This is a genomic window from Sphingomonas elodea ATCC 31461, from assembly GCF_000226955.1.
Lineage (GTDB): Bacteria > Pseudomonadota > Alphaproteobacteria > Sphingomonadales > Sphingomonadaceae > Sphingomonas > Sphingomonas elodea.
In genome coordinates this window covers 1-40,512 of the sequence record NZ_AGFU01000007.1, presented here as the reverse complement: position 1 = coordinate 40,512, position 40,512 = coordinate 1, and the positions used below count along the sequence as shown (strand labels likewise).

Genomic DNA, 40,512 nt, shown 5'->3' with positions numbered 1-40,512 from the left:
GTCACCCCCGGTGTGATCGACATTCACAGCCATCTCGGCGACTATCCCTCGCCGGGCGTCGACGCGCTGTCGGACGGTAACGAGGCGACCTCGCCGGTCACCGCCGACGTCTGGGCCGAGCACAGCGTGTGGCCGCAGGATCCGGGCTTCGGCCGAGCGCTGGTCAATGGCGGCGTCACCACGCTGCAGATCCTGCCCGGCTCCGCCAACCTGTTCGGCGGCCGTTCGGTGGTGCTGAAGAACGTCTATGCCCGCACCATGCAGGGGATGAAGTTCCCCGGCGCGCCCTACGGCCTGAAGATGGCGTGCGGCGAGAACCCCAAGCGCGTCTATGGCAGCCGCGGTCGGGAACCCTCCACCCGGATGGGGAACATCGCCGTCGACCGCCAGACCTGGGCCAAGGCGGCCGAGTACAAGCGCCGCTGGGACAAATATGAGAAGGACGGTGGCGAGGCCCCCGGCCGCGACATCGCGATGGACACGCTGCGCGGCGTGCTCGACGGCGAGATCCGCGTCCAGAACCACTGCTACCGCGCCGACGAGATGGCCAACGTCCTCGATATGGCCAAGGAGTTCGGCTACCACGTCTCGGCGTTCCACCATGCGGTGGAGGCCTACAAGATCGCCGATCTGCTGAAGGCCAACAACACCTGCGCCGCCGTCTGGGCCGACTGGTACGGGTTCAAGATGGAATCCTACGACGCGGTGCCCGAGAACCTCGCCATCCTCGACAAGGAAGGCGCCTGCGCGATGATCCATTCGGACGACGCCAACGGCATCCAGCGGCTCAACCAGGAAGTCGCCAAGGCGCGCGCCTCGGCGATCCGTGGCGGCTTCGACGTGTCCGAGGCAACGGCGTGGAAGTGGCTGGCGATCAACCCCGCCATCGCGCTGGGCATCGCCGACAGGACCGGCAGCCTGAAGGCCGGCAAGATGGCGGACGTGGTGTTGTGGAACGGCAATCCGTTCAGCGTCTACACCCGGCCGGAGATGGTGTGGGTCGACGGCGCGCTGCTCTACGATGCCAAGGATCCCAAGCGCCGTCCGGTTTCCGATTTCGAGCTCGGCCAGCCGGGCGAGGGGGATGTGAAGTGAGCAAGACCCTGTTTCTTGCCGCGGCGGCCCTTGCGGCGCTCGCGGTCCCTGCGATGGCGCAGGATGTGGCGATCACCAACGCCAAGCTGGTGATCGGCGACGGATCGGCCCCCGTGGACGGCGGCACCGTGGTGGTGCGCGGCGGCAAGGTCGTCGCGGCCGGCCGTGGCGTGGCGGTGCCGGCGGGCGTGCAGGTGGTCGATGCCGGCGGGCGTTATGTCACGCCGGGTATCTTCGCCGGCTTCACGCGGCTGGGCATCGTCGAGATCGACGGCGTCGGCGTGACCAACGATGCGGCGGCGGGCAGTTCGCCCTTCAACGCCGCGCTCGACGTGAGCCCGGCGGTCAACCCGCGCGCGACGCCGATCGCGATCAACCGGGCGGACGGGGTGACCCGCGCCGTCGTCGCGCCGGATACCGGCAAGGGCTCGATCTTCGCGGGCCAGGGCGCGGTGATCGATACCCGCAGCGACCTGCATGCCGTCGCCCGCCCGCGCGCCTTCCAGTTCATGGAATATGGCGAGAGCGGCGGCCGGCTGGCCGGCGGCAGCCGCCCCGCGGCGATCGCGATGCTGCGCAACGCGATGCTGGAGGCGCGCGATTATGCCCGCAATCCGGCCAGCTTCGCGGATCGGGGCAAGGATGCGCTGCTCACCCGCGCCGATGCCGAGGCGCTGGCGGCGGTGGTGCAGGGCAAGGTGCCGCTGCTCGTCCATGTCGAGCGCGCATCGGACATCCTGGTGCTGCTCCAGCTCAAGCGCGAGACGCCGGGGCTGAAGCTGGTGCTGGTCGGCGCCAGCGAGGGCTGGACCGTGGCGAAGGACATCGCCGCCGCCGGCGTGCCGGTACTCGCCAACGCGCTGAACGACCTGCCGGCCAGCTTCGAGCAGCTGGCCGCCACCCAGTCGAACATCGGGCGGATGCAGGCGGCCGGCGTACTGGTCGGCATCGGCACGATCAACGACGACGAGGCGCGCCAGGCGCGGCTGGAGAAGCAATATGCCGGCAACCTGGTGGCGCTGTCGCGCGTGCCGGGCGCAACCGGGCTGAGCTGGGATGCCGCCTTCGCGGCGATCAGCGCGAAGCCGGCAGAGGCGATGGGCATGGGCGATGCGTTCGGCTCGCTCCGCCCCGGCCGCGCTGGCGACGTGGTGGTGTGGGACGGCGACCCGCTGGAGATCGGTACCGCGCCGGTGAAGCTCTATGTGGACGGGATCGAGCAGTCGCTCACCACCCGCCAGACCCGGCTGCGGGACCGCTACTGGAAGCCCGTGGAAGGGGCGCTGCCCAAGGCGTATCAGCGCTGATCGCGGCGGTTCCATCCGGAACCTTCACGATCGCGCGCGCTTTGGCGGCATGATGGAACGGCCCCGGCGCGGAGCATCCGCGCCGGGCGATTTGGAGAGTGGGACCATGACGAAGCGCATCCTTCTTGCCGGCCTTGCGGTGGTGGCGCTGGCTGGCTGCAACAAGAGCCAGGAGGCGACGGGCAATGCCGCGCTCGATACCGCGGCGGAGAGCAATGCGGTGGTCGACAACGGCGATGCGGGCAACAACGTGACCGCGCAGGTGATCGCGATGAACGACGCGCAGCGCAACGTGGTGTTCATCCGCGCGATCATGGACGCCGGCCTGAAGTGCGACCATGTCGAAAGCTCGCAGCGCCTGCCCGATCAGGATGGGCTGCCCTTGTGGCGCGCCAATTGCAGCGGCGGCGTGGCGCACATGGTCTCCATCACGCCCGACGGTACCGCGAAGATCGTCAGCCGCACCGATCGCTGAGGTCGGCCTCGGCGAGGAGGAAGGGCGACACCGCGCGGAGCGCGCGGGCGACCGTCTCCTCCTTCTCGCCGACCGGCGCGACATAGTGGATCGCCTCGCGTGCGGCGGCGAGCCCCGCGCCCCGCGCGATCATCCAGGCGGCGAGATATTGCGAGGCGAGGCACCCGCCCGCGGTCGCGACATTGCCATGCGCGACGAAGGGGGCGTCGAGCACCTCTACGCCGGCCTCGATCACCCAGGGCCTGGTGGTCAGGTCCGTGCAGGCGGGCAGGGTGCCGATCAGGCCCAGCTTCGCCAGCAGCAGCGTCCCCGAACATTGCGCGCCGATCAGCTGGCGTGCGGGATCGAGCCGGATCTGCGCGAGCAGGCCCGCATCGCCGGCGATCTCGCGCGTCTGCGATCCGCTGCCGATCAGCACCGCATCGGCCTCGGCGGCGAAGGCGAGCGGCTTCTGGCGCCGGATGGTGACGCCGTTGAGCGAGGTCACCTCCTCGGCCGGGGACGTGACATATGCGGCCCAGCCCCGCGCCCGCAGCCGGTTTAGGATCGCGGCGGCGATGAACGAATCCAGTTCGTTGAAGCCGTCGAACGTCAGTACCGCGATCTGCATGCTCAGTGTCTCCCAGCCGCTGTAGCCCGTAGTATCCTAAGAGCGCGGCGGCGCCATAGGCCTGAACGAAAGAGGGAGGCCATGCGGCCTCCCTCCAAGCAGATACAGGCCGAGGCCTTTAGAGGCCGACCACGCCGCCGTCATTCTTGGTGATCACCACCACCGCGGAGCGCGGGCGCACGGTCGCGGCAACGGTGCCGCCGGCCTGACTGTCCGGCCACTTGCTGGTCGGCGCCGCGGGCGTACCGTTCTCGCCGGGATGCTGGATGCCCACGAACAGCGTCCGGCCGTCCGGCGTGGAGTCAACGCCGGTGATCTCGCACTCGACCGGCCCGACGAGGAAGCGGCGCAGGTTCGCGCCCGGCGCCGCGCCGATACGGGTCGCCTGGGTCGCGGTGGCGCCGGTCGATCCGGTGTTGGTGATCGTCCGCGCGCCGCCGTCGCCCACCGTGCCCGGCTGGGCGGCGAGCATCATGCAGTTGGTGACGTCGGTATAGGCGCCGTCGTCGGTCTGCAGCCACATCAGCGGCTTCACCTGGCCGCCGGCATGGGTGGTGCGGGCGAAGACCATGCCGTCGGGGCTGGAGAAGTCGTTGCTGTCGTCGAGCGACGAGAGGTTGATGTTGGTCTTGTCGAGATCCGCGCCCGCCCCGAAGGCGTAGATGTCCCAGCTGAAGCTCGTCGCCTCGGTATCGGCTTCCTTCATCCGGATGATGTGGCCGTTGGGATTGCCGTAATTGGCGGTCTTCGCCGTGCCATAGGGATCGTTATAGTGGCGCGGATTGGCGGCGTCGGTGCCGGTGAGCGGGCGACCGGCGGCGTTGTTGTTGGTGAGCGTGACGTAGATTTCACCGGTCACCGGGTTCACCGCGGTCCATTCCGGGCGATCCATCGGCGTCGCGCCGACCACGTCCGCGGCGAGGCGGGCATTCACCAGCACATCGGCCTGGTTGGCGAAGGGATAGGTGGCGTTGGCCGCGGTGATGCCGTTCTGCCCGAACACCAGCGGCAGCCAGCTGCCGGTACCGTCCGCGTTGAATCTGGCAACATAGAGCGTGCCGTTGTCCAGATACTTGTCGCCGATAGCCAGCCGATCCGCGGCATTCGCATCGGCGGCATCCCATGCGGTCGACGAGACGAACTTGTAGATATATTCGCGGCGTGCATCGTCGCCCATGTACCAGGCGGGACGCTTGCCGGCGACGAACGCGCCTGGCCAGCAGCCTTCATGGCCGAGCCGGCCGAGCGCGGTGCGCTTCCGCGGCGCGGCAGCCGGCGTATAGGGATCGATCTCTACCACCCAGCCGAACTGGTTGGGCTCGTTGCGGAAGTCGTCGGTGGCGGTGCCGGTGCCCGCCCGCGCGTCCCAGCGGCGGAACAAGGTGTTGGTCGAATCCGCCGGCGTCACCGTTGACCAGCCATAATTGCCGGTGCTGCTGGTCACGCCGTAGCGGCTGAGCGCGGTGAGTTCCTTCGCGGCGCGGTTGGCGGTATCGCCGCTGCGGCGGAAATAGCCGGCCCAATTCTCCTCGCAGGTCAGCGCGGTGCCCCAGGGCGTGGTGCCATTGGCGCAGTTGTTGATCGTGCCGCGCCCGGCCACGCCGGTGGGCGAGAAGGCGGTCTTGAGCAGGTCCGATCCCCGCGCGGGGCCGTTGAACACCATCGGCGTCGCAGGCGTGAGGCGGCGGTTATAGGCCGAATCCTGCTTCACGCTCCATGCGCGGCCGGTCCCTTCGCTGACTTCGGTTACCGACACGCCGTGGCAGTCGATTTCCTTCTGCGCCTCCGCTTCGGGACGCGCGCCGTTCACCGTCGTCGCGCCGTTCACGTGCAGATACTGCTGGTTGATGTTCTCGTGATTCTGGACCAGCAGGCCGCGGGTCGAGCCGGTGGCGTCGCGCGCGGTGCCGGCGCTGTTCAGGCCGTACCAGTAGAGCGCATCGCCATGGTCGCCGATCCGCTGGGCGAAATTGGTGTCGGTGCCGTCATTCCTGTAGACGGGCACGCCCGCGGCGATCGGGTCGCCGGTGCGGTTGATCACGCCCACCGTGTAGCCGGCGGGCACGGTCACCACGTCGAGCTTGTTCTTGGCGACGGCGGCGAAGCCCAGCGCCGGCGGGCTGATCGTCACCGTGGTGGTTGCCGAAGCGGTCTTGCCGCCTGCGTCGGTCGCGGCGAACTGGAAGGTCAGCACCGTGTCCGAGGAGACGACCGGGGCGAGGAAGGTCGGGTTCAGCGTGTTCGCGCCGGTAAGCGTCACTGCCGGGCCGCCGGTCTGCGTCCAGGCGACCGCGCTGACGCCCTTGTCGTCGGTCGCGGTGGCGACCAGCGTGACGGTGCGGCCGGAGCTGGTGACGGTGGCGGCCCCACCGTTGACGACCGGCGCGGGGTTGCCGTCCGTCGCCGAGACCTTGTTGTCGCACGCCGCGAGCAGCGAGCCGCCCATCGATGCCGCGACGATCGCGCTGGAGCCGCGGAGCAGCGTACGGCGCGAATAGCGCTGGTCGGCAAGCGCGTTCAGCGTCGGCGCCGTGCTGCGATTGGTATCCACATCGCCGTCGCTATAGCCGAACGGCGTCTCGATCTGGTCGGTCATCGGGTTCCCCTCTTGCGGCCGGGCGTGCCCCGCCCGGGATGGTTCCCCATGGGGAAGGCGCGTGAAGCGCGCATGGCGGATGCATTACCCGGGCGCGACGAAAAAGCGTCACCCATGTGACACTTGCCAAGTCGGTGCTTCAGGCTAAGCGGCGGCGGATGACGCCAGCGTCTTCCGATCCCGATCTGCCGCCGCCCGCGCCCAGTCTGGCTGGACGCCTGTTCGCCCAGGTGCGCGCGCAGGGCGGCGCGCGCGCGCGCGATGCGGCGCCGCGGCACGCGGGCTGGATCGCACCGGTGCTGGCGCTGCTGGTCGCATCCGGGCCGGCAGCGACGATCCTCGGGGCGCATGTGCTTCGCGTACGGGCGATGACGGAAACGGCCGCGATGGATGCCCGGCTGGCGCCGCGCCGCGAGGCCGAGCGCGCGCGCGATGCCGCGCGGGCGGTGCTGGGCGCGGCACTCGCCCAGCCGGGGCCCGCCGCCCTGCTGGATCGGGTGGCGGCGGCGCTGCCGCAGGCGGATACGCTCACCCGTGCCGAGCGTCGCGCCGACGGTACGATCGAGCTGGAGGTGGCGACCAGCGATCCCGATGCACTGCGCGGCGCGATGCGGCGTCACCCGATGCTCGCCGGTCTGCGCGACGTGCGCCAGCGCGAAGGCGAAGGCCGTACGCTGGTGCTGCTGCGGCAGGCAGCGCCGTGACCCGGCGGCCGATCCTGTGGGGCGGCCTGGCAGGGCTGGGGCTGGCGATCCTGCTCGCACCCTGGACCGGTGCGGCGCTGGGTGCACTGTCGTCCGCGCGTGCGGCGCGGAGCGAGGCGGCGACGGCGCTTGCCACGCCGGTCGACCGCAGCCCGGCGGTTCGGCCGGACATCGCCTTCCCCGCGGAAACTGCGGCCTCTGCGATCCGGTCCCGCATCGATCGGTTGGCGCGCGGCGGCGGGGTGCTGGTGGAGGATATCGCGCCGGTGACGATGCCCGCGCCGCTGGTGGCGGTTTCTGTGCGGGTCTCCGGTCCGGAAAAGGCGGTGCTGGCGCTGGCCGACGCGATCGAGCGCGAGCGCCCGATGCTCCGATTCCGCAACTGGCGGGTCGACCCGGCGGAAGGGGGCGGCGTCCGCCTCAGCGGCGTCGTCGTGGGGGCGACCCGATGATCCCGCAGCCACAGCGGATCGCACTCGCACTGGCGGGCATCGCGGCGGCGGTGTTGCCGGTCCTGTTGCTGACGCCGGGGAAGTCAGCGCCTTCCGCGCCCGTGCGCCGGGCGTCCCCGCTGGGGTCCCCCACCGAGCCGCCGCTGGCCCATGTCTTCGATCGGCCGCTGTTCGCTGCGCCGGTCGAGCCGGTGCTGCCGCCGGACGCGCCCGTGCTCACCGGTGTCGTCGGGCGGCTGGGCAGCGATGCGGTGGCGCTGGTCCGCACCGCACAGGGGACCAGCCGGACCCTGGCGATCGGCGACAGCATCGACGGCTGGAGGCTCGAATCGCTGTCGATCGATGCCGCGCTGTTCAGCCGCGGCGGCCAGCGCGCCCGGGTGCCGATGCCCGCAGCCGAGCCGGCACCGCCGGCTCAATAGATTCCGTCGATCTCCACCTTCAGCCGCGCCGGCGGCGGGGCGAGCAGCAGGCTGTTGCGCTTGGCATTGTCCGCCTCGTCCGCGCGCAGCCGGGCATAGCGATCCTTGGTCGCCGCGCTGGCATCGGCGCCGTCGCGCAGGATCGTGGGCTTGAGGAAGATGAACAGCGTGCGCTTCTGGTGCTGCTCGCGGCGGCTCTTGAAGAGCTCGCCGATCAGCGGGATGTTGCCCAGCACCGGCACCTGCTGGCGCGTATCCTGGAAATCGTCGGCGGTGAGGCCGCCCAGCACGATGGTGGAGCCGTTGTCGGCCAGCACCGTGGTGTTGATCGCCCGCTTGTTGGTGATGATGTCCGATGCCTGCGACACGGTGGTGCTGGCGATCGCGGAGGCCTCCTGGTTCACCTGCAGGCGGATCGTGTCGCCCGCGTTGATCCGGGGCAGCACGCGGAGCGTGATGCCCACGTCCTTGCGCTCGATCGTGTTATACGGGGTTGCCGAGTTGGAGTTGGTGAGGATCGAGCCGGTGACGAACGGCACGTTCTGGCCGGCGATGAACTCCCCTGCGACATTGTCCAGCACGGTGATCTGTGGCGTCGACAGCAGGTTGGCGCGGGTGGAGGTGCCCAGCGCCTGGAGCAGCACCGAGAAATCGTCGCCGATCCGGAAATTGCCGGTGAAGCCGCTTCCGCCGGTGCCGAGCACCGATCCTGCGGGCACGCCCAGCGTGGTGAGGATCGCGCCGAGCGAGGTGCCGGCGGTGTTGAACGATGTGGCCGCGCCGGTCACCCGGCTCAGCACCGCGCCGCTGGTGCCGATCTGCACCGCCAGTGCCTCGGCATCGTCGCCGGTGATTTCGGCGATGGCGGCCTCGATCAGTACCTGTGGGCGGCGCACGTCGAGGTCGCGGATCAACGGCTCGATCGAGGCGATCGCGCTCGGCGCGCCGCGGATGACGATGGCGTTCAGCTCGGGCGCGGGTTGCACCGTCAGGTCCGGCGTCGCGAAGCCCTTGGGCGTCTTCGGCGTGGTCGATTGCATCATCGGCGTGGTCGTGCCGGTGGCGGCCTGCAGCCCGGTCGCGCCGGTGCCGTTCGACATGCCGGTGGTGCCGGCGGAAAGGGCGGCGGCGCCGCTGGCCCCGCTCGAGAGGCTGCTCTGCGAGGCGAGCCGCGCGAACGGGTTGCTCGCACCGTTCGACAGGCTGTTGGCGACGGGATTGTCGGTGCTCTCGCCCAGGCCCAGCACGCCGCGCAGCACGTCGGTCACGGTCTCGGCATCGGCATAGTTCAGCCGGAACATGCGGGTGATCGGCGTGGAACCGCCCGGCAGATCGAGCGACGCGATGATGCGGCGGCCCTCCGCGACCGAGGCGGGCGTGCCGCGGACGATCACCGTGTTGCTGCGCTCGTCGGCGGCGACGCGGGTACCCGCGCCGGAATCGCCGCCCAGCACGTTCTGCACCGCCTGCGCCACCGCCGGCGCGCTGCCGTTCTTCAGCGCGATCGCCGCGAAGGTCGCCCCGCCGCCGCCGTCGAGCTGGCGGATGATCGATTCGATCCGGCGGACATTGTCGGCATAGTCGGTGATGACGACGGCGTTGGGTGCGGTCAGCGGCTCGACGCTGCCGAAGCTCGCCACCAGCGGCCGCGCGATGCGGGCGGCATCGGCGGCGGGCACGTTGGAAAGGCGGACCATCCGCGTCATCAGCTCCTGCCCGGCAGCGCCGCGTGCGGGCAGGCCGCCGTCGCGTACCGCGTTGGCGGCGGGCACGATCCGCCAGGCACGGCCCGAGCGCACCGCCGCATAGCCGTTGGCACGCAGCACCGACTGGAACAGGTCCCAGACGCCGCCGGGCGTCAGCGGGCTGGACGAGGTGACCGTCACCACCCCCTTCACGGCGGGGTCGAGGATCAGTGTGCGGCCGGTGATGCGCGAGATCTGGTCGGCGACATCGGCGATCTCCACCCCGCGCATGTTGATCACCACGTCGGCGGCATCCTGCGGCCCACCGGCGGCCGTCTGGGCGGCGACCAGCACCGGGTCCAGCAGCAGCGGCGCGAGCGCGAGGCAGGCGATGGCGGGGCGAATCTTCACGGGGTTCTCTCTTCTAGTGCAGCGGGACGGTCAGCGTGATCCGCCGTCCGTCGCGCAGGATCTGGACCTGGGCCGAGCCGCTTTGCTGGGCGGCGGCGAAGGCGGCGTTTGCGGCCTGGGTATCGGTGAGCGCGGTGCCGTTGACCGAGGTGATGACGTCGCCGGCCTGCATGCCCGGCGGGCCGCCGCTGCCGATGCGGAAGCCTTCGGCGGTCTGCGTCGCACCCAGTTTCTGGAGCGCAGCCGCGCTGTTGCCCGGCAGCGGTCCTGGCGGCGGCGCGGGCGCGATCGCGGGCGCATCGCCGGGCGGCGGGTCGGCCGCTGCCGCCGCCTGTCGTGCCTCCGGCGACAGCGTCGGATCGGGGAAGGCGAGGAATTCGCGCCGGCCGCCATTGTCCAGCAGCACCCGGTCGCGCTGGATCGCGGCGATGGTCGCCCCGTTCACCGCCTGGCCGACATGGAATGCCGTCGCCGGGGCACCGCTCACCGCGATGAAGGCGGTGGAAAGCTCGGCCGGGATCGCCGCGACGATCCCCTTCAGCTCCAGCGGCAGCGTGGTCGGCTGCGGCGCATCGACCACCATGGCCTTGCCGAACGGGGCGAGGGCGATCGCCGGCGCCATGTCCGGCGCCACGGCGGGGCCGGTGCGGCCCGAGGGCACGGTGATCGCGCCGGTGCCGGCATGGCCCGCGATCCGCCAGGTGAACCCGGCAAGCGCGACGGCGACCGATACGACCATCGCGCCGGTCAGCAGATCGAGCGCGGTACGCGTCTGGCGCGAGGTGAGGGCGAGGCGGGTCATCCGTTGCGTCCGTCCACGAACCCGTCGAGCGATGCAAGCGGCGTCTTGTCGGCGGCCGGAAACACGCTGATGCGAACCCGCACGATTTCGGGATCGTCGGTGCTGCGCTTGTCGACGGCGACGCGCCAGCGCTCGCCCAGCATCTCCACCTGCGGCGCGCCCGCGATCCCGGCTTCCATCTCGGCGAGGCGATTCTCGGCGACCCACATCGCGGCGGCGCGGCGCTCCACGCCGCGCGTCGAATCGATATGGCTCTGCACGGTGCGCATCAGCCCCACCGTCGCGATGGCGAGGACGGCGAGCGCCACCAGCGCCTCGATCAGCGAAAAGCCCTGCTCGTCGCGCATCAGGAGGCCGGCACCGGCACCGCGGTGGCGGTCAGCCCGTCATAGCGGACCAGCCAGCGCTGGCTGCCATTGTCGATCGTCGCCGACATCGGCTTGCCGGCGCCGTCGACGCCCAGCACCACCGGCGGCCGGGTGTCGAGCGTGAGGGTGATGCCCCCCGGCAGCGTGTGGGGCGCAAGCGCATCGTCGGTGCGGGCAGCGAGCGTGCCGTTGGGGCTCATCGTCGCAAATCCATAGCCGTGCGCCTGCGCGGTGAAGGCGACCAGCCGGTCCCCCAGCATCGCATCGTCGGCCGCCGCCTGCAGACGCGAGGCGAGGCGGCGGGCCTCGCTCTCCACGCTCGGCTTGCGGGTGGCTGCACCGATACCCAGCGTCACCGCGGCAGCGGCGACACCGATGATCGCCAGCACGATCAGCATCTCGATCAGGGTCATGCCGGCCTGGGAGGCCCGACGCGCAGCGCTGCCAGCCCCCCCGAACCGCATCAGCCCTTGCCCTCGATGTCGGCGTCCACGCCTTCGCCGCCCGGCTTGCCGTCCTTGCCGAACGAGCGGAGCGTGTAGGCGCCGCCTTCCGACCTGTACTCATACGGCTTGCCCCAGGCATCGAGCGGCGGCTCGGAGAGGTAGCCGCCCTGCGCCCAGTTCGTCGGCACCGGCGGGGTGCTGGGCTTCTCCACGAGAGCCTGCAGGCCCTGCTGAGTGGTGGGATAGTCGCCATTGTCGAGGCGGTAGGTCTTGAGCGCGACTCCGATGCTGGAGACATTCGCCTTGGTGGTTGTGACCCGCGCCTCGTCCGGCCGGTTGATCACGTTCATGGTTACGAGACCCGCGACCACGGCGATGATCACGAGCACGATCAGCATCTCGATCAGCGTCAGCCCGGCCTCATGCTCGCCGACCTGGCGGAGCTTGCGCGGGGCGCGCTGCGATGCGATGTCACAAAATGGTTTCAAACTTATGCGCATCCCTGCCTCATGCGTCCTACCCATGAAGCTTCTATGACACGCGGCGTCCGAACGCCGGATCTGCCGCCGCCGCACGCCGGAGGTGTTTGGACGCTGGCGGGCGACCGGCTGATCATAGCTGCGCCAGACGGCCCGGCAACCATCCTCGTGCCGACCGAGCGGGTGCGACTGCTCGCTGTCGACCTCCCGTTGCCGAATCGCGCCCGGCGGCTGGCGGCTTTGCCCTTCGCGATCGAGGACCAGGTGGCCGAGCCCATCGAATCGCTCCACCTCGCGCTGGGTGCCCGCACCAGCCCGGCGGATGCGCCCAGCCGCTATCTGGTCGGCGTGGTGCGCGCCGAAACGATGGCCGAGTGGGTGGCGCTGGCGGAGGCGAACGGTCTCGGCACCGCGCCGATGGTACCGGACGTGCTGGCGCTGCCGCGTCCAATCGAAGGCTGGGCGGTGGAACTGCGTGCGGGCCGCGCGCTCGTGCTGACGGCGGATGGAACCGGCTTTGCGATGCCGGGGGCGCTGCTCGATTCGGCGTGGGAAGCGGCCGGCCGACCGCGCATTCACAGTCTCGGCGAGCCGCTGAGCGGCGACATGGCGGCACATGCCGGTACACCGGATCTGCGGGACGATGATGCACGCGCCGAGGTCGCGGTGGCCGAACTCGATCTGCGGCAGGGCGCCTTCGCGGCGCGGGTGCAGCGTGGATCGACCGGCTGGCGGCGGCTCGGCTGGATTCTCGGCATCGGTGCCGCGGCCCATATCCTGATCGCAGGCGGCGACGCGCTGATGCTGCGGGTCATCGCCGATCGGCGCGCCGCGGAGACGCGCACGCTGGTGACGATGGCAGCGCCGGGCACCAACCTCACCGGCGACCTCAAGACCACGGTCACCGATCTGCTCCCTGCGGGCGGCGGGGGGACGCCCGATCGCTTCGTGCCGTTGCTGGCGCGCCTTTCCACCGCGCTCACCCCGCTCGCCGGCAGCATCGCGGTGCGGGCGATCCGCTATGAGGGCAACGTCCTGACCATGGACTGCGACCCCGGCGCGCCCGATCTCGCCGCACGGATCGCTGAGGCACTGAAAGCCGGGCGCATCCAGGGGCAGGCCACGGCCTCGCCAGACGGCGCCATTCGCATTACGGCGAGCGCGGCATGAGAGATTTCATCCGTACCCAGCTGCCGACGCTCGATGCCGGCCTGTCGCGTTCGGGCCACTGGTGGCAGGCTCGCACCCCCCGCGAGCGCACGCTGCTTTCCGTGCTGGCGGTGCTGTTCACCGCGATCGTGCTGATCTACGGCGTGGTGAAGCCGATTCAGGGTGCGCGAGCCGAGGCGCTGGCCGATATCCGCACCTATGAGACGCTGAACGCCCGCATTCGCGCGGCGGGGACGCTGAGCGCGGCAAAGCCGCAGCGCCGCACCGGTGCCCCGGAGGCGATCGCCAGCCAGTCGGCGGCGGGGTTCGGCCTGATGCTTGCCGCCGCACCCAGCGCGGGCGGCACGCAGGTGACGATCGCCGATGCCAGCTACGACTCGCTTGTCCACTGGATGGCGGACGTGACCACGACCAGTGACCTGCGCATTCGCCGTGTCGCCATCCAGAGACTTGGCGCGCCGGGCCATGTCTCCGCCCAGGTGGAGCTCGGCCGATGATCGTCGACCTGCCGACCTTGCCGTACAGCTTCGCCCGCCGCCACGGCGTGCTGCTGCGCACGAGCGGCGAGGGCATCGAATGCGTCCACCGCGCCGATGCCCCGCTGGATGGGCTGCTCGAAGTGCAGCGGCTGGCCCCGGGGGCGCGCTTCGTGCGGTTGGAGGGTGCTGCCTTCGATACCGCCTTGGGCGAGGCCTATGGCGGGGCAGGCGGGGCGGCTGCCGATATCGACCTTGGCGACATGGACCTCGCTGCGCTCGCCGACAGCGCGGCGAGCGTCGACGACCTGCTCGACACCCGCGACGACGCACCCGTCATCCGCCTGATCAACGCGCTGCTGATGGAGGCGGTGAAGGAAGGCGCGTCCGACGTCCATGTCGAGACGCAGGAGAAGCGCCTCGTCATCCGCTTCCGCGTCGACGGCGTGCTGCGCGACATGATCGAGCCGCCGCGCGCGCTGGCGCCGCTGCTGGTGAGCCGCATCAAGGTGATGGCCAAGCTCGACATTGCCGAGCGGCGCGTGCCGCAGGACGGCCGCGTGACGCTGCGCATCGGCGGCCACGATGTCGACGCGCGCGTCTCGACCATCCCGACCCAGCATGGCGAGCGGGTGGTGCTGCGTCTGCTCGAGAAGGGCTCGCTCAAGCTCGATCTGTCGGGCCTGGGCATGAGCGCGCGCGATCAGGCGGTGTTCGGGCGCCTGCTGGAGCGGCCGCACGGCATCCTGCTCGTCACCGGGCCGACCGGCTCGGGCAAGACGACGACGCTCTACACCGCGCTCGCCCGGCTCAACGACCGCAAGCGCAACGTGATGACGGTCGAGGACCCGATCGAATATGAGCTGCCCGGCGTGGCGCAGACCCAGGTCAACCCGCGCACCGACATGACCTTCGCGCGGGGCCTGCGCGCGATCCTGCGCCAGGATCCGGACGTGATCATGGTCGGCGAGATTCGCGACCAGGAAACCGCGCAGGTGGCGGTGCGCTCGGCGATGACCGGGCATTTCGTGCTGTCGACGCTGCACACCAACAGTGCGGTGGGGTCGGTGACGCGGCTGATCGACATGGGGGTGGAGCGCTATCTGCTCGCGCCGATGGTTGTCGGGCTGTGCGCCCAGCGGCTGGTGCGGCGGCTGTGCCCGCATTGCCGGCGCGCGGACGTGGCGAGCGAGGCCGATTCGCTGCTGCTCGGCGGCGCGCTGCCGGTGGGGGCGCCGCTGTGGCGCGCGGTCGGCTGCGACCAGTGCCATGACGAGGGTTATCGCGGCCGGGCCGGGCTGTACGAGGTGGTCGCGGTGGACGACGTGTTTCAGAAGCTGATTCACGACGGCGCCAGCGAGGCCGAGATCGAGCGCCATGCGCGGGGCGACAATCCCAGCCTTCTCGACGACGGCGTGGCCAAGCTGCAGGTCGGCGTGACCACGGTCGAGGAAGTCGCCCGCGTCGTGAGGGACGAGGCGTGAGCGCTGCCATCTGCGACGGGCGGGGGGGGATCTGATGCCCGCCTTCGCGTACCGCGCAGCCGATCGCACCGGCGCCGCCAAGCGCGGCGTGATCGAGGCCTCCAGCCCCGCCGCCGCACGCGCGCTGCTGCGCGAGCAGGCGCTGCTGCCGCTTTCGGTGGAACCTGCGGCCGTGCGCGGCCGATCGATCGGGTCGATCACCTTGCCGCGTTTCGGGCGAGGCGGGGTTAGCGCCCGGGCGCTCGCCACCGTCACCCGCCAGATCGCCACGCTGGTCGGCTCCGATATCGCGATCGAAGAGGCGCTGCGGCTCGTCGCCACCCAGTCCGAACAGCCGGCGGTGAGTTCGCTGCTGCTCGACGTGCGCGGCGCGATCCTCGACGGGCGCAGCTTCGCCGCAGCACTTGCGCAGCACCCCAAGGCCTTTCCCGAATTCTACCGCGCCTCGGTGGCGGCGGGCGAAGCATCGGGGCGTCTGCCCGACGTGCTCAACCACCTCGCGGAGTTCGTCGAGAACCGCCAGGCGAACGGCCAGAAGCTACAACTGGCGCTGCTCTATCCGGCACTGCTGGCGCTCGTGTCGTTCGGCATGATGGTGCTGCTGATGGTCTATGTCGTGCCGGACATCGTGAAGGTGTTCGTCTCGCGCGGCGCCGACCTGCCGCTGCTGACGCGGGCGCTGATCGCGATCAGTGCGTTTCTCCAGGGCTTCGGGCTCTATCTGCTGCTCGTACTCGGCCTGGGCATCGTCGCCTTCGAGCGCTGGCTGCGGGTGCCGGCCAACCGCCTGCGCGTCCATCGCTTCTTCGCCGAGCGCCGCCCGTTCCGCCGCTTCAGCCGCCAGATGAACGCCGCGCGCTTCGCCGGCAGCCTGGCGACGCTGGTCGGCAGCGCGGTGCCCTTGGTCGAGGCGCTCCATGCCGCCGCGGCGGTGACGCCCAACCATTTCGTCCGCGAAAAGGCGTTCGGCGTGGCGATGCGGGTGCGCGAGGGAATCAGCCTGCGCGTGGCGATGCAGGAGGCGGAGATCTTCCCGTCGATGCTGGTCGCCATCGTCGCCTCGGGCGAAAGTTCGGGCAAGCTCGCCCCCGCGCTCGGCCGCGCCTCGGGCGAACTGGAGCGCGAACTCGACGCGCTGGTCGCCACGCTGGTCGCGCTGGTCGAGCCGCTGGTGCTGCTGGTGATGGGCGGGCTGGTGCTGCTGATGGTGCTGGCGATCCTGCTGCCGATCATCAACCTCAACAACCTGGTGGGGGTGTGAGATAGCCCTCTCTCGCCTGCGGGAGAGGGCTTTTAGGTTACATCTTGCCTTGAATCCGTGCCCCGCCGGGCAGGCCGACGAACGGCAGCGCCGCCGCGCCTTCCTTGCTGACCCCGAGGTCCAGCGTGCCGTCCTCGCCCAGCACCGCATCGAGCAGCACCTGCCGGCGCTGCGTCGCGGGGGTCAGCCGGATCGTCGTGCGCGGGCCGACATGCTCGGCGGTCAGCAGCAGCGCCGGGACCGTCGTCGCGGCACCGCCGGCTGCCTTGGGGCGGCAACTGCCGGGATCGGTCGTCACCTTGCCGTCGAGCATCTGGCTCCCACCGCCCACCGCGATCTTCGCCATCTCCACCTGCATCACCAGCTGGCAGGTGAAGGGCAGGTCGGGCTGCACGGCCTGGAGCAGGCTCGCATCCGCCGCGCCGCTGACATGATCGAGCACCGTCCGTCCGCCCAGATGCACCAGCGCCCGGCCGCCGAGGTCGGTGTCGGGCCCGGTCGCGTTCCAGTCCGCGGCCAGCCCCAGGCTGGTCAGCGAGCGCAGCGGTGCGATGTGCCATTCGAGCTTGCTGCCCCCGGCCACGCCGACTTCGCCGTTCCAGATCGTGCCCGCCACGCCGCTGCGCCACGGCACGTTTCGGACGAGCAGGCTCGCCGGTGCGGTGGCCAGCATCGCCAGCGCATAGGCCCCTATGCCGAGGCCGGCGAAGACGATAAGACGCCGCCGTGCCTCACTCGCTGAATCCGGAGTTCGCCATGGACCGTCGGTCCCTGCTGCGGCTGCTGCCCTCGGGCCTCGTCCTGTCCGCGGCATCGCTATCCTCCAACGCGTGGGCGGGCGAGAAGAAGGACAAGCGCCCCATCGCCCTGTTGCTCCCGCTCACCGGAGCGCGAGCGGAGCTGGGCCGTAGCATGCGCCAGGCCGCCTTGCTCGCGGAAAACGCCGAATTCGTTCTCGGATTCGATACTGCCGGAACGGCAGAGGGCGCGGCCCGCGCCGCAGCCGAGGCGCTGCGCCGCCACCCCGCGCTGATCCTCGGCCCGCTCACCGCGGCGGAAGTGCCTGCGGTGGGCAGCACGGTTGCCGGTCGTGTGCCCGTCCTGTCGTTCAGCAACGATTCGGTGCTGCGCCAGCCGGGCGTCTGGATCTTCGGCATCACCGCCGCGCAGGTGACGAGCGCGATACTGCGCTATGCCCGCACCCGCGGCGTGCGATCCGTGGTGATGATCGACGACGGCTCGCCCTGGTGCGCCGCCGCCAGCCTCGCGGCCGGGCGCATGGAAAGCGAGATCGGCCTCACGCTCCGCGTGCTGCAGGTGAAGCCCGGCGCGCCCTTGCCGCAGGCGGGCGATGCGCCCGATGCGGTGCTGCTGCCGGGCAGCGGGGAAGGGGTCCTTGCCGCCGCACGGGCGCTCAAGGGCAGCGGGGTGCAATTGCTCGGCACGATCCAGGGGCTCGACAACCGTCCCGAGGCGCTGGAGGCGCTGGACGGCGCGTGGCTGGCCTGTCCCGATCCGGCCGCCTTCGCTTCCTTCGCCCAGGCCTTCGCGGCGAAGAATGGCGGGGATCCCGGCACGATCACCGCGCTCGCCTATGATGCCGCCGGTGTCGCCAACAAGCTGCGCGAGGCCAATGCGCTCGACATGAACGGGTTGGTCGATGCCAAGGGCTTCCACGGCGTCACCGGGCCGGTGCGCTTCCGCACCGACGGATCGGTGGCGCGGGACTTCGCGATCGTGGTCGCCTCGCGCGACGGCTATGCCAGCGTCGCGGTGAGTTCGGGGTCGTGACCCAGCAGGGCGAAGCCGGGGATTCCGGCTTCACGCTGATCGAGCTGATGATCTCGCTGGGGTTGTTCGCGCTGATCGCGGTGGCGGGCTTGGCGCTGGTCGACGGCATCCTGCGGGTGAACGGGCGCACCGAGGCGCGGCTGGACCGGCTTGCCGCGCTCCAGCGAACGATGTTCGTGCTGACCAGCGATCTCGATCAGGTGGCGAGCGGCAGGATCGAAGGGCGGGGGGACCGGCTTTCCTTCACGCGCAGCGCACCGGGCACGGGCGGGCTGGCGACGCCGGTCCGCTACGCGGTGGCCGGCGGCGTGCTGGTTCGCGCGGCGCCGGCCCCGCAGCTGCTGCTGCCGGGGGTCGTCTCTGCGCGGTGGCGTTTCTGGGATGGCGGCTGGCGCGATCGCTGGCCGCTGGACGACAGCGACGAGGCCAAGACCCGCTGGCCGCGCGCCATCGCGCTCGACGTGCAGACCGCCGGCCCCGGTGGTACCCCGGTGACCCTCCACCGGGTGGTGACCCTGCCGGCCCGCGCGCAGGAGCCGCAGGTCCAATGAGCGCGCCCGGCCTTCCGCGCGAGGAAGAGCGCGGCATGATCCTGGTCAACGTGCTGATGTTCGTCGCGATCGCCAGCGGACTGGTGCTGCTGATGATCGATCGCGAGGAACTGGGGCTCGATCGCGGCCTAAGGATGCGCGAGGCGGCGCGCGCCCAGGCGATCGTCCGCGGCGGCGAGCTCTCCGCGCTGGTCGCGCTTCGGCGGGACAGCGAGACGGCGGGCGACGTCGATCATGGGCGCGAGCCCTGGGCCAGGATTGCGGTCGCCGCTGCGCCGATCGAAGGCGGCACCTTCGATCTCGCGATCGGCGATGCGGAGGGCCGTTTCAACATCAACACCGTCCGCACCGGCGAGGCGGGTTCGGTGGTGCTGCTGCAGGAGATCGCCAACCAGATCGGCATGCCGCCCGAGCAGGTGGTCGCCGCGATCCAATATGTCCGGTTGCAGGGCCCGGTTACCGATCTGCGCCCGTTGCGGCTGGCGGGGGTGGAACCGAAGGTGGCCGATCGGCTGGAGAAGATGGTGACGGCGCTGCCCGGCATTACCTCGATCAACCTGAACGCGGCCGAGCCGGAACTGATGGCCGTCCTGTTCAAGGATCCGCTGATCGCCAGCCGGCTGGTGCAGGTGCGCGCGCGCCAGGGCTTCCTGACGCTCAAGGATCTGGACGACCAGCATGTCACCTTGCCCTGGGGCTGCTCGTTCCGCTCCAGCACCTTCTGGGTCCGCACCCGCGCGCGGATCGGCGGCACGACCCAACAGGAAGCGACTCTAATCCAACGGCGACGCTCTCCGGAGAGCCGTCCGGAGACGGTGCCGGTCGAGCGCTGGCGCAACGCCGCGGTGCCGCCGGGCGTCCCTGCCTTCGCGACGCGGTGAACGGTTGAGCTTGACCCTCGTTTCTGGTCTGCTTGGCGCGATGATACCGGAGGCTTTCTGTTGGTGCTGATGCGCCTGTTCGGACGCGGCGAGATCCGCCGCTGGCGCGATCTGCACGTCGCGATGGCGCGTGCGGTGCTGCAGCAGGCCGCCGCCGATCTGGTCGAGAGCTTCGATGCCGATCTCTCGCAGGCCGATTGGCGCGACGGGCTGATCGAGCAGACCCGCTTCGTCGCGACGCGCATCGCCCCGGTGGTGCGGCAGGTGGCCGAGCCGCTGGCGCGGCGGGTGATCGAGGAGGCGGATCGCGCGCTCCAGCCGATCGCCTGGCATCACCTCCAGTGGCAGCCGCTGCCGATGGACACCAATCTGATGCGCGACATGATGGAGGAACTGGGCGACTGGGCGGCGGCGGGGAGCGCGGCGCTGAGCGGGCTGATGCGCGGCGCGGCGACAACGCTGCCGATCGGCGGGGCTCCAGCGCGGGGCAGTGCACCGGGCGACTGGATGCGACTGCGTGCCGAGGCCCGGCTGCGCGCCAAGGTGCAGGCCTATGTCTACGCCACGGTCGTGCAGGGGCCGAAGGGCCGGCCCGCCCTGCTCGAGCACACGATCGGGCTGCTGCGCGATGCCGCGCGCCATGCTCGGCCGCTCTGAGTCCCCCCCGCGCAGTTCAGGCGATGATGGCTCGGACCCTGGCCTGGAGCAGCGCCGCCGCATCGCGCGGATCCAACCGCACCTGCAGGCCGCGTTGCCCGCCATTGAGGAAGACATAGGGTTCCGCGACCGCGGTCTCCTCGATCACCGTCGGCAGCGTCCGCATCTGCCCGAAGGGGCTGATGCCGCCAACCTTGTAGCCGGATAGCCGCTCGGCATCGCCCGGCTTCATCATCTCGGCCGATTTGCCGCCGAGCGCTGCGGCGAGCTTCTTCATCGCCACCTGGGCATCGGAGGGCAGGATCACCAGCGCGGCCTTGCCGTCAACCCTGGCCATCAGCGTCTTGAGGACGCGCGCCGGCGGCTCGCCTAGCGCCTCGGCCGCCTGGAGGCCGATCGAGTCGGCATCGGGGTCATAGTCGTAGACGTGCACGCTGAACGTGATCTTCGCCGCTTCCAGCATCCGCGTGGCGCGGGTGGCCTTCGACATACCGGGACTCCCTGGCAACCCATTGCGGCCCCGTTGGCAGTGCATTTGCCTCCGCACAACCACCGAACGGCGACGAAGAACTTCTTAACCATTTTTTTCTAGCATCTTCGTAGGGTTATCGGTTGGGCGGAGGTCTGGCATGCTGCTGGAGATGGCGCTGTTCGCGGCGGTTGCGGGGACATCCCCGGCGGCGACGCCGCGCGTCGCGATCATCGACAGCGGCGTGGCGGAGACGGCGGAACTGCGCGGCAAGCTGATCGCCGAGTACGACCTGGCCGGCACCGATCGCACGCCGTTCCGCCCGCGCTACGACCATGGCACGATGGTCGCCACGATTCTTACCCGCGCGGCGGCGGGGCGGGTGGCGATCGTGTCGCTGCGGATCGACGATCCCGCCGGTTGCCGCCCCGGCGCCAACCCGCCCTGCCAGCCCAGTGCTGCGCCTATCGTGGCCGCGATCCGCAAGGCGATCGCGCTGAAGGTCGACGCCATCAACATTTCGCTCGCGCTGGCCGACGATCCCGCGATCACCGCCGCCGTGCACGACGCGGCGGCGGCCGGCATCGTGGTGGTGCTGGCCGCCGGCAACAACGGGCTGCCGCATCCCGGCAACCTTGCGATGGCGCGACAGGGCTTCCCCAATGCGGTGCTGGTCGGCGCGCTCGATGCTGCCGGCAAGCCCTGGGCCGGCACCAACCGACCCGATGCCGAGATGCAGGGCTATCTCTATGTCTGGCAGCGCGGTGTCGACGTGCCGACCGCGCTGGCAGACGGGCGGGCGGCGACCGGCACCGGCACCTCCTTCGCCGCTCCGATCGAGACCGCACGCCGTATCGCGCGCCGCCGCCGCACTGCCTGACATTTTCGGAAACACACCGCAGGTTGCGGAACTTTGAGGAATGGGTATGGTTCCGGCCCAGGAGAGGCTGGAGCGTAAATATGCGCCTTGTCTGTCCTCGCTACGGTGAATCCGTGGCGGGAACATGAGACAATGGAAAAACAAGTATGTGGATGAGTTTGCTTGTCGCGATGCTGGTCGCAGCACCGCAAGGCGGAGAGGGTGTCGTAGGCCGCTGGAAGACCCAAACGCGCAACGCGATCGTGGAGATCCAGCGCTGCGGCCCTTCGATCTGCGGACGGATCCTGAGTTCGGATGCGCTGCGCACCAATCCCGATCTGCGCGACGCCAAGAATTCCAATGCCCAGCTGCGCACTCGGCCGCTCAAGGGTCTCCAGATCCTGGGTGGCTTCACTGCCGACGGCGCGAACTGGAGCGGCGGCAAGATCTACAATGCCGAGGACGGCAAGACCTATAGCGCCGACATCACCCTGGCCGGCCCCGACCAGCTGAAGCTGCGCGGCTGCGTGTTCAAGCCTTTTTGCCGTACCCAGACCTGGACCCGGGTTCGCTGATCGGGGCGCTCCGGCGCTTCCCCGAACCCCAGTAGCGTGAGTAACGTAATGAAAAAAATGCATCTCCTCCTCGCCGCCGGCACCACGCTGGCGGCTACTGTCGGCTGCGCGGGTATGGCCCATGCCCAGGCCTTCTACCTCCAGGAACAGTCCGCCCGCGCGGCCGGCCGCGCCTTCTCGGGCGAAGTCGCCGATACCGGTGCCGCCTCCTTGTGGTGGAACCCGGCCGCGATCGCCGATGCCGAGCGGATCGAAGCCAACCTGAATGTGGTGGGCATCCTGCCGCGCGGCGAGGTGGTAGACACCGGCACGCTGATCCGTCGGCCCGGCGGCCAGCCGGCAACCCCGATCGGTGGCCAGGCGACCAGCCGCAACCCGATCAACAACGGCGTGCTGCCGTCGGGCGCGATCGCCGTGCCGCTCGGGCGCCGGGTGGCGATCGGTCTCGCGGTGACGTCGCCGTACAGCTTCACCACCGATTATGATTCGAGCAGTTGGGCCCGCTACAGCGCGGACAAGACCCGGCTGCGCACCATCGACATCCAGCCCTCGATCGCCGTGTCGGTGACGGACTGGCTGCGCGTGGGTGTGGCGGCCAATGTCGAATATACCGATGCCAGTCTCAGCAACGCGCTGCCCAACGTGATCGCCAGCCTGCCCGACGGCCGGCAGGAGCTGAAGGGCGATGGCTGGGATGTGGGCTGGAGCGCCGGCTTCCAGATGCACAGCGACCGGGTGACCGCGGGCTTCAGCTACAAGTCCGCCATCCGCCACAAGCTGAAGGGCAACCTCACCGTCAGCGGTCTGCTCGGCCCGCTGGCGCCGAACAATCTGGCGCTGTCGAACGTGCAGGCAGACTTCTACACGCCGGCCCAGCAGATCGCCGGCATCCGCTGGCGCGCTACCGACAAGCTGACGCTCAACGGCCAGGTGGTGCACTATAACTGGGACAAGTTCGACGCGATCCGCCTCGGCGCCCCGCTCAACACCGCGCTCCCCGAGAATTATCGCGATAGCTGGAGCTATGCCGGCGGCATCGATTACATGGTGTCGCCCGCGCTTACCCTGCGCGCCGGCGTGCAGCGGGCGACCACGCCGACCCAGAACGGCCAGCGCGATGCGCGCGTGCCGGATTCGAACCGGTGGAACTTCGGCGCCGGCGGCTCCTATGCGGTGACGAAGAACATCGTGCTCGACGCCGCGGCCAATTATGTCGATTTCGCCAATGCGCCGATCGACCGGGCGACGATCGCGGCAGGCTCGACGATCCTGACCCAGGGCCAGCTGCGCAACGCACGGGCCTTCGTCTTCTCGCTGGGCGGCCGCGTCCAGTTCTGATCGCACCGAGTGGTACCGGACGCCGCCGATCCCCAAGGGCTCGGCGGCGTTCGCATATCCGGGCCATGACGGGTCTATCGCGGGCGACGACCTTTGGCCTATCGAGGGGGTTCGATACCAAATCTTAAGGACGTTGCCTTGACCGAGCTGGAGACCCCCGACCGCCTTACCGAGGGCCGCGCCGCGCTTGGCCAGGCGATGGCGCTGCACGACCAGGGGGATCTCGAAGGCGCCGAAGCCGCTTATCGCCAGGCGCTGGCGCACGGGTATCGCGCCGTGGATGTGTTGCCGCTGCTCGCCGGGCTGCTGGGTCGCCTGACCCGTCCGGAAGATGCGCTGGCGGCCTGGGATCAGCTTCTCCACCTCGTGCCCGACCATGCCGTCGCGCTGCACGAAAAGGGCCTGACGCTGCATTGGCTCGGCCGCACCGATGCGGCAATCACTGCGCTGGAGCAGGCATGCGCGCTTGATCCCGACAACGCGACCGCGATCGGCAACCTGGGTGTCGTGCTGGCGGATGCGGGCCGCAACCTGGAGGCGCTGCACCAGTTCCGCCGTGCGCTCGCGCTCGATCCGGGCAATCTCCATCTGCGCCACCAGGTCCGGCGGCTCGGCGCGGGATCGGTGCCGTTCTGGCATATCCCGATGATGAACGACGTGCCGCGCAACGATGCGTTCGAGGCCGCGATCAAGGCGGCGCTGGCGGAGCGGGGGCAGGGCGCGCGGGTGCTCGATATCGGTGCCGGCAGCGGGCTGCTGTCGCTGATGGCGGCGCGGGCAGGGGCGCAGCAGATCGTCGCCTGCGAGATGGAGCCGATGATCGCCGAGATGGCGCAGCACATCGTCGCCGCCAACGGCTATGCCGACCGCATCACGGTGCACGCCAAGCCCTCCACCGAGCTTGCCGTGGGTGCCGAGCTGGACCGCCCGGCGGAGATCCTCGTTTCCGAGATCCTGTCGAGCGACCTGCTGACCGAGAAGGTGCTCGACACGTTCGAGGATGCCCATCGTCGCCTGCTCGCGCCCGATGCGATCGTGATCCCCCGCGCCGCCAGCGCGATGGGCTGTCTTGTCGCGAGCGAAACGCTCGCCGACTACGCCTTTGTCGGCGAGGTTTCGGGCTTCGATCTGTCCGCCTTCGGTGCCTTCGCGCCGCAGCGCCTGCCGATCCATGGCACGATGACGGGCTGGCAGCGCCTCTCCGATGATGTGGAACTGGTGCGGCTGGAGCTGACCCAGAAGAAGCACGACGCCACGCTGGCGCGCCTGCGCATCCCCGTCACCGCCAGCGGCCGCGCGATCGGTATCGTCCAGTGGATGCATATCGATTTGCGGGAGGGCGTGACCTTCGACAATCATCCCGACGGCTATCAGGACGGCGGCTGGCTGCAGGTGCTGCACAGCTTCCCCGCGCCGATCGACGTGGTGGCGGGGGAGACGATCGACCTCGCGGTGGGGCATGACCGGATCACGCTGATCCTGTGGCCGCTGCCGAAGGAAAGCGGCTGAAACGCAAGAGGGCCGGCGACCACCGGCCGCCAGCCCTTGCCTGCTGACTGTGGGCGGCCTGTCCGGGAGGAATGGCCCTCCCGGACAGGCCGCGTCGTCGGTTCGGCTTAGAAGGCGAAGCTCGCGCCCGCGCTGAAGTTGCGGCCGACCAGGCCGGCATAATGCCAGCTGCTCAGATAGTTCGGGTTGCTGGTATAGGCGCCCGACGCCAGCGGCGCGCGCGCGTTGGTGAGGTTCTGGACGTTGACGAAGAAGCGGAACTTGTCGTTCACCTGCACCGCGGCGTTCAGATCCACATAGACGAACGGACGGATGAAGCAGAACTTCTGCGCATCTTCCGCACGCACGATCGGCGCCAGCGTGTGCGAGCAGGACAGGTCGATCTTGCCGTCCACGGGCGAGATCTCGTCCGCCGCGACCTGCTTGATCCGGCCGACATAGTAGGTCGTCGCCGTGAGCGAGAACTTGCCGACTTCCAGCGCGTTCTGCCAGTTGCCGCGGATGCGCGGCGTGCCGCCACCCGAGGAAAGCTCGTACGGCCCGAGCGTACCCGCATATTTCTGCACGACGCCCGCCGGGGTGACGAGATCGAGGCGCAGCACATAGGTAAGGTCGAGGCGGCTGATCAGGCGCACATTGTCGGCGATCCGCAGGTTTGCCGTCGCCTGCGTGTCGATGCCGGAGCTGACCTGATAGTTGGCGTTGACGTAGGGCACGTTGAACACCAGCAGGCGCGGCAGGGCGCCCGGGTTGACCGGATCCGGCGCGTCGATGACGTTGCACTGATAGCCCGGCCCCACCGCGGCGAGCGCGGCGCAGGCTGCGGTCGCATCGGTCTGGCCATAATAGGCCTTGATCGCATCGGCACGCAGCGGGCCGCTGACGATGAGGTTCGACTTCTTGATGTTGTAATAGTCGACCGTCATGTTGAACCAGCGCGTCGGTTTCAGCATCGTGCCGATGGTGATGCTCTGCGAGTTTTCCGGCAGGATATTGGGATTGCCGGTCGCCCCGCTGCCGATGTTGTAGCTGCCCGAATAAGCGGGGTTGCCGCCATGGGCGGCGACGAAGCTCGCCGGCGGCGTGAACGAAGAGAAGCCCGAATAGCTGCTGGCCGCATTGTTCTCCGCGAACGTGGGCGCACGGAAGCCCTGCGAATAGGTCGCGCGGAAGGCGACCGCCTCGATCGGGTTGAACTTCACGCCCACCTTGGGCGAGAAGTGGCTATAGCCCTGCGAATAGTGGTCGTATCGGCCCGACACGTTGAGATCGAGCGTCTTGAGGAACGGCGCGTCGATCTCGAAGAAGCCGGCCGTCACGGTCTGGCGGCCCTGTGCCGACGAGGTGTTCAGCCCGTAATAGGTGAGGCCCGCATTCTGGTTGCGGTTCATCAGCGTCTCGCGACGGATCTGGAAGCCCGCGCCCATGTTGAGGTCGCCGCCCGGCAGCGTCATCACCGACTTGAGCAGCGAGCCGCCGATCGTCGCGACCGTCGAATAGGAGGGCGTGGTGCGGTCCGGCGAGATCTGGCTGCGCACCGCTGCCGTGTTCTGCTCCGGATTGACGAAGTTGTAGGCGCCGGTGTTGACCGCGCTCAGCAGCCCCTGGATGTTGATGAAGCCGCGCTGGGTGACGCTGAAATTGTCGCGGGCATAGACGCCGTTCAGGCGGAACTTGAAGCCGTTGCCGAGATCGCCCGAGATGCCCGCCGTGGTGCGGAACACGTCGACATAGCGGAAGCTGCCGGCGGGGATGTCGCCGAACAGATAATAGATGCGCGCCGCACCCTGGCTGGGATTGGCTGCATAGGCGGCGGCATAGGGGTTGTTCGGGTTGAGCTGGCGATCCGCGGCGGTCGCGCAGTTCACGCCGGAGGCGCAGACATAGACCGGCAGCACGATCCCCGGGCTGCTCGACGCGATCGAGGCCGATCCGCCGAACGGCTGCGTCTGGCGGATCGCCGAGGGCGCGCCCGTGATGGTGACTTCGGAATGCGAATAGCTGCCCGATGCGAAAAACTCGAAATTGTCGCCCAGACGCGCGGTGAGGCGGCCGGTGGTCGAATAGCGCTGCTGCTTCGGCTGGATGATCAGATATTCGTCGGGGATGTTGTGCTTGCAGCCGGTGCCCTGTGCCGCGCCCGAAGTGACCGTGAAGGTGCCATAGGGGCAGGCATTGGGGTTCAGCAGCTGATACTGGTTGGTCAGCGGCGCACCGATCTGGCCGGCCAGCGGATTGTTCAGGTCGCTCTGCGTCACGCGCGTGACCACCGCCTGCGGGTTCGCCGTGGTCAGCGAGTCGTCATTGCGGTTGCGGTCGAGCAGGCCGCTCGGCGACAGGTCGAGCGTGTTGAACGGATAGCCGCGCGAGTGGTTGGTGATGTACCCGTCATAGGTATATTCGCCGTTCAGGTAGAAGTTGAAGCCCTTCTCCTGATAGTCGCCGAAACCGGCGGTCAGCGTGGCGCGATAGTGCGCGCCGTCGCCCCGGCCAGTCGTGCCGCCCTGCACCGATCCGTCGATGCCCTGGACGTTCTTGCGGCTGATCAGGTTGACGACGCCGCCGATCGCGTCGGCACCGTAGGTGGAGGAGGCGCCGTCCTTCAGCACCTCGACCCGTTCGATGGTGCTGAACGGGATCGAGTTCAGGTCGACATAGGCGTTGTGGCCGTCGTCATTCAGCGGGAAGTTGGCGGAGCGCAGGCCATCGATCAGCACGACGGTGGACGACACGCCGAGGCCGCGGAGCGAGACGGCGGCGCCGCCGGCCGAAAAGCCGTTGCGGAAACCGGTGGAAATCGAGCCGGCGCTGTCGGCCGAGACCGAGCGGATCGCATCCTGCACGGTGGTGATGTTCGCGCGCTGCAGCGTTTCCGAGCTGAGCACCGTGACCGGCGAGATCGAGCTGGCGTTGGAGTTGCGGAACAGCGTGCCGGTGACGACGATCACGGGTGGCTGGTTGGCTTCCGGCTCCGCCTCGGGCGCCGCGGTGGTCTGCTGCTCCTGCGCCGGCACTGCGCTTGCCGCGGCGTCCTGCGCCTGCGTCGTGGTCTGCGCAAGGGCGGGAACAGAGGTCGCCACGAGGAGCGCTGCGGTGGAAATGCCGGCCCGCAGGCTGGAAAATGCCGAAATCATTGGAGTCACGATGCCCTTCCCTTTTGACGCAACCGCGGGATCACCGTCGGTCGCGCAGACGCCGCGATCGGGCGTTGCGCGGGCCGGCTATCACCCGGGACGTTAAAGAGAATTTAAAATCACCCGCATGCCGCTCACTGAAATCGATACGTAATTCAGGGTTAAATGTGGTGCGCTGATCGATGATCGACGCCATTCATGCGATTTGTGGGCGGGATTATTGCTTCTGTAGTCAAGTATGCGCTGGGCGATGATGAGTATAAGGCAGTGTGGTAACCCTTTAAAACATTATAGCAATAATTCGTTATGAAATTTGGAATGATTATCTTAGTATAAAAACTATATTACTTCACAGTTTCGCGTTTTTATTGGAGTTTCTCGTGGTTCCGTGCCGCGTCGATGAGGTTGTCGGCGTTGGACTTAGTCACAATACGCCCGATCCTGTTGAGATTCATACCGTTCTCGAAGGGTGCGAATCTGCCGTTCAAGGATGTCGCTCTCGTCTGCCGGACACACGAAGATCTCCGCCGCTGAAGCGACGGAGATCTTCCAGATTTCCAAAAGGAAAGTGGTCGGGGAGAGAGGATACCCGACCAATTAGGGCCTGCGCTAAGTTATTGAAAACACGTGATCGATGCCTCGCCGTTTCAGGCGCGGTGTACAGTCATGCGTACACTCGTGCCTTCGCTGCCGTCAATCTGTCGCGCGATCAATCTGTCGGTGCGCGATCGCGTTGGTCAGATTCGTGCTCTATGATTGTGTGCGATCTTCGTCGTCGCACCGAGCAAGGGAGTTCCCAATCGACCATCGGCGGTGTTTGCCCACCTGAGATCAACGGGCTTAGAATCCATATAGTTGCGAAGTAGTGCAGGCAGGGCGGTTGGCAGGCGCGAATATCGGTTCTGGGAGCAGCCATCGTTAATCGCTAGTGCGAGAATGGCGGTGGCGAATGATCTACCGTCGGCAATGAAAAAAACCGAGCATTGATGCGCCACCTGAGATGGTCTTGCATCAATTGATGTCGTGAAAGCTGAGGGTGATGTTTGCGCATTCTATTGAAAATGCACCTGAGTCGCACTGGGAGCCGCTTTCGCATCACCTGAGTCAGGTGAGTCAACGGGCGGGCGCTTTCGGACAGGCCTTCGGTGCTTCGTTGCCCGCACAGATCATGGGCGCGCTGCATGATATCGGCAAATGCGCCGAGGCCTATCAGCGCTATATCCGCACACCCTCTACAAGCAAGGCCCAGGCGCGTGGTCCGGATCATAGCACCGCCGGCGCGCAAGAGGCGACTCGCTTGTTTGGAAAGGCGATCGGTCGCCTCATGGCATACGGCATTGCCGGCCATCATGGCGGGCTGATGGATGGCTCGGCGCTTACCGCACGCGAAACCAAGCTGGTCGAAGACTATTCGGGCTGGGAAGCGTATGTGCCGCCACTGCCCGATGAGACCGCACTGCTGGCGAGCCTGACGAAGACCAGGCGCAACGCTATCGAACCCGCATTCAGCCCCTTCTTCCTCGGACGGATGCTGTTTTCCTGTCTGGTTGACGCCGATTTTCTGGAGACGGAGCGTTTCTATGCGGCAGCGGCCGGGCTTCCGCCGCCAGAGCGGGGCGGGAGGGTCGACCCGCGCCACCGAGACGCCGTTCGTGCCTACATGGCCCGCCATCGGCGCAACGACACGCCCGTCAACCAGCTTCGTTCGCGGATACTCGACCATGCGGTGACGAAGGCCGCGCTGGCGCCCGGCCTGTTCACCCTCACCGTGCCGACCGGTGGCGGCAAGACGTTGACCTCGCTCAGCTTCGCGATGGAGCATGCGATCGCGCATGGGCTGGAGCGGATCGTCTATGTCATTCCCTTCACCTCGATCATCGAACAGACGTCCGAGGTGTTTCGTACCGCGCTCGGCCCCGAACTGGCGGGCGATGTCCTTGAGCATCATTCGAGCTTCGATTGGGATGCCGAGCCGCCCGTCGCGGAGGGGGATGCCGAAGAAGAGGGCGCCAGCGGCCTCGCCAAGCTGCGCCGAGACGCTCAGAACTGGGACGTGCCGATCGTTGTCACCACGGCGGTGCAGTTCTTCGAGAGCCTGTTCGCCGCGCGCACCAGTCGCGCCCGCAAACTGCATAACCTGGCGAAAAGCGTGATCGTGATCGACGAGGCCCAGTCGATACCTGTCCATCTGCTGCGCCCGTGCATGGCCGCGATCGACGAACTGGCGAAAAACTACTGCGCGACGGTGGTGTTGTGCACTGCAACCCAGCCCGCATTACGGGTGCAGGATGGCGCGTTGCCGCAACCGGCAAGGGCGCCGTCGGACAAGGGAGCGGACCGGATTGAGGGGCTAGATATCCCTCCAGACCGTGAGCTCGCCCCCGATCCTGCGGGACTGTATACGGAGCTCCGGCGCGTGGCGGTCGAATGGTTTCAAGCGCCGGTCCCCGACAACGCGATTGCCGCTCGCTTTGCCGAGCAGTCGCGGATGCTTTGCATCGTCAACAGCCGTGCTCATGCGCGGGAATTGTTCGATGCGATCCGCCACCAACCCGGCGCGCGCCACCTGACCACGCTGATGTGCGCGCGTCACCGGCGGGACGTGCTGGCGTCGGTCCGCGCTGATCTGGAGGAGAAGGGGCGGCCGGTTCGTCTGGTGGCGACCAGCCTGATCGAGGCGGGCGTCGACGTATCGTTTCCCGAGGTCTGGCGCGCCGCAGCGGGTCTGTCGAACATTGCGCAGGCGGCGGGACGCTGCAACCGCAGCGGCGAACTGACCGGGCTGGGCAGGACGGTGGTGTTCGAGCCGGAGGCGGTGGCGGGGCGGCGCTCGGTTCCACGCGACCTCACACCCTTTTACGATGCCGCGCGGGAAGTGCTGAAAAACCCCGCGCTCGACCCGCTCAGCCTGGATGGGGTGATCGAATATTATCGCTGGCTCTACTGGCGTAAGGGATATGCTGCGCTTGATCGGGCAACGGGAACAGGGAGCGATTATCCAATCCTTCCAGCGATCCACGAGACGGTGAGCAGGCGTGGGATAAACTGCCCATTCCGCACCATTTCCGACGCATTCCAGATGATCGACGAGGCGATGGACCCGGTGCTGGTTCCGTATGACCCGGTTGCCGAGGAGGCACTGGAAGCGCTCGCCAATGCCGATTTCCCGCCAGCGGGCACCCTGCGCAGGCTCCAGCAATATGTGGTGCCGGTGCCGAAGCGGGTCCGTGCCGCGATGCTGGCAAATGGCGACGCGCGCGTGGTGCGCGCCGAATATGGCGATCGCTTCGTGCGCCTTCGCGATCTATCTCTTTACGATCGCGACGTGGGTTTGCAGCTCCTCGCTCCCGAATGGCGCACGTCGGAGCAAAACATCATGTGATGTTCACTGCCGTTTAGGTCACCTTCACGGTAAAATTGGACCACTTCACTTGACTAGAAAAATATATCGAACGCCATGTTTCGATCGCGTAATGGGAAGTTGGCGCCTGGAAATTCCGGCAAAGACATATCCAGGCGCCGGATCACCAGAGCCTTCAGCCGAGGGCAGAAAGGATCAGCGCTATGTGGCTCATAGCCCGGAGATTATGTTGAGGAAAGGGGCTGCCTCTCCAAAGAGAGCAGCCCCGCCCATTTGAGGCGTGGATCGAAACACCGTCAAATAAGACCAACTTCATCTCGACTAGAGTCGCCCCCTGCGGGGGCGTGGATATGATGAGGTATGTCGCTTCAAATGGGCACTCGACAAATTGTAGCGAGATCGCGAAGTTGTTTCGATAGCGTAGAATATACCGCAGGCGGGGGTGATGTCGGTCAGGCTAAAGATCTGGGGCGAATACGCCTGTTTCACGCGACCGGAAATGAAGGTCGAGCGCGTCAGTTATGACGTGATTACGCCCTCCGCAGCGCGCGGCATTTTGGAGGCGATCCACTGGAAGCCTGCGATCCGCTGGCATGTGACGCGCCTCCATGTGCTGAACCCGATCCGATTCCAGTCGATCCGCCGCAACGAAGTGGGCGCCAAGGCGAGCGCCGCCAATGCTGCCAGCGCGATGAAGCGCGGTAACACCGAAGGGCTGGGCATCGCAGTCGACGAAAATCGCCAGCAGCGCGCAGCGCTGGTGCTGGTCGATGTCGCCTATGTGATCGAAGCGCATTTCACGATGACGGCGCGGGCGGGCGCGGAGGATAGTGCCGCCAAGCATATATCGATGTTCAACCGACGCGCGTTGCAGGGCCAGTGCTTTCATCGCCCCTGCCTGGGCACGCGCGAATTTCCCGCCGAATTCGCGCTGATCGAGGAAGGGACCCCGCTGCCGCCCTCGACGTTGGTCGAGCCGGACCGCGATCTGGGATGGATGCTGCATGATATCGATTTTGCAAAGGGCAATGAATCGCGCTTCTTCCGCGCGCAGATGCGCGATGGCGTAATCGACGTGCCGCCCTTCGACGCCGAAGAGGTGGTGCGGTGACCATTCTCCAGGCGCTGAACGGCTACTACAAGCGCCTGCCGGGCGTGGCCGGGCAGGGATGGAGTTCGGAGAAGTTCGGCTGGTGCATCGTGCTCAATGCCGAGGGCCAGGCGGTCGACGTGGAGAATCTGCACGACCTGTCCGGCAAGAAGCCGCGTCCGACCTTGCACCTTGTTCCTGCCGCGTTGAAGCGCACCGTCGCCATCGCGCCCAATTTTCTGTGGGACAAAAGCGCCTATGTGCTGGGACGCACCGGGGGTGAGGGCAAGCGGACCGCCGACGAACACGCTGCCTTCGTCGCGCTGCACCTGGAGCGACTGGCGGGGCAGGAGGATGCCGGGCTCGTTGCGCTGCGCCGCTTTCTCGAACAATGGCGGCCCGAGCGGTTCGAGGATTTGCCGCGCGGCACGCCCGACTTGCTCGATGCGAACATCCTGTTCCGGCTGGAGGGCGAGCGCGGCTATCTGCACGAGCGGTCTGCGGCGCGTGCGCTGGTCGAGGCGGCCGCATTCGCCGGCGATCGCCCCGGCAGCGTGTGCCTGGTCACCGGCGAAGTCGGGCCGATTGCGCGGCTGCATCCGACGATCAAGGGTGTGGAAGGCGCACAAACCGCCGGAGCCGCGCTGGTGTCGTTCAATCTCGACGCCTTCACGTCGCTCGGCAAGGCGCAGGGGGCGAATGCGCCGACCAGCGAGGCCGCCGCATTTCGCTATGGCGAGGCGCTCAACCAGTTGCTGCGGCGGGACAGCCGCAAGCGCCTGCCGCGCCCGATCGGCGATACCACGGTGGTGTTCTGGGCCGACGCCAGCGAGGTGAAAGCCGCCGAGGCGGCCGATGCGCTTGCGGAAGACTGGTTGTTGGGCGGTGCGGACGAGGTTTCCGACGCGCAAGAGGCGGCCAAGGTACGCGAGCAGCTGGAAAAGATCGCCGCCGGACGCCCGGTCGCGGAACTGCGCAGTGATATCGATCCCGATACCCGCTTTAACATTCTGGGCCTGTCGCCCAACGCTGCGCGCCTTTCGGTACGGTTCTGGCTGAGCCAGGGCTTTGGTGATTTTGCCCGCGCGCTGGCGCAGCATTATCAGGACATGCGTGTGGAACCGCTGCCACATGGCTGGGGCGCCGCGCCCGCCGTGGGGCGGATGCTGGTCAACAGCACGGCGGCGCAGCGCGACTACAAGAACATTCCCTACGCATTGGCCGGCGAGGTGCTGCGCGCCGTGCTCTCCGGCGGGCGCTATCCGCAGACATTGCTGGCGACCGCGCTGATGCGCCTGCGTGCGGGCGATCCCAAAACGGCTGACGGTAGAACTGGCGACATCGGCTGGCATGCCGCCGTCATTCGCGGCGTGTTGGTGCGCGCGGGCCGGGCCAACCCCCTTGTTCCTGAACCAGGAGAGCTTCCGATGAGTTTGCAACGCGACTATCAGGACGCCGGCTATCAGCTCGGCCGCCTGTTCGCCGTTTATGAACTGGCACAGCGTTCGGCGCTGGGGCGTGTGAACGCCAGCATCCGCGACAAATATTTCGGGGCGGCATCGGCTGCCCCGGCGAGCGTGTTCCCGATCATCGTGCGCGGCGGCCAGAACCACCTGGCCAAGGTGCGCAAGGAAAAGCCCGGCTGGGCGGCGCTGATCGAGCGCGAACTGGAGGAGATCCACGGCCATCTCGCCCCCGCGCTGCCACGCTCGCTGACGCTGCAAAAGCAGGGGGAATTCGCCGTTGGTTATTACCACCAGCGCGCCGCTAGGTTGAGCGACGGCAAGGTCGAGATCGACCCCGCCGCCTTTAACGATACCACTGATTCCGAGGGGGAAGCATGAGCACGCCGGTTACCCAGCGCCACGAGTTCGTCCTGTATTTCGACGTGACGAACGGCAATCCCAATGGCGATCCCGACGCCGGCAACATGCCCCGGCTCGATCCCGAGACCAACCAGGGGTTGGTCTCGGACGTCGCGCTGAAGCGAAAGGTCCGCAACTTCGTCGCCTTGGTGAAGGAGGATCAGCCGGGCTTTGAAATCTACATGACCGAAGGCGCCACGCTGAACAACCAGCATAAGAAGGCGTGGAACGCGCTGCTGCCCGAGGTCACCAAGGACGACGAGTTCAAGAAGCTGCCCAAGGACCAGCATAAGGCGCAGGAGCTCACCCGCTGGATGTGCACCAATTTCTGGGACATCCGCACCTTCGGCGCCGTGATGACCACGGGCGTCAATGCCGGGCAGGTGCGCGGGCCGGTGCAGTTCGGCTTCGCTAAGTCGGTCGAGCGCATCCTGCCGCTGGAAATCTCGATCACCCGCATGGCTGCGACGACGGAAAAGGATGCCGAGGAAAAGGGCGGCCGCACCATGGGCCGCAAGCATATCGTGCCGTACGGCCTGTACCGCGCCCATGGCTTCGTATCCGCGCCGCTCGCCAGCCACCCGACCAAGGGCACCGGTTTTTCGCAAAGCGATCTGGAACTGCTGTGGCAGGCGCTGGGCCAGATGTTCGACCATGACCGCTCGGCCGCGCGCGGCGAGATGGCCAGCCGCAAGCTGATCGTCTTCCGCCACCAGAGCGCGCTGGGCAATGCCCAGGCGCAGAGCCTGTTCGATCGGGTGAAGACGTGGCGGGTCCACGAAGGCTCGGTGCAGGAAATCGGCAGCACCGCAACGGACAATTGGCCGCCCGCGCGCAAGTGGGAGGATTACAAGGTCACGATTGACCGCGAGGGCCTGCCGGCGGGCGTCGAGATCCTCGAATACTGAGACCCGGCGATGCGCGCGCCGCCCCCGGATCCCGCCGCCGAAGACGCGCTGGTGCCGGTGTCGGCGTTGCAGCATTATCTGTTCTGCCCGCGCCAGTGCGCGCTGATCCATGTCGAGCGGATCTGGGCGGAGGACGGCGCCACCGCCGAAGGGCGCATCCTCCACGAACGGGTCGATGGCGGGCGGCCGGACCGTCGCGCGGGCATCCGCACGGTGCGCGGGCTGGTCCTTCGCTCGTTCGAACACGGCCTGGCGGGAAAGGCCGACGCGGTCGAGTTCGTCCGCAATGTGCCCTATCCGGTCGAGTATAAGCGCGGCCGCCCCAAGGCGCACCGCGCCGACGAGGTGCAGCTCTGCGCCCAGGCGCTGTGCCTGGAAGAGATGTTTGGCTGCACCGTGCCAGAAGGTGCGCTGTTTTACGCCCAGACGAAGAAGCGCAGCCGCATCGCCTTCGATGCTGAGTTGCGCGCGCTGACGATCACGCTCGCGGCGGAAACCCGCGCGATGCTCGCCGCCAGCCATACCCCGCCGCCCCAGGCCAAACCCGGCTGCCGGCGCTGCTCGCTGGCGGATGCGTGCCAGCCCAAGCGGCTGGAGCGCCCGCCCGCCGTCCAGCGCTGGCTGCTGCGCCAGCTCGCCGAACCCGATGCCCTGCCGGAGGAGTGACCGATGCGGCGCCATCTCAACACCATCTATGTCACGACAGAGGACGCCTGGCTGCGCAAGGACGGCGCCAATATCGTCGTGGAGGTGGAGGGTGCCGAGCGCGGGCGGGTGCCGATGCACCTGCTGGAAGGGGTGGTGTGCTTCGGCCGGCCGGGGGCGTCGCCGGCGCTGATGGCGGCCTGTGCGGAGGCGGGGATCGCGCTTTCCTTCCTCACCCCCAACGGCAAGTTCCTCGCTCGGGTAGAGGGGCCGCGCACCGGCAACGTGCTGCTGCGCCGTACCCAGCACCGCGTAGCCGACGATCCCGTCTGCGCGGTGCCGATCGTGCGTGGCATCGTCACCGCCAAGGCGGCCAACCAGCGTACCGTGATCCGGCGTGCGTTGCGCGACCATCGCGAGCGGCTGCACCCTGATGCCCATGCTGCACTGACGGCGGCGGAGGCGCGGCTGGGCCACATCGCGCGCCGCGCCGCGCAGGCCGAGGATATCGATAGTCTGCGCGGGCATGAGGGGGAGGCAGCGCAGGTCTATTTCGGCGTGTTCGACGCGATGCTGCAGGGAGCGCGCCCGGCCTTCACCTTTGCCGGCCGATCGCGCCGGCCACCGCTGGACAGGGTGAACGCGCTGCTGAGCTTTCTCTATGCGATGCTCGGGCACGACTGCCGATCGGCGCTTGAGGGCGTGGGCCTAGATCCGCAGGTGGGGTTGCTCCATGCCGATCGGCCTGGTCGCGCCAGCCTGGCGCTGGATTTGATGGAGGAACTGCGCCCGGTGCTGGCCGACCGGCTGGCGCTGACGCTGATCAATCGAGGGCAGCTCAAGCCGCTCGACTTCACCGTGGACGAAGGCGGGGCGGTTTCACTGACCGACGATGGCCGCAAGGCGGTGCTGGTCGCATGGCAGGAACGCAAGAAGCGCGAATTGCGGCATCCGTTCCTGGGTGAGACGATGCCAATGGGGCTTGTCGCGCATGTCCAGGCGCAGTTGCTGGCGCGGCATCTACGCGGCGATATCGACGGCTATCCGCCTTTCCTGTGGAAATGACGCGATGCTGATGCTGGTCACCTATGATGTTAACACGCAGGACACGGCGGGCCGGCGGCGGCTAAGGCGCGTGGCAAAGGCGTGTCTCGACCTCGGGCAGCGCGTGCAGAATTCGGTGTTCGAGTGCGAGGTTGATCCGGCGCAATGGGCCTTGCTGCGCGCGGCGCTGATCAAGGAAATTGATGCGGAGAAGGATTCGCTGCGCTTTTACCGGCTCGGTGCCGATGGCAAGCGGCGGGTGGAGCATATCGGTGCCAAGCCCGTGCTGGATCTGGCGGGGCCGCTGCTTTTTTAGCCTTGCGCGAACCCAAATCTGTCCGATCCTGCACGGCAGGTTCGCGCGTTAATTGTTCTTTGCGACTCAAAGGGGTGGGGCGGACAGCGTCTGAACAGGTACCCATACGCGAGCAAACTGCGGGCAGTTCGCGCTACAGTACCGATTTACCGCTCTTTCTCATTGTATTAGCGCTATCGCGGTCGCCCCCCACGCGGGGGCGTGGATCGAAACCAGCTAGTGCCGTCCAGCACCGCCGAGAAATAGAGTCGCCCCCCACGCGGGGGCGTGGATCGAAACACCGCGATCTACAAGCGGATTTACCGTGCGCTCAAGTCGCCCCCCACGCGGGGGCGTGGATCGAAACTGATTGGTGCCGACGCGTTCAGCCAGCTCGCCCTGTCGCCCCCCACGCGGGGGCGTGGATCGAAACCTCTGCAACAGGCGCAGGCGTTTCCTCCGGTGCGGTCGCCCCCCACGCGGGGGCGTGGATCGAAACCTTGATTGCCACCTCTGCGGTAGCGCCGCGCTGGTCGCCCCCCACGCGGGGGCGTGGATCGAAACACTCCAGACATGCGAGGCTTTATGGAACGCCTGGTCGCCCCCCACGCGGGGGCGTGGATCGAAACCCGACCGATCAGGTCGCCACCCTTCCCCCGCCGCGTCGCCCCCCACGCGGGGGCGTGGATCGAAACAACAATGCGGCGGGCGGCGGGAAGACTACGCACAAGTCGCCCCCCACGCGGGGGCGTGGATCGAAACACGGATGCGGACCAGCGGCGGCGATATCCAACAGGTCGCCCCCCACGCGGGAGCGTGGATCGAAACCAGTAGAACAGGCTTTGCCCGCTGCGGATCGCCAGTCGCCCCCCACGCGGGGGCGTGGATCGAAACAGGTGGTCGGTTGCAATGACCGGCCGCGCGCTGGGGCCGACGCTATAGCAGTGTCGGTTACCGGGCGAACGATAGGCACCATCCGCTCAAGTGGATCGTGGCGTTTCAAAGGGTCGCGGCGAATTCCTCCATCGGAATGCCATCGGCATAGCGTGCGCCATCGGGGACGTGGAGCGAACCGACCAGTTTGATGCCCCACGCACGTTTGGCCGCCTCACGCCACAGCTTGTTGGCGCGCGCCATGCCGCGCGCCAACCGGCCACGCGGGGGGAGCGGCGAGGCTATCAAGCTGGCGCGCGGACCGATCGACCAGCGGTGCGTGTCGGTAAGCAGCTCGATCGGTGCCTCGTCGGAGGCTGCATAGAGCCGCACCTGCGGGTGCCAGTCGACCCAATGCGTCGCGCGCGTTGCGAGGGAAACGCCGATCGGCCCGCTGGCGATCGGCGTGTCGAATTCCACGTAGACGACGTCACGGCCGGTGTCTCCGACGACGTCCGCGACCTGGAGCGCCTCGATGGGGTTCCGGCGCCTGCCCGAGGCGAAGGCCACCGGGCTGCCGATGGGGGCGTCCGGATAGCCCATGGCGGTACGCAGGCCGATGGTCCAGGCCTGCAGTGTGTCGAGCGAATGCTGGATGGTCATATCGTAAAATCTCCGTTGGGGCCGGCGGCCCGAATGCTTTCTTTTCCGCCCCTCCTCCGAGGCCGTGGTCACCGCGTCAGCCACCAATCCCCGCCGCCAGCGCTTCCACCTTGCGGGCTTCCGCCGCGAAGGCCCGGGCCACCAACTCTTCGCCATATTGCTGCCACGCGGCGGCGTAGTCGCGGTGGGTGCAGTGAGTGGCGATGAAGGACGTCAGGCGGTGCGTCGCCTCGAGGACGGAGGCGGTGCCGCCCGTCAGTGCCCGCCAGCGCATCAGCAGCGCGGCCGTGGTCAGCACGTCGCCTTCGCAGACCGAGCGGACGGACGACCATTTCCCCTGCTGCATCAGCTGGCTGACGAGATTCGGCCGGCAGGTGACCTTCGCGGGAATGCCGAACCGGGCGGCGACTTCGGCCAAGTGCGCCGGGACCGCACCGCCGCACATCTCGCTGCACAGGTCGAGATGGCCGGAAGCATCCCGGCGCCACGGCGCGACGAGACGGGTCATGCCGGGCGGCAGCCGCAGCCCGGCGTCCATCGCGCCGATCAGAATCTGCGGCAGGTCGCTGTGGAAACCACCCCAGGTGACAAGCTGGACGCTGCCGAGCTGTTCCATATCAGCGAAGAACGCAGCGAGGACGGCTGCCTCATCGTGTTCCGGCAGGCTGCGGGTCTCCAGCCGGATCGGCCGAAGACCGTCGTCGGCTTCCGTCATCACCAGCCAGGATAAGGTAGCGATGCGCCGGAGCGGCCATCGCGGCGTCACGCAGGGGTCGTTCGATGGTAGATACTCGCCTTGACCCGGCCGAAGGCGTTCACTCGCCTGGTAGCGGGCGTGCGCCTGATGATCATAGGCGCGCTCCGCATCGAGCACGACGACGAAGCGCGGGGTATCGCTCTTCCAGAGCGAGGGCAGGTCTTGATTCATGGTAGGTCTCCGGCGGACGCGCAGCGTCCGCATGTTGTGGGTGCAGAAGGTCAGCGAGGGGTGCGCTGGTCAGCGAGCCAGCGGTCGAGCGCGCGCCGGGCAATCTGGGCGGGGTGCTCGGCATCGTCGAAATAGCCGTGCCCGGCGGCCCAGCTTCGCCAGCCGGCGATGGCCTCGCCGATCAATTGCTCGGCGGCGATGCCGGGATCCGGCAGCAGGTGAAGGGGCGTGGCCGCATCGCACGCGTCGAAATCGGCATTAGGGCCGCAGAAGCACGGCAGGAGCATTGCCTTTGCCTGACGCAGATGCGGGGTGTGCTCGCGCGGCAGATCACGCCAGCGGCCGGCGGTGTCGGCAGCCGCGGCGACGATGCCCGGATGCCGCACCGGGTCGGCCAGCGCGAGGAGGCGCCGCGGCACCGAGCCCCAATTATCCCAGCTGACCACGGTTTGCGTGGGCGGAAGCTGCGGCTCCAGCCAATCGAGCAAATCGCTGACGGTATCACCCTCGCCCAGGCAGCGGGCGTCGGCGGAAAAGCGATAGCCGCCGTCGTCGTTCGGCATGACGGTCAGCGTGCCGATCCCGCAGACCAGGCGCGCATCCGGCCGGTGACCGGCTCCGGGACAAGTGCCGATGGTACGCACGGCAAGGCCGATCGAGACGGGCGCGAAACCGCGCCCCTCGATCGAATCGATGAGACACATGGGAGAATTCCTTGATTTGAACCGAAGTGCGGCTGCGGTTGATCAGCCAGCTGCGGAGAGCAGGTCCGCGACATGGAGGTGGGCAGCGGCGTGAGATCGGAAGAGCGGTTCAGCAGGAATGCCGAGACC

General features: G+C 68.1%; 39 protein-coding genes and 1 CRISPR repeat array. Of the genes, 25 read left to right on the top strand and 14 right to left on the bottom strand.

Annotated features, from left to right (window positions below; translation table 11 throughout):
* The 3 genes from KK7_RS0103205 to KK7_RS0103195 all read left to right on the top strand — a co-directional run.
* Positions 1 to 1,095 (top strand): amidohydrolase (locus KK7_RS0103205; RefSeq protein ID WP_010543202.1); only part of this gene is annotated, 1,095 nt, incomplete at its 5' end.
* Positions 1,092 to 2,402: an amidohydrolase family protein gene (locus KK7_RS0103200; protein ID WP_010543201.1), complete on the top strand. Its 1,311-nt coding sequence runs from the start codon at positions 1,092 to 1,094 to the stop codon at positions 2,400 to 2,402. The genes KK7_RS0103205 and KK7_RS0103200, both read left to right, overlap by 4 nt.
* Positions 2,403 to 2,508: 106 nt before the next feature.
* Entirely contained in the window at positions 2,509 to 2,877 is a 369-nt protein-coding gene (locus KK7_RS0103195) for a hypothetical protein (RefSeq protein ID WP_010543200.1), read from the top strand.
* On the opposite strand, the gene KK7_RS0103190 is transcribed toward KK7_RS0103195, so the two are convergent.
* On the bottom strand, positions 2,858 to 3,487 hold the full coding sequence (locus KK7_RS0103190; protein WP_010543199.1) for a DJ-1/PfpI family protein: 630 nt from the start codon (positions 3,485 to 3,487) through the stop codon (positions 2,858 to 2,860). The genes KK7_RS0103195 and KK7_RS0103190 overlap by 20 nt on opposite strands.
* Positions 3,488 to 3,605: 118 nt before the next feature.
* Complete coding sequence (locus KK7_RS0103185) at positions 3,606 to 6,083, bottom strand: PhoX family protein (protein WP_010543198.1); 2,478 nt, start codon at positions 6,081 to 6,083, stop codon at positions 3,606 to 3,608.
* 158 nt (positions 6,084 to 6,241) lie between these two features.
* On the opposite strand from KK7_RS0103185, the gene KK7_RS0103180 reads away from it, so the two are divergent.
* From KK7_RS0103180 to KK7_RS0103170, 3 genes are read left to right on the top strand one after another with little or no spacing between them, the layout of a single operon-like run.
* Complete coding sequence (locus KK7_RS0103180) at positions 6,242 to 6,787, top strand: hypothetical protein (protein WP_010543197.1); 546 nt, start codon at positions 6,242 to 6,244, stop codon at positions 6,785 to 6,787.
* A complete protein-coding gene (locus tag KK7_RS0103175) occupies positions 6,784 to 7,239 on the top strand; it encodes a hypothetical protein (protein WP_010543196.1) in 456 nt (151 codons plus the stop codon). Before KK7_RS0103180 ends, KK7_RS0103175 begins: the two co-directional genes overlap by 4 nt.
* Entirely contained in the window at positions 7,236 to 7,661 is a 426-nt protein-coding gene (locus tag KK7_RS0103170) for a hypothetical protein (protein WP_010543195.1), read from the top strand. The genes KK7_RS0103175 and KK7_RS0103170 overlap by 4 nt, the downstream gene beginning before the upstream one ends.
* On the opposite strand, the gene gspD is transcribed toward KK7_RS0103170, so the two are convergent.
* The 5 genes from gspD to gspG are packed head-to-tail and all read right to left on the bottom strand — an operon-like array spanning position 7,655 to position 11,861.
* The gene (gspD, locus tag KK7_RS0103165) at positions 7,655 to 9,757 is read right to left on the bottom strand and encodes a type II secretion system secretin GspD (RefSeq protein ID WP_010543194.1); all 2,103 of its coding nucleotides are present in this window, start codon (positions 9,755 to 9,757) and stop codon (positions 7,655 to 7,657) included. The two genes, KK7_RS0103170 and gspD, sit on opposite strands and share 7 nt — an antisense overlap.
* Before the next feature lie 13 nt (positions 9,758 to 9,770).
* Positions 9,771 to 10,559: a type II secretion system protein N gene (locus tag KK7_RS0103160; protein WP_010543193.1), complete on the bottom strand. Its 789-nt coding sequence runs from the start codon at positions 10,557 to 10,559 to the stop codon at positions 9,771 to 9,773.
* Positions 10,556 to 10,906 carry a type II secretion system minor pseudopilin GspI gene (gene gspI, locus KK7_RS0103155; RefSeq protein WP_010543192.1) on the bottom strand — a complete coding sequence of 117 codons (351 nt, stop codon included), beginning with the start codon at positions 10,904 to 10,906 and terminating at the stop codon, positions 10,556 to 10,558. The genes KK7_RS0103160 and gspI overlap by 4 nt, the downstream gene beginning before the upstream one ends.
* A complete protein-coding gene (locus KK7_RS0103150) occupies positions 10,906 to 11,391 on the bottom strand; it encodes a GspH/FimT family pseudopilin (protein ID WP_010543191.1) in 486 nt (161 codons plus the stop codon). Before KK7_RS0103150 ends, gspI begins: the two co-directional genes overlap by 1 nt.
* Entirely contained in the window at positions 11,391 to 11,861 is a 471-nt protein-coding gene (gene gspG, locus KK7_RS0103145; RefSeq protein ID WP_010543190.1) for a type II secretion system major pseudopilin GspG, read from the bottom strand. Before gspG ends, KK7_RS0103150 begins: the two co-directional genes overlap by 1 nt.
* 45 nt (positions 11,862 to 11,906) lie before the next feature.
* On the opposite strand from gspG, the gene gspL reads away from it, so the two are divergent.
* Genes gspL through KK7_RS0103125 form a run of 4 tightly spaced genes read left to right on the top strand, consistent with a single transcriptional unit; the run spans position 11,907 to position 16,243 of the window.
* Positions 11,907 to 13,022, top strand: a complete 1,116-nt coding sequence (gene gspL / locus KK7_RS0103140) for a type II secretion system protein GspL (protein ID WP_010543189.1) — start codon at positions 11,907 to 11,909, stop codon at positions 13,020 to 13,022.
* Positions 13,019 to 13,519: a type II secretion system protein GspM gene (gene gspM, locus KK7_RS0103135; protein ID WP_010543188.1), complete on the top strand. Its 501-nt coding sequence runs from the start codon at positions 13,019 to 13,021 to the stop codon at positions 13,517 to 13,519. The genes gspL and gspM overlap by 4 nt, the downstream gene beginning before the upstream one ends.
* The gene (locus KK7_RS0103130; RefSeq protein WP_010543187.1) at positions 13,516 to 14,982 is read left to right on the top strand and encodes a GspE/PulE family protein; all 1,467 of its coding nucleotides are present in this window, start codon (positions 13,516 to 13,518) and stop codon (positions 14,980 to 14,982) included. Before gspM ends, KK7_RS0103130 begins: the two co-directional genes overlap by 4 nt.
* 34 nt (positions 14,983 to 15,016) lie before the next feature.
* Complete coding sequence (locus KK7_RS0103125) at positions 15,017 to 16,243, top strand: type II secretion system F family protein (RefSeq protein ID WP_010543186.1); 1,227 nt, start codon at positions 15,017 to 15,019, stop codon at positions 16,241 to 16,243.
* A gap of 37 nt (positions 16,244 to 16,280) precedes the next feature.
* Here KK7_RS0103125 and KK7_RS0103120 read toward each other — a convergent pair whose 3' ends face one another.
* Positions 16,281 to 16,916, bottom strand: coding sequence for a hypothetical protein (locus KK7_RS0103120; RefSeq protein WP_010543185.1), 636 nt, complete (start codon positions 16,914 to 16,916; stop codon positions 16,281 to 16,283).
* Positions 16,917 to 16,999: 83 nt separating this feature from the next.
* Between KK7_RS0103120 and KK7_RS0103115 the strand changes: the two genes are divergently transcribed.
* The 4 genes from KK7_RS0103115 to KK7_RS0103100 all read left to right on the top strand — a co-directional run bounded on the left by KK7_RS0103115 (position 17,000) and on the right by KK7_RS0103100 (position 20,123).
* Positions 17,000 to 18,034: an ABC transporter substrate-binding protein gene (locus KK7_RS0103115; RefSeq protein ID WP_010543184.1), complete on the top strand. Its 1,035-nt coding sequence runs from the start codon at positions 17,000 to 17,002 to the stop codon at positions 18,032 to 18,034.
* The gene (locus KK7_RS0103110; RefSeq protein ID WP_010543183.1) at positions 18,031 to 18,585 is read left to right on the top strand and encodes a type II secretion system protein GspJ; all 555 of its coding nucleotides are present in this window, start codon (positions 18,031 to 18,033) and stop codon (positions 18,583 to 18,585) included. The genes KK7_RS0103115 and KK7_RS0103110 overlap by 4 nt, the downstream gene beginning before the upstream one ends.
* A complete protein-coding gene (locus tag KK7_RS0103105; RefSeq protein ID WP_010543182.1) occupies positions 18,582 to 19,466 on the top strand; it encodes a type II secretion system minor pseudopilin in 885 nt (294 codons plus the stop codon). The genes KK7_RS0103110 and KK7_RS0103105 overlap by 4 nt, the downstream gene beginning before the upstream one ends.
* 69 nt (positions 19,467 to 19,535) lie before the next feature.
* Complete coding sequence (locus KK7_RS0103100) at positions 19,536 to 20,123, top strand: hypothetical protein (RefSeq protein ID WP_040597503.1); 588 nt, start codon at positions 19,536 to 19,538, stop codon at positions 20,121 to 20,123.
* 16 nt (positions 20,124 to 20,139) lie between these two features.
* Here the strand turns inward: KK7_RS0103100 and ybaK are convergent, their stop codons facing one another.
* On the bottom strand, positions 20,140 to 20,613 hold the full coding sequence (ybaK, locus tag KK7_RS0103095) for a Cys-tRNA(Pro) deacylase (protein ID WP_010543180.1): 474 nt from the start codon (positions 20,611 to 20,613) through the stop codon (positions 20,140 to 20,142).
* Positions 20,614 to 20,752: 139 nt separating this feature from the next.
* Here ybaK and KK7_RS0103090 point away from each other — a divergent pair, with 139 nt between their 5' ends.
* The 4 genes from KK7_RS0103090 to KK7_RS0103075 all read left to right on the top strand — a co-directional run bounded on the left by KK7_RS0103090 (position 20,753) and on the right by KK7_RS0103075 (position 24,873).
* Entirely contained in the window at positions 20,753 to 21,472 is a 720-nt protein-coding gene (locus tag KK7_RS0103090; RefSeq protein WP_010543179.1) for a S8/S53 family peptidase, read from the top strand.
* Positions 21,473 to 21,618: 146 nt separating this feature from the next.
* Entirely contained in the window at positions 21,619 to 22,026 is a 408-nt protein-coding gene (locus tag KK7_RS0103085) for a DUF2147 domain-containing protein (RefSeq protein WP_010543178.1), read from the top strand.
* A gap of 57 nt (positions 22,027 to 22,083) precedes the next feature.
* On the top strand, positions 22,084 to 23,364 hold the full coding sequence (locus KK7_RS0103080) for an OmpP1/FadL family transporter (RefSeq protein WP_010543177.1): 1,281 nt from the start codon (positions 22,084 to 22,086) through the stop codon (positions 23,362 to 23,364).
* 138 nt (positions 23,365 to 23,502) lie between these two features.
* A complete protein-coding gene (locus KK7_RS0103075; RefSeq protein ID WP_010543176.1) occupies positions 23,503 to 24,873 on the top strand; it encodes a tetratricopeptide repeat protein in 1,371 nt (456 codons plus the stop codon).
* Positions 24,874 to 24,980: 107 nt separating this feature from the next.
* Here KK7_RS0103075 and KK7_RS0103070 read toward each other — a convergent pair whose 3' ends face one another.
* Together KK7_RS0103070 and KK7_RS22805 are read right to left on the bottom strand one after the other, a co-directional pair.
* Positions 24,981 to 28,007: a TonB-dependent receptor domain-containing protein gene (locus tag KK7_RS0103070; protein WP_010543175.1), complete on the bottom strand. Its 3,027-nt coding sequence runs from the start codon at positions 28,005 to 28,007 to the stop codon at positions 24,981 to 24,983.
* Between the two features lie 40 nt (positions 28,008 to 28,047).
* Positions 28,048 to 28,203, bottom strand: coding sequence for a hypothetical protein (locus KK7_RS22805; protein ID WP_157999976.1), 156 nt, complete (start codon positions 28,201 to 28,203; stop codon positions 28,048 to 28,050).
* Between the two features lie 843 nt (positions 28,204 to 29,046).
* Between KK7_RS22805 and KK7_RS0103060 the strand changes: the two genes are divergently transcribed.
* The 7 genes from KK7_RS0103060 to cas2 all read left to right on the top strand — a co-directional run bounded on the left by KK7_RS0103060 (position 29,047) and on the right by cas2 (position 37,236).
* Positions 29,047 to 31,389, top strand: a complete 2,343-nt coding sequence (locus KK7_RS0103060; RefSeq protein ID WP_040597500.1) for a CRISPR-associated endonuclease Cas3'' — start codon at positions 29,047 to 29,049, stop codon at positions 31,387 to 31,389.
* Positions 31,390 to 31,813: 424 nt separating this feature from the next.
* Positions 31,814 to 32,479, top strand: coding sequence for a type I-C CRISPR-associated protein Cas5c (gene cas5c / locus KK7_RS0103055; protein WP_029622717.1), 666 nt, complete (start codon positions 31,814 to 31,816; stop codon positions 32,477 to 32,479).
* Positions 32,476 to 34,302, top strand: coding sequence for a type I-C CRISPR-associated protein Cas8c/Csd1 (gene cas8c, locus KK7_RS0103050; RefSeq protein WP_010543172.1), 1,827 nt, complete (start codon positions 32,476 to 32,478; stop codon positions 34,300 to 34,302). Before cas5c ends, cas8c begins: the two co-directional genes overlap by 4 nt.
* Positions 34,299 to 35,231, top strand: a complete 933-nt coding sequence (cas7c, locus tag KK7_RS0103045; RefSeq protein WP_010543171.1) for a type I-C CRISPR-associated protein Cas7/Csd2 — start codon at positions 34,299 to 34,301, stop codon at positions 35,229 to 35,231. The genes cas8c and cas7c overlap by 4 nt, the downstream gene beginning before the upstream one ends.
* Positions 35,232 to 35,240: 9 nt before the next feature.
* Positions 35,241 to 35,897 (top strand): CRISPR-associated protein Cas4, encoded by a 657-nt coding sequence (cas4, locus tag KK7_RS0103040; protein ID WP_010543170.1) that lies wholly within the window; start codon positions 35,241 to 35,243, stop codon positions 35,895 to 35,897.
* A 3-nt stretch (positions 35,898 to 35,900) separates the two neighbouring features.
* Positions 35,901 to 36,941, top strand: a complete 1,041-nt coding sequence (gene cas1c, locus KK7_RS0103035) for a type I-C CRISPR-associated endonuclease Cas1c (RefSeq protein WP_010543169.1) — start codon at positions 35,901 to 35,903, stop codon at positions 36,939 to 36,941.
* A 4-nt stretch (positions 36,942 to 36,945) separates the two neighbouring features.
* On the top strand, positions 36,946 to 37,236 hold the full coding sequence (cas2, locus tag KK7_RS0103030) for a CRISPR-associated endonuclease Cas2 (protein ID WP_010543168.1): 291 nt from the start codon (positions 36,946 to 36,948) through the stop codon (positions 37,234 to 37,236).
* A gap of 181 nt (positions 37,237 to 37,417) precedes the next feature.
* A CRISPR array of direct repeats spans positions 37,418 to 38,109; the repeat unit is 32 nt; unit sequence GTCGCCCCCCACGCGGGGGCGTGGATCGAAAC.
* A 105-nt stretch (positions 38,110 to 38,214) separates the two neighbouring features.
* Here the strand turns inward: cas2 and KK7_RS0103025 are convergent.
* The 3 genes from KK7_RS0103025 to KK7_RS0103015 all read right to left on the bottom strand — a co-directional run bounded on the left by KK7_RS0103025 (position 38,215) and on the right by KK7_RS0103015 (position 40,383).
* Positions 38,215 to 38,751: a hypothetical protein gene (locus KK7_RS0103025; protein ID WP_010543167.1), complete on the bottom strand. Its 537-nt coding sequence runs from the start codon at positions 38,749 to 38,751 to the stop codon at positions 38,215 to 38,217.
* Between the two features lie 76 nt (positions 38,752 to 38,827).
* Positions 38,828 to 39,679 (bottom strand): 3'-5' exonuclease family protein, encoded by an 852-nt coding sequence (locus KK7_RS0103020; RefSeq protein ID WP_010543166.1) that lies wholly within the window; start codon positions 39,677 to 39,679, stop codon positions 38,828 to 38,830.
* A gap of 50 nt (positions 39,680 to 39,729) precedes the next feature.
* Complete coding sequence (locus tag KK7_RS0103015) at positions 39,730 to 40,383, bottom strand: hypothetical protein (protein ID WP_010543165.1); 654 nt, start codon at positions 40,381 to 40,383, stop codon at positions 39,730 to 39,732.
* Positions 40,384 to 40,512 lie beyond the last annotated feature (129 nt).

Bases quoted from the DNA above. Each gene is read 5' to 3' on its own strand.
- KK7_RS0103195 (WP_010543200.1), top strand. From the start codon at position 2,509: ATGACGAAGCGCATCCTTCTTGCCGGCCTTGCGGTGGTGGCGCTGGCT.
- KK7_RS0103190 (WP_010543199.1), bottom strand. From the start codon at position 3,487: ATGCAGATCGCGGTACTGACGTTCGACGGCTTCAACGAACTGGATTCG.
- KK7_RS0103185 (WP_010543198.1), bottom strand. From the start codon at position 6,083: ATGACCGACCAGATCGAGACGCCGTTCGGCTATAGCGACGGCGATGTG.
- KK7_RS0103180 (WP_010543197.1), top strand. From the start codon at position 6,242: ATGACGCCAGCGTCTTCCGATCCCGATCTGCCGCCGCCCGCGCCCAGT.
- KK7_RS0103170 (WP_010543195.1), top strand. From the start codon at position 7,236: ATGATCCCGCAGCCACAGCGGATCGCACTCGCACTGGCGGGCATCGCG.
- KK7_RS0103160 (WP_010543193.1), bottom strand. From the start codon at position 10,559: ATGACCCGCCTCGCCCTCACCTCGCGCCAGACGCGTACCGCGCTCGAT.
- gspI (WP_010543192.1), bottom strand. From the start codon at position 10,906: ATGCGCGACGAGCAGGGCTTTTCGCTGATCGAGGCGCTGGTGGCGCTC.
- KK7_RS0103150 (WP_010543191.1), bottom strand. From the start codon at position 11,391: ATGCGGTTCGGGGGGGCTGGCAGCGCTGCGCGTCGGGCCTCCCAGGCC.
- gspL (WP_010543189.1), top strand. From the start codon at position 11,907: ATGACACGCGGCGTCCGAACGCCGGATCTGCCGCCGCCGCACGCCGGA.
- gspM (WP_010543188.1), top strand. From the start codon at position 13,019: ATGAGAGATTTCATCCGTACCCAGCTGCCGACGCTCGATGCCGGCCTG.
- KK7_RS0103130 (WP_010543187.1), top strand. From the start codon at position 13,516: ATGATCGTCGACCTGCCGACCTTGCCGTACAGCTTCGCCCGCCGCCAC.
- KK7_RS0103125 (WP_010543186.1), top strand. From the start codon at position 15,017: ATGCCCGCCTTCGCGTACCGCGCAGCCGATCGCACCGGCGCCGCCAAG.
- KK7_RS0103120 (WP_010543185.1), bottom strand. From the start codon at position 16,916: ATGCTGGCCACCGCACCGGCGAGCCTGCTCGTCCGAAACGTGCCGTGG.
- KK7_RS0103115 (WP_010543184.1), top strand. From the start codon at position 17,000: ATGGACCGTCGGTCCCTGCTGCGGCTGCTGCCCTCGGGCCTCGTCCTG.
- KK7_RS0103105 (WP_010543182.1), top strand. From the start codon at position 18,582: ATGAGCGCGCCCGGCCTTCCGCGCGAGGAAGAGCGCGGCATGATCCTG.
- KK7_RS0103100 (WP_040597503.1), top strand. From the start codon at position 19,536: ATGCGCCTGTTCGGACGCGGCGAGATCCGCCGCTGGCGCGATCTGCAC.
- ybaK (WP_010543180.1), bottom strand. From the start codon at position 20,613: ATGTCGAAGGCCACCCGCGCCACGCGGATGCTGGAAGCGGCGAAGATC.
- KK7_RS0103090 (WP_010543179.1), top strand. From the start codon at position 20,753: ATGCTGCTGGAGATGGCGCTGTTCGCGGCGGTTGCGGGGACATCCCCG.
- KK7_RS0103085 (WP_010543178.1), top strand. From the start codon at position 21,619: ATGTGGATGAGTTTGCTTGTCGCGATGCTGGTCGCAGCACCGCAAGGC.
- KK7_RS0103080 (WP_010543177.1), top strand. From the start codon at position 22,084: ATGCATCTCCTCCTCGCCGCCGGCACCACGCTGGCGGCTACTGTCGGC.
- KK7_RS0103070 (WP_010543175.1), bottom strand. From the start codon at position 28,007: ATGATTTCGGCATTTTCCAGCCTGCGGGCCGGCATTTCCACCGCAGCG.
- KK7_RS22805 (WP_157999976.1), bottom strand. From the start codon at position 28,203: ATGGCGTCGATCATCGATCAGCGCACCACATTTAACCCTGAATTACGT.
- KK7_RS0103060 (WP_040597500.1), top strand. From the start codon at position 29,047: ATGTTTGCGCATTCTATTGAAAATGCACCTGAGTCGCACTGGGAGCCG.
- cas5c (WP_029622717.1), top strand. From the start codon at position 31,814: ATGTCGGTCAGGCTAAAGATCTGGGGCGAATACGCCTGTTTCACGCGA.
- cas7c (WP_010543171.1), top strand. From the start codon at position 34,299: ATGAGCACGCCGGTTACCCAGCGCCACGAGTTCGTCCTGTATTTCGAC.
- cas4 (WP_010543170.1), top strand. From the start codon at position 35,241: ATGCGCGCGCCGCCCCCGGATCCCGCCGCCGAAGACGCGCTGGTGCCG.
- cas1c (WP_010543169.1), top strand. From the start codon at position 35,901: ATGCGGCGCCATCTCAACACCATCTATGTCACGACAGAGGACGCCTGG.
- cas2 (WP_010543168.1), top strand. From the start codon at position 36,946: ATGCTGATGCTGGTCACCTATGATGTTAACACGCAGGACACGGCGGGC.
- KK7_RS0103025 (WP_010543167.1), bottom strand. From the start codon at position 38,751: ATGACCATCCAGCATTCGCTCGACACACTGCAGGCCTGGACCATCGGC.
- KK7_RS0103020 (WP_010543166.1), bottom strand. From the start codon at position 39,679: ATGAATCAAGACCTGCCCTCGCTCTGGAAGAGCGATACCCCGCGCTTC.
- KK7_RS0103015 (WP_010543165.1), bottom strand. From the start codon at position 40,383: ATGTGTCTCATCGATTCGATCGAGGGGCGCGGTTTCGCGCCCGTCTCG.